This is a genomic window from Kineosporia sp. A_224, assembly GCF_002198655.1.
Lineage (GTDB): Bacteria > Actinomycetota > Actinomycetes > Actinomycetales > Kineosporiaceae > R-H-3.
Window position 1 is genome coordinate 1 of sequence record NZ_MWLN01000186.1, and the last position, 54,203, is coordinate 54,203.

The following is a 54,203-nucleotide window of genomic DNA, read 5'->3' on the forward strand; positions in this document are numbered from 1 at the left end:
AAGCCACCACCGCCGCCGCCCCCGCCACGGCTGGTCTTGTTGACCTTCGCCGTCGCGTAGCGCAGGGAGGGGCCGACCTCGTCGACGTCCAGCTCGACGACCGTGCGCTTCTCGCCCTCCTTGGTCTCGTACGAGCGGCTGCGGAGCCGGCCCGTCACGAGCACGCGGGTGCCCCGCTGGAGCGACTCGGCCACGTTCTCGGCCGCGTCACGCCACACCGAGCAGCGCATGAAGAGGGTGTCGCCGTCCTTCCACTCGTTCGACTGACGGTCGAACGTGCGGGGGGTCGACGCGACGGTGAAGTTCGCCACCGCGGCCCCGGACGGCGTGAACCGCAGCTCGGGGTCGTTGGTGACGTTGCCGATGATGGTGATGACGGTCTCGCCGGCCATGGGTTCTTCGCCTTCGACAGTGGATGGGAGCTCGTCGGGGAAGGTACGGGCCGGGTCCGACAGGTGCCTCTCGGCGGCCCGCCGGGCCCTCCCGCTCAGCGAGCGTCGGGACGGATGAGCTTGGTGCGCAGAACGCTCTCGTTGAGGTTCAGCTGCCGGTCAAGCTCCTTGGCGACCTCGGGCGTGGACGTCATGTCGACGACCGCGTAGATGCCCTCGGTCTTCTTCTTGATCTCGTACGCGAGGCGACGACGACCCCAGATGTCGACGTTCTCCACGGAGCCGCCGCCGTTGCGGACGACGTTGAGGAAACGGTCGAGCGACGGGGCGACGGTCCGCTCCTCGAGCTCGGGGTCGAGGATGACCATCAGCTCGTAGTGACGCATGCGTGAACCCACCTCCTCTGGTCTTGAGCGGTCACGGTCCGTCCGTGACAGGAGGGCTGTTGCGTCCGGGACGCCGGCCCGGGATCAGGTGACCCGGGGACGTCCGCGGGCCAAGGCTACCCGCAGGCTCCCCCGGGGCCGAAATCGGTCGTCCACAGGGACGGACCCGACGTTCCGGTCGGATCAGACGACCGGATCGGACGACCGGTCAGACGAGCCGGACGACGAGCGCGTCGTGGGCCCCGTCGGCCGGACCGCCGAGCGGGTCGTCGGCCCCCGGACCGCCGTCCTCGGGCAGCCGGACGGGGTCGCGCAGCGGGTCCCGGACCGCGCGCAGGGCCTGGACCGCGAGCCATGTCATGCCGCCGAGGCGCACGAGCATGAGGAGCAGGTAGAACCCGGCGGGCATCCCGCGGTCGGTGTTCGTCAGCCCGCCGATGTAGAGCCAGACCGCGACGAAGTAGACGACCTCGGTCGTCGCCCAGACGAGGTGGTCGCGCCAGCGCAGCCCGGCCCACGCGACGAACGGCAGGAGCAGGAGCGAGGCCTGCACCGGCACCGACTTCGACACGAGCAGGCAGCCGACGACGGCGACGAGCGCGACGTGCGCGACCCGGGGCCGGCGGTGCGACGCGAGCGCGACGGCGAGCACGAGGATCACGACGAGGGAGAACCCGACGATCGACAGCACCGTGCTCGCCGTCGCACCGAGGCCGTCCCCCGAGTACCAGAACCGGGCGTTCGACGGCTTGCTCTGGGCGAGCATCTGCGGCGCGAGCCACAGCGAGCCGTAGCCGGGGGTGCCGTCCCGCCACGTCGAGAACGCCACCCCGAGCTGGCCCAGCCACCCGGGCAGCAGGACGGCGCGCAGCCCGAGGTAGGCACCGAGGCCCACCAGGACGGTGGCCGCCGCGCGACCGGCCGCCCCGGCCCGCAGGGCGACCGCGAGCAGCACGACGCCGAGCACGGCGTACGTCGGCCGGACGGCGACGGTCAGGCCGAGCAGGACGCCCGCGGTGACGATCTTCTGCCGGCTCCAGGCGAGCAGCGCCGCGCAGCCGAGCGCGACGGCGAACAGGTCGTAGGAGATCAGCCCCGCGGTGACGACCACCGGTGAGAGCGCGAGGTGCGCGGCGTCCCAGCGGCGGCGGCCGGCGACCGACGCGACGCAGAGCACGGCGACCGCGAGCGCGGCGGCCAGCAGCACCGCGGACAGGTCGAAGAAGACCCTGGCCGCCGTTGCGGACCCCTCGTCCGGGACCAGGCGCGAGACGGTCCAGATGAGGGCGCCCATGAGCGGCGGCTGGCCGAGCGAGCCGTCCGCCGCGACCGCGTCGACGAGCCCGGGGCGCCCCGGGTCGCCGAGGCCGGCGCTGCCGTAGAGCACCGGCACGTCGGAGTAGCACATGTGGAAGAACTGGTCGGGCGACGACCAGCCCTCCATCCGGCAGTGCTGGCGCTCGACGACGGCGAACCCCATGGCGACGATGACGAAGACCATGAGCGCGGACGCCGCCCGCCAGAACCCGGTCGCGGCTGCGACCCGGCGGCCGGCCGGCCCGCCGACGAGCGTCCGTCCGAGGAGCCGACATGTCCGACACCACCGACACCACCGACACCACCGACACAAGCGCCGGGAGCAGGGCACCGTCCGGGGACCATCCCGCCGCGGCCGGGACCCAGAAGAGGGTGAACGTGGAGGCGGCCACCACGCCGACCAGCCACAGCCCGTAGACCGTCGTCCCGCCGGCGGACCGCCCGGCGAGCAGGCCCCGCGGGTACCGGACCTCGACCGGCCGCCACCGGCCGCCGAAGGACGACCAGACCACGCTGCGGTCACCCGGGCCGAACCGGACGAGCCGGTCGAGCCCACGGGCCAGCCCGAGCGCCCGGGCGTCGGCGAGCCGCCGACCCTGCACGGCGACGTCGGCCGGCGTCGCGGCCCGCAGCAGCTCGTCCCGGCCGAGGTGGGTGCCGTGGCCGAGCCAGGCGGACGCCGCCCGCCGCCCGGCGTGCGTCAGCCGCTCCCCGTGGAAGCGCCCCCAGAACGGGCCGAGCAGCACCACCATGGTGACCGCGGTGAAGGCGAACAAGGTGTTCCCCGGCTCCGTCGTGTTCTCCGCTCTGGCGACGGCCACGGCACCGACCGCCAGCGCAGGCACGAGGGCCGCCGCGACGAGCACGGACCGCAGCACCCACCCGGCGCGCGCGGAGGTGAGCCGACGCGCCCGGGTCGCCTCGACGACGGCCTCCCGGACGTCGTCCTCCTCGGGTGCCCCGGCGCGGGCCGCGAGCGCGGGCAGCGGGACGGGACCGCCACGGCCCAGGCTCCGGACCCGCGCCAGGACGAGCGACTCCAGGCGGCTCAGCCCGTCGACGGGTCTGCCCGGCCGGACCGTCGCCGGGCCGCCGGCCGGCGCCTCGATGACGAGGACCCCGCGTCCTGCGAGGTCCAGGAGCGTGGCCGCGGCGGCCGGCTCGGTGTCCGGCCCACCGACGAGGAACGCGACGACCCCGGGCGGGAGGTCGTCGGGCGGTTCGACTGAGGCCGGCCCGGGGGCCGGTCGGCCGAACCGGGTCAGGACGTGGGCGGAGGCGGTGACGACGCCCCAGCCGAGGAGGGCGGCGACAACCAGGACGAGATCGTGCGACACGGGCGAACTCCACAGGGCGGTGCGGATCGGTCACCGCTGCGATGATCACACGGGCCGGTCGGTTCCATCCCGGTCTTCGGCAATCTGCGACCGGGCTGCCGCACCGAACGAGCGGCCAGGGGGCGTCTTCCGTGCGAAGCGCACCGTCGGGGCGCCTTGCGTCGTCTCGTCAGCCGTCGTCGCTGCGCCGGACGAGCTCGAGGCCAAGGTGCGCCGCGATCTGGGCGGCGAGCCGTTGGAGCCCGACGACTTCGGAGCCCTCGGGGTCCGTGGCCTCCAGCAGCGCCGTCGCGGGCTCGGGAGCGTGGCGGGCAGGGGAGAGCTCGAGCTCGATCCGTAAGCCCCCGGGTCCGCGGTCGCCCTGGAAGCGCCGCAGGGCAAGTGCCGCGACCTCCGCGCGCTCGAACACCAGGGAACGCGCCCCGGCGGACACCCCCAGGCGGCGGTTCGCATCGTCGCGCCAGGCCAGCAGCCGCCCCGGACCAACGGCACCGGCAAGGCTGCGCGGTGACCGACGCGCGTAGCGGCGGGACGCGCCGAGCTCAGAGCCCCAGTGCCCGACCGCCACGTCGAGCACCATCCCGCCGCCGAGTCGCACGGCGTCGGCCACCGGCTCGAGGCTGCCGTCGGGGTAGGGAAACGCCAGCGCACTGTGAATCGAAACGGCAGCGCACAACGCCAGGCGAGGGTTCTGTTCGTGGAGCACGTTGTTGCTCGGTTGCTGCAACTCGGGCGGGAAGGTGTGGAGCTCGACGCGGAAGACTCCGAAGTCCCAACGACACTGCAGGCAGTTCGAGACATCGCAGACCAGGGGAGGGCCCAGGGCCAGGCTCAACTGCTCGACCATGTCGCGGTGGTTGGAGCGAGCGTCGTCGTGCGCCAGGTAGTCCGCCCAGAGGTACTCGGGCGCGAGGTCCATCACCTGCTCGTCGGCATACATGACGAAGGACAGCGGTGTACGGCTCAGTGCGCTTGCCTCTGGCAGAGCGATGACGTCACGCCACCCGTGGTAGCTCCGAACACCGAAGAGCTCGAAGTAGCGCTGCCGCGAGGTCAGGAAATCGAGCCCGAGCGGCGCAACCCGCTCCAGGAAACGACGCTCCGAGTCACTCAGTTGCTCCGGCAGTGGCCGATACAGTCGCCCCATGAATGGTGTCGTGTCCCAGACGTAGCAGTCGCTGTGCGTTGAGGCCCCAAGACCTTGAGGAGTGGGGCCCGCTGAATGCACTTCAGCGGCGCGGGATCTCTACTCCCGGAGAAGAGATACTAGTGCCCCGTCTGTGCAGCGCCTGGACGGTTGACCGTCTTGAGGACGTCGTCCGCGGTCTTGGTCCAGGTGAAGGGATGGGCACGCTCGTTCCAGCCGTCGAGGTAGGCGCGGATCGTGGTGGTGAGCCCGCGAACGGAGCGACAGGAGCCGCGGTGGAGGGCTTGACGTTCGGCCATCGAGAACCAGGCTTCGACCATGTTCATCCAAGAGGCGTGGCTCGGGGTGAAGTGCACGACCACGCGAGGGTTGGTCGCCAGCCAGGCCTTCACCGCGGTGTGCTTGTGCGTCGCGTAGTTGTCCATCACCAGGTGCACCTCGCCGCGGGGGTATGCGCTGGTGACCTGGCGCAGGAAGGTCAGGAACTCCTCGTGGCTGTGCCGCGGGTGGCAGCGGGCAGTGATCTTGCCGGTCACGTTCAGCGCCGCGAACAGAGTCGTGGTGCCGTGCCGGCGATAGTCGTGAGAGCGGCGCTCGATCAGATGCGGTTGCATCGGCAGGATCGGCGAGGTGCGCTCCAGGGCCTGGGTCTGGCTCTTCTCGTCCACGCAGAGCACGACGGCATTCTGGGGCGGGTTCAGGTACAGGCCCACCACGTCGATGACCTTGGCCTCCAGTTCGGGGTCGGTGGAGAACCGGAACGACCCGGTCCGCAAGGGCTGCAGCCCGTACGCTCGCCACGCTTTCGCGATCGTGGAGTTCGCGACCTTCAACCGGTCCCCGAGCAAACGGGTCGACCAGTGCGTCTCGCCCAGGCTCCTCGGCGGCGGCTTGAGCGTCTCGGTGATGATCCGGGCCTGGTCGATCGTGAGCGGTCGCCCTGACCGGTCCTGGTCGTGCAGCGCGCTCACCCCGCCTCGACCGTACCGGGCGCGCCAGGTCACCACCGTCTGACGGGCGACCCCGACCCGGTGAGCGATCTCGGTGTTGCCGACGCCGGCGGCGGCCAGCAAGACGATCCGTGCTCGCTGCGCGAGCCCGGCCCGCACGCCGGAGGCCCGAGTCAGCCGCTCCAGCTCGACCTGGTCCCCTTCCCACAGCACGAGCGCTGGTGCCGGACGGTTCGCCATGCCCCATTCTCGGACGGCCCGGAACCGTCCAGCAACTAACGCCACAACCGGCGCTACACTCCCCGCCATGTCCACCCCCACCGGCCCCGACGCAGACCCAAGTGCCGGGCCCGATGAAGCGTTCGCAGACGGCGGCGTCGACGTCGAGGCCGTCCGTCTGGCGGTCTACACCCGGTTCGCGCACGACGGCCGGCCCCCCACAGACCAGGAGCTCGCCGGCGAGCTCCACGTCGGCCGCGACACCGTGCGCCGGGCCATCGAGGAGTTGGCCGCCGGGCGCAACCTGGCCCTCGACGCCGACGGCCGGATCGCCATGGCGCACCCGTTCTCCGCGGTCCCACTGGGCTTCTCCGTGATGGGTGCCAACACCCTGTGGTGGGGCGGCTGCGCGTGGGACTCCTTCGCGATGGCCCACCTGCTGACCTGGGAACCCTCCCTCCTGGTCGCTACCACCTGCCCCGCATGCTCGACACCACACGCGTGGAACGTCACCCGCACCGCGCCGCCCGCCGGCGAGCAGGTCGCCCATTTCCTGGTCCCCGCCGCGCACATGTGGGACGACGTCGTGCACACCTGCGGCCACCAGCGCCTGTTCTGCAACGACACCTGCGTGGTCACCTGGCTCGAGCAGACCGGCAACCAGCGCGGCTACGTCATGGACCTGACCACCCTCTGGCGCTTCGCCTCAGACTGGTACACCGGCCGTCTCGACCGCGGCTACGCCCGCCGAGAACCCGCTGCAGCCGCCGACTACCTGCGCAGCGTCGGCCTCTCCGGACCATTCTGGGGACTCTGAACCAGAGCCCTCCCGTCCAAGCATTTCGCACACGCGCCACTAGACCCACGCCGCGGAGCGGCGGCCGGCGCAGCACGGTCCTGGCCGCGATCCTTCAGGGCCTGGCGGCCGCTGCCGCCACCGCCAACGGGGAGGTCCAGCAAGGCACCACGCTGCGGTCACGTGGAACGCGACGGCTCCGGGCGGGAGGTCGTCGGCCGGTTCGGGCGAGGCCGGTCCAGGCGTCGGGCGGCCGAAGCCGGGTCAGGAACCGAGGTACCGCCGGACTCGTCGAGGGATCCCGGTTCGGGGACCATGTCGAGAACTGCGCGACGGCTCCGACGAGCCACCGACAGCAGCCGACGCCCCAGGGAGAGCCCGTGAAGTACGTCATCCTCATCCACTCCAACCCCGAGCCGTGGGGCCACCCGACCGAGCACTACACCGCCGAGGGCCGGGCCCAGTCGCCCGAGGACCGCGAGCGCGCCGACAAGGCCTTCGACGTGCTCATGGAGGGCCTCGTCGCCTCCGGCGAGTTCGTCACCGCCGAGGCACTCGCCGACCCGGCATCGGCGACCCTCTACCGGTGGACGCCCGACGGGCACGTCGCCACCGACGGGCCGTACGCGGAGACCAAGGAGCACCTCGCCGGGTTCTTCCTCGTCGACGTCGCGAGCCCGGAACGCGCGCAGGAGATCGCGGCGCAGTTCGTCGGCCCGGGCAGCGCGGTCGAGCTGCGGCCGGCGATGTGGGGCGGCGGCCCGGACGAGTGAGCAGACCCCGCCGGTGACCGGGCCCGGACTCCCGCAGCGCCCGCTCGAGGACGTGCTGCGGGAGGCGGCACCCGACGTCCTCGCGGTGCTCGTGCGCCGGTGCGGCGACCTCGACACCGCGGAGGACGCCGTCCAGGAGGCGATGCTCGCGGCGACGACGCAGTGGCCGCGGGAGGGGCTGCCCGACAACCCGACCGGCTGGCTCGTCCGGGTGGCGGACCGCCGGCTCGTCGACCGGTACCGCAGCGAGAGCGCCCGGGCCCGGCGCGAGCGGACCGCCGTCCTCCGGGAGCCCGCGGACCGGCTGCACGCACCGGCCGCGGACGCCGGCGTGGACACCGACGTCGACACCGGCCCGGGCGCCGACGGCGAGGCGCCCGTCGACGACCAGGTGCACCTGTTCGCGCTCTGCTGCCACCCGGCCCTGAGCCGGGCCTCGCAGGTGGCGCTCACGCTGCGGTCGCTCGCCGGCCTCACGACGCAGCAGATCGCGCGGGGGTTCCTGGTGCCGGAACCGACGATGGCGCAACGGATCAGCCGGGCGAAGGCACGGCTGCGCGAGTCCGGCGCCCGGTTCGGCGCGCTCACCGCCGACGAGCTCGCCGAGCGGATGGCGGCGGTGCTCCAGGTGCTCTACCTCGTCTTCACCGAGGGCCACACGGCCACCGCCGGGGCCAGGCTGTTCGACGTGTCGCTGACGGCCGAGGCGATCCGGCTCACCCGGCGGCTCGCGACGCTCCGGCCCGGTGACGACGAGTGCGCGGGACTGCTCGCGCTCATGCTGCTCACCGATGCCCGGCGGGCGGCGCGGACGGCGCCCGACGGTGCTCTCGTGCCGCTCGCCGAGCAGGACCGCTCGCTGTGGGACCGGGCCGCGGTCGCCGAGGCGGTCGCGATCCTCGAACGGGTGCTGCCGCGCGGCCACGTCGGGCCGTACCAGCTCCAGGCCGCCATCGCCGCGGTGCACGCGGAGGCAGCGCACTGGGAGGACACCGACTGGCAGCAGATCACGGTGCTCTACCGGATGCTCGAGCGGATCGCCCCGGGACCGGCCGTCACCCTCAACCTCGCCGTGTCGGTGGCGATGGAGCAGGGCCCGGACGCCGCCCTGCCCCTGCTCGACCCGCTCCTCGGCGACCCGGCGATGCGCCGCCAGCACCGGCTGCACGCCGTCCGCGCGCACCTGCTCGACCGCCTCGGGCACACCGACGAGGCACGCGAGGCGTACGCGACGGCGGCGCGGCTGACGACGAGCATCACCGAGCAGCGCTACCTCAACGCGAAGGCCGGGCGGCTGCTGCAGGATCGAGGGGAGGAACCCGGTACGGCACCTCGTCGTCACAGCGGCGTGCACGACGACAAGGAGTCAGGACCATGGGGCTGAGCGAGTCCCAGGAGCGGGAGCTCCGCGCAGCCTTCGAGCAGCGGGCAGCCGAGGCCCGTGCCCGGACGGCGCCGCAGTGGGAGCACGCCGGGGCCGTCGGCCGGCGGCACGGGCTCGGTGCGCCGTCGGCGGTCTTCCTGGACGAGCAGCCCGACCCGTGGGGGACGTCGCTGGGGGCCGCCGCGATCCTGCAGGGTCTGGCGGCCCCCGCCGCTGCCGCCACCGTCTACGGGGAGGTCCAGCGGGGCACGGGAGCGCTGTGGCCGCTCGCGGCCCTGCCGGTCCTGCTGCTCGTCGGCGCCGTGACGTGCGGGACGCGGTCGTGGCGATGGCCGCCACGCCGGTCCTGGGCCTACCTCTTCGCGGACGGTCTCGTGACGGTGGACCACCGAGGCGCGGAGCGGGCCACGCGGTGGGGGGACGTCGTCGGCGCCGACTACGTCTGGGACTCGCACCCCGAGGTCTCGCCCCCGTCGATGCGGGGCTACCGGCTGCGCGTCGCGGGGGCCGCCGACGTCGTCCTGACGGGACGGCTCCGCAACGTGCACGATCCCTGGTCCGGCACCGGCGACCTTCTCGGCATCCTGCTGCCGGGCGCCGTGGCGGCCACCATGCCGGGCGTCGAGCGCCTCGGCCAGGCCCTCGAGCGGCATGTCGTCACCGGGCTGGCGCGGCAGGCGCTGGCTCGCGCGGCCGCAGGCCCGGTCGACCTCGGCCCGGTCAGGCTCGGAGCCGGCACGATCGGTGCGGGGAAGCGGCCGCCGGTCCGGTGGCAGGACGTCACCGCGTGGCAGGTCAACGGGGACGTCCTGCGGATCGACAGCACGGGAGGGCGCGGCGCCCGCCTGCGCGTGGACCTGAGCACGGTCCCCGACGGCTGGGTCGTCGTCCAGGTGCTCACGCTGCAGGGCGGACGCCCGCCCGGTCCGGAGTAGACCGGTCAGGCCTGCGCCCGCGCCGCCGCCCGGCTCGACGCGGCGTGCTCGGTCGCCGCGAGGTGCGCGAGCTCGACGTCCGAGTTCTCCCGCCACCACGCCTGGCCCTCCTCCGGGAGGGTGTCGATCGGGTCGTAGTACGGGTAGGTCCGGGTCAGGGCCTCGGGGTCGGACGACTCGATCGACGTCCGGTAGTTCTTCGTCCAGCGGCTGATCCCGCGGACCGCGTCGTGCTCGGCGTTCTGGTGCACCCAGCGCTTGCCGACGAAGGGGACGTCGCACACGATCCGCGGCGTCGCGAAGCCCGGCAGGTAGCCCATGATCCCGTGCTGGAGCTCCTGCGCCACGGGCAGGCTGACCCGCCAGTGCTCGCTGAACGGGATCATGTCGCACATGTAGAAGTAGTACGGCGTGATCATCGCGCCGTCCTGCAGCCGGAAGCACAGGTCGAGCAGGTCGTCGACCTCGGCGTTGACGCCCCGCATGAGGACGCCCTGGTTGCGCACGTCGCGGACGCCGGCCTCGAGCATCGCCATCGTCGCCTCGGCGACGAGCGGCGTCACCGACTGGGCGGCGTTGACGTGGGTGTGGATCGCGAGGCTCACGCCGCGCTCGCGCGCCGTCCGGGCGACGCGGGCGACGCCCTCGACGACGTCCTGCTGCAGCCAGTGCTGCGGCAGGCCCATGAGGGCCTTCGTCGCGAGCCGGATGTCCCGGATGTTCTCGATCTCGAGCAGCCGGACGATGAACGCCTCGAGGTTCTTCCACGGCATGTTCGCGACGTCCCCGCCGGAGACGACGACGTCGCGGACCTCGGGGGAGCGGCGCAGGTACTCGACCATGCGGTCGGTGCGGTCGACCGGCTTGAGGTCGAACTTCAGCTTCTGGACGACGGGCGTCGAGTTCCCGACGAGGTCCATCCGGGTGCAGTGACCGCAGTACTGCGGGCACGTCGGGAGCAGCTCGGCGAGCACCTTCGTCGGGTACCGGTGCGTGAGCCCCTCGGCGACCCACATGTCGTGCTCGTGCAGGCTGTCGCGGGTCGCGAACGGGTGGCTCGGCCACTCGGTGAGGCGGTCGGAGAAGACCGGGAGCATGTAGCGGCGCACCGGGTCCGCGTAGAACGCCGCGGTGAACGCCGGGCCGCCGGCCGGCGCGACGCCGTCCGTCGCGGGGACCATCGTGTTGAGCATCTGCGGCGGGACGAGCATCGACATCGTCGCCCGCTCGGCCTGGTCGCGCTCGAGGTCGGCGTAGAACGACTCGTCGAGCAGGTCGCCCATGAGCGCCTTGAGCTGGGCCGTCGTCTTGACGCAGTGCGCGCGCTGCCACTGGGCGCTGCGCCACTGCTCCTGGGTGACGTCCTTCCACCCGGGCAGGCGCGTCCAGTCCGGCTCCACGAGCTCGACCCGGCGGTAGCGGTACGGCTGGCCGTGGGACGGCTGCACAGCCGCGTCCGGCGAGGCGGCGGGCACCGGCGGGCTCGTCACGATGTCGGTCATTGGAGCAATGTACGGGAGATCCTGCGGTGATGTCAGCCACTGACGGGACGATTTTCTGCACTACCCTGGAGTCATGACAGAGGTTGTCGAGACCCGCACCGCCGTTCCGACCTCGCCCGTGGGCCTGCACCGGGTGCTCGAGCCGCACGGCGTGCTGCCGCAGGCGGCCTGGCGCCTCGACGCCGACCCGGAGATCCGCGCGGACGAGGTCCGGGTCCGGGTCGAGCGGCTCAACCTCGACGCCGCGAGCTTCCGGCAGCTGTCCGACAAGAACCACGGGGACGGCGACGCCGTCCGGGCCGAGGTGCTCGCGATCGTCGGCAGCCGCGGCAAGATGCACAACCCGGTGACCGGCTCCGGCGGGATGCTCGTCGGCACCGTCGAGGAGGCCGGCCCGCAGAGCACCCTCGGCCTGGCCCCGGGGGACCGGATCGCGACCCTCGTCTCGCTGACCCTGACCCCGCTGCGGATCACCGACGGCCTCGCCCGCTGGGACGGCCGCAGCGAGCAGGTCCCGTGCGACGGGCACGCCGTCCTCTTCGGCCGCTCGATCGCCGCGCACCTGCCCGACGACCTGCCCGCGGAGCTCGCCCTGGCCGTCATGGACGTCTGCGGCGCCCCCGCCCTGACCCACCGCGTCGTCGCGAAGTACGTCGCCCAGGGCCGCCCGCCGGTCGTCGCCGTCATCGGCGGGGCCGGCAAGAGCGGCTCGCTCGCGCTGGCCGCCGCGCGCCGGGCCGGCGCCTCCCGGCTCATCGGCGTCGTCCCCGTGACGCACGAGAAGACGGCCCTCGAGGCGACCGGCCTCGCCGACGTCGTCGTCCTCGCCGACGCCCGGGACCCGGTGGCCATCTCCGAGGCCGTCGCCGCCGCGGGCGGGCCTGCGGACGTCACCGTCGTCTGCGTGGACGTGCCCGGCTGCGAGCACGGCGCGATCCTCTCGACCGGGAACCTCGGCACCGTCGTGTTCTTCTCCATGGCGACGTCGTTCGCGACCGCGGCGCTCGGCGCCGAGGGCCTCGCCGCCGACGTCACGCTCATGATCGGCAACGGCTACGCCGCGGGCCACGCCGACTTCGCCCTCGACGTGCTGCGCAACTCGCCTGGCGCGCGGACGCTCTTCGAGAACAAGCTCTCCAGCCACACGGGCGCGGTGCACCCGCCGCGCTGACGCCGTCCGGCCGGGCGAATGCCCCCGCCCGGACCGGACCGGGACCTACAGTGCCGCTGTGAGCGACCTCGGCGGCCGGAACTGGACGCCCCTTCTCGTGCCGGTGGGGGTCGTGGCCTTCCTCGTCGGTGCCTGGCTCGTGGTCGCCAGCGGCCCGGAGCCCGCCGGCCCGCCCGGGACCCCCGAAGGTGCCGTCGAGTCCTGCAAGCTGGCGGTCACCGGGCGGCTCTCGAAGCCGGACAGCGCGACGTTCACCTCGACCCGGTGGCGCAACGGCGGCACCGTGTGGGAGGTGAGCGGGGTCGTGGCCGTGACGGCCCGCGACGGCACTCCTGTCGAGGCGCCGTTCCAGTGCTGGGCCGTCCGGACGAGCGGCGAGGTGACCTCCCTGGTGCTGCCCGGCGGCCTGTGACCGCTGCGGCGTGATCGTTAGGCTGCAGCGCCATGACGATCTCCGGGGGTCGCCCGGGTGCGGTGGTCTACGTCCCGACCGCGCCGCTGCACCCCGGGACCACGTTCACCGTGCGGGCCGACGTGCCCGCGGTCGACCCGTCCGTCCGAGGGGCGACTCTGCGGTTCGGCTACGCGTTCTACTACCTCCGCAGCGGCGCGTACGAGTGCACCAACGGGCTCTGCGACGAGTACGAGGCGCTTCCTGCGTCCCTGCGGACCGGATCCCACATGCACAGCGGCACACCGCAGTGGACGAACGGCTGGCACGAGGTCGCCGCCTACGACCTCTTCGCGGGCCCGCCGGTGCCGGTGAGCCGGGTCGTGACGCTCACCGTCCCGCCGGACGCCCCGCCGTCCACCGCAGGATTGCTGTGGTGGCAGGTCCGAGCCGAGATCGACGTCATCCACGCGCGCGACCCGGAGCAGCCCGCCCCGCTGCTCGTCGTGCCGGACCCGGCGGCCGAGCCCGCCTGCCTGGCCGACGAGCCGATGTCGACCGACAGCACCGTTTTCGATGTCGAGCTCGACCGACGGCTCGTCCACCGGGGCGGGACGGTCGCCGGGACACTGACCGTCCGCCCGCACGAAGCGGTGCGGACGAACGGTCTGAAGGTCCGCCTCGTGCGCGAGGTGCGCCAGCGCGAGGTCTCGGTGGACGTCGCCCGGCAGGAGACGCCGACGGTGCCGATCACCGGCGCGTTCGACTTCGTCCCCGGGGCACCCTTCCGGGTGCCGTTCCAGGTCGCCGTCCCGCCGGACGCCGCTGCCTGCTGCGTCACGGACGGCTTCACGCTGCACTGGTTCCTCGAGATCGTCATCGACAAGAAGCGCTGGCTGGACTCGACGATCCGGGTCCCGGTCGCCGTGATCTGACCTCCGTTCGGCGGCCCCCGCCGCCCCCGCGGCTGGCACGATCCTCAGGTGGACGGCAGGCGGCTCGAGCAGGGCACGGACGACGCACCGGCGGCCGGCGCGCCGAACGCGGCCGGTGGGCCGGCTGCCCGGGCGCGGTCGGTCGCCGGGGTCGAGGACCTCCTCGACCTGCTCGACGGCCTGTTCGCAGCAGGCGGTGACCGGTGGTCGCCGGACGGATCTGCCTGGTGGGACGGGTTCTACGCCGACCGCGACCGGCCGGTGCCGTTCTTCCGGGCCGGCCCCGACGAGAGCCTCGTCGACTGGACGGCGCGGGGCCTGCTCCCGGTCGGCGGCCGCGCCCTCGACGTCGGGTGCGGCCCGGGCCGGGACACCCGCTGGCTCGCAGAGCAGGGCTGGGCCGTCGACGGCGTCGACCTCTCTGCCCAGGCGATCGGCTGGGCCCGGGAGCACGCGGCCTCGGCACCGCCCGACGTCGCCGCCCGGCTGCACCTCGTGGCGGGCGACGTCTTCGCGCAGCCCGTCCCGGCCGACGGCTACGACCTCGTCCACGACTCGGGCTGCTTCCACCACCTGCCGCCGCACCGCCGGATCAGCTACCTCGCCCTGCTGGCGCGCGCCCTGCGACCCGGCGGCGCGTTCGCCCTCACCTGCTTCGCGGCAGGCCGGATGGGCTCCGAGGCGCCCGACGCGTCGTTCTACGCCACGGGCAGCCTCGAGGGCGGGCTCGCCTACTCCGAGGCCGACCTGCGGCGGATCTTCGCCGACCTGGACGTGGTCGAGATCCGGCCGATGCGGCCGCAGCCGCGGGACGGCGACCAGTTCGGCGAGGACTTCCTGCTCGTCGCGCTCTTCCGCCGGCCGTTCTGAGCCGCGCCGAGGGGTAACGCCTCGCCCTCCAGTGGGAACAAGGAGCCATGACGGGATCACCGCAGCACCGCGAGCCGCCGTCCGGCGGGGCCGGTCGTGACGAGGCGTGGTTCGAGGACCTCTTCCGACGCAGCCACTTCGCTGTGCTCGCCTACGCCCGCCGTCGAGTCCCCGAGGACGCCGACGACGTTGTCGCGGAGGTGTTCTCTGTGGCCTGGCGGCGCCGGGAGGAGGTTCCGGAGGAATCGCTGCCATGGCTCTACCGGGTCGCGCACCACGAGGTCCTGCACTCCCGACGAGGTGAGGCCCAGCGCTCCCGGAACGCGCAGGCCGCGGTCAGGCGGCTCGGTCCCGAGCAGCGGTGCCGGACATGGGGGAGCACGTGGCCGACAGACTCGACAGCCGGGCGCTCATCCGCCCGGCACTGGACCTCCTTCCGGACACCGACCAGGAGCTGTTGCGCCTGTGGGCCTGGGAGGGGTTGGAGCCGCAGGAGATCGCCTATGTGCTCGGTTGCAGCCGTGGCGCGACCCGGGTCCGGCTGCATCGTGCGCTGCGGCGGCTCCGCCGAGCCGTCCTGGCCGCCGCCCCTCAGCACACCGATCCGAGGGCAGGACACCGAGCCGCCCACGACGACACCGTGGCAGCACTGGCCGCCAGGATGGAGGCCTGACATGACCGTCGACACGGCAGCCCTGCGGGAGATGCTGCGTGCGGCCGACCCTGCGGCCAGCGCGGTGGCCTATCCGGCGGACCGCCAGACCCTGATCGTCGCCTCCGTCATGGACCCAGCCCGAGGGGGTGCCGGACACCGGCGAGGACGCCGACGCCGCGGAGTGCGGCTCGCAGCCGGTGCGGCCGTTGCCGTGGTCGTCGCGCTGGCCAGCAGCGTCCTTCTCCCGGGGAACGCGGTCGCGGCACAGATGGACCAGCTCGCGGCGCACGCTGCCGGCCCGCTGCCACCCCGTACCTATCTCTACACCGAGACCCGGACCCTGACGATCGGCGGTACTGCCAGACCGGGGCCGACTGACCGGCGCTGGGACAGCTGGACGTCGACGGCCTGGCAAGGCGACACGTGCAACGACCGGGTCGACACCGTCCAGGCCCCGACCCGCTTCTTCAGCCCGGCGGACGAGCAGGCGTTCCGCGCCGAAGCCGGCGAGCAGGCTCTCCGGACGGCCCTGCGGGGTTGGTCCACGAGCGACCGCGGCGCTGCCCTCCGCCCCCTCGACGCCGTCCCGTGCGAAGGCGACGGCACCTTCTCCAACCCGAACCCGGCATACGCCGCGACGTACCCCAGCACCCCCGAGGGCTTCCTCTCCAAGGCGGTGCGCGACGCCGGCGCTCACCCGGACAGGGCGTTCAACACACCCGCCGACGCCGTCCTCGACATGCTGCGGCTGCCGTACCTGACCGCCGCCCAGCGCTCCGCAGCCCTGCGGGCGTTCGGCCAGGCCGCCGGGGAATGGACCGTGGGTGAGCACGTCACGGTGGCCGGTGTCCGCGGCGTGACGATCCGCCGCGACCTGGGGCCGGTCGAGGAGGAGCTCGTCATCGGAGCACAGGCCCCGGGCCTCCTGAGATCCGTCCTGCGGATCACCGATCCGGCGCACGCCGGCGCGTTCGACCCGCGCTACGTCGGGCTGTCCGAGGGCACCGTGGTCCGGGACGAGGTCGTGCTCACTGTGGCCGTCGTGCCGGACCTCGACAGCCGCCGTCAGACAGGGCAGGCCGCCAGCAGATAGCACTGGCCCGTCGCCTCGCCGTCGCGCTCCACCGGCGGCCGGAGGCACGTCCACAGCAGGTCGAACTCGGCGGCCACGAGCATCGCGCTGACCTGCTCGGCGGTCCGGCGGTGGAACCGCAGTTCGACCGCGGGCCCGAGCCGGCTCACGCTGCGATGCACCACCTCGTCGCCGGTTTGGAAGGCGAGGACGACGACCCCGCCGGGCCGCAGCGCCCGTCGAGCACGTCGGGCAGGTCGTCGTCCGGGACGTGGATCACTCAGTACCACGCGACGAGCCCGCCGAGGCTCCCCGCTGGGACGTCGAGGGCCGTCATCGAGCCGACGGCGAACCGCAGGCCGGGGTGCTCGCGACGCGCCACCGCGACCATGCCGGGGGACAGGTACACCCCGGCGGCATCGAGGCCGGCCGCGACGAGGTGCGCCGTCACCCGACCCGGTCCGCAGCCGACGTCGAGCACCGGCCCGCCCCCGCCGGCCTGCACCAGGTCGGTGAACAGACCCAGCACCGCCCGGTCGTACGGCTGGCAGGCCATGAGGTCCCGCAGCTCCTTGGTGTACGGCTCGGCGAGGTCGTCGTACGAGGTGCGCGTCGCGGTCAGCCAGTGCGGTTCGGCGGCCGGTGGTTCGGCGTCCATACCGCCACGCTAGTTCGCGGTCACCGGCTCGGGCGGCGTCCACACCGCGTGCCGGGCGGCGATCCGCAGCAGGTCGCGGGCGGGGCCGGTCGGGCGCTGGCCGCGCGGCCAGACCGCCCGCAGCCGACGGGAGAGGTCGAGCCCCGGCACCGGGACCCGGACGAGGCGCCCGGCGGCGACGTCGTCCTCGACCGCGAAGGTGCTGAGGACGGCGGGCCCGGCCCCGGCCTCGACGGCCGAGCGCACGGCGCTCGCGGTCGACAGCTCGAGCAGCGGGGTGGCCGGCGCCGGCGCGACGGGTCCGGCGGGCAGGAGGGCGGCGAGGGCGGCCTCGAGGGCCAGCCGGGTCCCGGACCCGGGTTCGCGGGTCACGAGCCGGGTCGCGGCGAGTTCCTCGGGGTCGAGCGGACGGCGGCGGCGGGCCCACGGGTGCGCCGGGTTGACGACGACGGCGAGCTCGTCCCGGGCGACCACCTCGCCGTCGAGGTCGGGCGACACCGCCGGCCCCTCGACGAAGCCGAGGTCGACGCCGTGGGCGAGCAGGGCCCGCCCCACCTCGGTGGAGTTCATGGCCGACAGGCTCACGGCGACGTCCGGCCGGTCGGTCGCGAGCCGGACGAGCCAGCGGGGGAGCAGGTGCTCGGCGACCGTGAGGCTCGCGGCGACCCGCAGCCGCGCGTCCGCGTCGGCCCGCAGGGACGCGATCCCGGCCTCGAGCACCTCGGCCGCCGCGAGGACGCCCCGCGCCCAGTCCGCGAGCAGCGCACCGGCCGGCGTGAGGGTCGACCCGCGCGCCCCGCGGTCGACGACCGCGAAGCCGACGAGCCGCTCGACGGAGCGGATCCGGGCGCTGACGGCCGGCTGGCTGATCCCGTGCTCGGCCGCGGCCCGGCCGAGGCTGCCGGTGCTGGCGACGCGCAGGAGAAGCTGGAGGGTGTCGAGGTCAGGGACCCGGTTCAGAGCCATGCATCCAGTCTATGGGTAGCCATAAGCAAGCCTGATGTCTGCATCAGGACGAGCCGTCTACCGTGTCGCCGCAGGTCAGCCGCACCGTGGGGGCATGCTGCAGGCCGCACCCGCGCCGGCGGGACGGCGCGCCGCGCGCCTCGTGCCGGGGCTCGCCGTCGTCGTCGGGCTCGCCGCGCTCGCCCTGGCCGCCTCGGCACTGCTGCCGGGGGTCGTCGCCGCGAGCGTCGCCGTCGCGCTCGGCGCGCTCCTCGGGTCCTCCGGACTGCACCATGCCGCGCTCCGCCCCGGCACCCGGGCCGCGGGGCACCACCTGCTCCGGGGCGCCGTCGTGCTGCTCGGGCTCGAGGTCGCGGTGCCGGACGTCGTGCGCCTCGGCGGGCCGGGGCTGGTCGCGGTGGCAGTGACCGTCGCGGTCACCTTCACGGGCACGCGGCTGCTCGGCCGGCTGCTCGGCGTGCCCGCCCCGCAGGCGCTCCTCGTCGCGACGGGCTTCTCGATCTGCGGAGCGTCGGCGGTCGCCGGCATGCGGGACGCCGCGCGCGCCGAGGACGAGGACGCAGCCGTCGCCGTCGGCCTCGTGACGCTCTGCGGGACCACCGCGATCGTCGTCCTGCCCCTGCTGCGCGGTCCGCTCGGCCTCGACCCGGCCGCCTTCGGCGCGTGGGTCGGCGCGAGCGTGCAGGACGTCGGCCAGACCGTGGCCGTCGCGCAGCAGGTCCCCGGCGCGCTGCACGCGGCGGTCGTCGTCAAGCTGAGCCGCGTCGTCCTGCTCGCACCCCTCGTCGCGGGCGTCGCGCTCGCCCGGCGGCGCGCGGACGCCGCGCGCCCGGCCGAGGCACGAGGAACGGGCAGCCTCCGCCGGCCGCCGCTCGTCCCCGGGTTCGTCGTCGGCTTCCTCGCCGCGGTCGCCGTCGCGAGCAGCGGACTGCTCCCGGGACCGTTGCTCGCGGCGGCCGGCGACGTCCGCCACGTCGTGACGGTCGCCGCCCTCGTCGGCCTCGGCACCGGCATCGACGTCCGGGCGCTGCGCCGGACCGCGGGCCGGGCGACGGCGCTCGGCCTGCTCAGCTGGGCCCTCGTCGCGACGACGTCGCTCGCGGCGCTCACCCTCGCCGCCCGGGTCGGCGCTGCCTAGACTCCCCGCCCGTGAGGACCCTTCTGCGCGGCGGCGTCGTCCGCTCGCCCCACGACCCGGCCGCGACGGCGCTGCTCGTCGACGACGGCACCGTCGCCTTCGTCGGGTCGGACGACGCAGCGCTCGCGCACGCCGGCGGCGCCGACGCGTTCGTCCCGGGCGTCGACGAGGTCGTCGACCTCGACGGCGCACTCGTCACCCCGGCGTTCGTCGACAGCCACGTCCACACGACCGAGACCGGGCTGCTCCTCGACGGGGTCGACCTGCACGACGCGCGCTCGGTGACCGAGATCCTGGCCCGGGTCGAGGCGGCGAGCCGGCGCGGCGGCGGCCGGCCGATCCTCGGGCAGGGCTGGGACGAGCGCAGCCTCGCCGAGGGCCGGCCCCCGACGCGCGCCGAGCTCGACCGGGCGTCGGCCGGGGGAGTGGTCTACCTCGCGCGGGTCGACGTCCACTCCGCCGTGATCTCCAGCGCGCTCGCCGCGGCATCCGGGGCGGACGCCCACGACGGCTGGTCCGCCGACGGCCGGGTCGAGCGGGACGCCCACCACGCGGCCCGGGACGCGACGCGCGCCCTGCCCCCCGGACGCCGCCGCGACCTCCAGCTGCTCGCGCTGCGCTCCGCGGCCGCGCACGGGATCGCCACGGTCCACGAGGCCGCCGCGCCGCACATCGGGCCCGCGGACGACCTCCGCGCGCTCGTCGCGCTGACGACCGACCCGGAGCAGCGGCTGCCGGAGGTCGTCGCCTACTGGGGCGAGCTCGCCGCGGACGCCGAGGCCGCCGGCGCGCTGCGCGACCGGTTCGGCCCGTGGCTCGCCGGCCTCGCCGGTGACCTCTGCGCCGACGGCTCGGTCGGCTCCCGGACCGCGGCCTACCGGGCCGACTACGCCGACTGCGCCGGGCACCGCGGCCACGGATACCTGTCCGGGGCACAGGTCCGTGACCACGTGGTCGCCTGCACCCGGGTCGGGCTGCAAGCGGGCTTCCACGTCATCGGCGACGCAGGGATGGACGCCGTCGTCGAGGGCCTGGCCCTCGCCGCCGAGGTCGTCGGCGCCCCGGCGCTGCGCAGCGCCCGGCACCGGCTCGAGCACGTCGAGACCGTCGACGCCGCGGCGATCGCCGTGCTCGCCGACCTCGGGGTGGCCGCGAGCGTGCAGCCCGCGTTCGACGCCCTGTGGGGCGGCACCGACGGCCTCTACGCCGCGCGGCTCGGCGCCGAGCGGGCGCTGACGATGAACCCGTTCGCCGCGCTCGCCGCGGCCGGCGTCCCACTGGCCCTCGGCTCGGACTCCCCGGTCACGCCCTTCGACCCGTGGGGCGCCGTCCGCGCGTGCGTGCACCACCACGTCGGGGCGCAGCGGCTGCCCGCCGACGTCGCGTTCGCCGCGCACACGCAGGGCGCGCACCGGGCAGCGCGGCGCGACGGCGAGGGCGTCCTCGTCGCCGGCACCCGGGCGACGCTCGCGGTGTGGTCGGCGTCCGGCCCCGGCGCCTCGGAGGGCCTGCCCGACCTCGGCGCGGGTGCGCCGTCCCCGGCCTGCCTGCTGACGATGCGGGCCGGCCGCGTCATCCACGACGCGCGCTGACCCCGGGCGGGGGTCGTCAGGCGACGGGGTCGTCGTCCTCGGCGGGCCGCTCGTTGTAGATGCCGGCCTGCTCCTGCGGCGACATCGCGCAGATCGCGTCCATGACGGCGTCGGTGATCTCGCGGCGGGCCTTGCCCGCGCCGCCGGACCCGGCGACCTTCTCGACCCACGGCGCCGGGTCGACGACGGGGGCGAACTGGACCCGGACGGGGCGGATCCGCAGCCGCTTCGAGCCGATCGGCTGGACGTCGTTCGTGCCCGTGACGCAGACCGGCACGATCGGCGCCCCGGACTCCAGGGCGAGCCAGCCGACGCCCGTCTTCCCGCGGTAGAGACGGCCGTCGCGGGAGCGGGTGCCCTCGGGGTAGATCCCGAACGCGTGGCCCTCGCGCAGGACGCCGAGCGCGGTCTCCAGGGACGCCATCGAGTCGCGCGCCGCGTCCCGACGGACCGGGACGGCGTCCACGGCACGGAAGAAGACGGCGTTGAGGCGGCCGAGGAGGGTCCGGCCCTCGAAGTACTCGGCCTTCGCGAGGAAGCGCACGCGCCGCGGCACGCACAGCGGGATGACGACGCTGTCGACGAACGACAGGTGGTTGCTCGCGACGATCACCGGGCCCTCGCGGGGGATGTTCTCCAGGCCGCTGACCTTCGGACGCCAGAACACCCGGAACACGAAGAGGACGACCCAGCGTGCGAGCCGGTACGTCATCGCGCCCCTTCCGTCCGTCGGGGGCGCAGCCGTCGGCCCGCCCGGATGACGCGTGCGGACGGCGTCATCGCGCCGTCGCCCGCGACGCACCGACCCTATCGGGCGTGCCCGCACGGACCCGTCCGCGCGCGCGTGCCGCCGGACACACGGCACACCCTCCCTGCAGCATCTTTCGCCGCGAGGCATGTTTCGGCGAGAATGTTCACGCCCCACGGCTCGGGGCCTGAGAACTTACGTGAGGAAGGTCCGTCCATGCCGCGCTCGAGCGCCCCGACGACGCTACGGCTCGACCCGGTCGTCGTCCGCAAGGCCCGCTCGCTGGCGCGCCGCGCCGGCGCCCCCGTCGTCAAGCTGGCCCGTACCCACACGACCGTCTCCGTCGAGCGGGCGACGCTGCGCCTCGCCGGGCTCGCGGGCGCGGACGTCGAACGCGTGCCGTGGGTGAACCACCTCGTCGACGCGGTCCGCGCCGGTGCCGGCCTCGAGCACGGCGTCGCGCTGCCGGTCTGGGACGCCCTCCTGCGCGGCGAGGCCGACGACCTGCTCACGCTCGCCCAGAAGGCGGCCGCCGGCTCGGTGACGTTCCGGGTGCCCGAGGGCCGGGACGCCGTCCGCGCCGCCAAGGCCGCCCGGGCCTCGGTCTCCACCGGTATCCGCCGCGTCGACGCCTCCCGCACGACCCGCGAGCGCCTCGTGAAGCGGCTCGGCGACCCGGCGCAGCGGCCGTGGATCTACCTCATCGTCGCGACCGGCGACATCTACGAGGACATCCCGCAGGCGCAGAACGCGGCCCGCGAGGGTGCCGACGTCATCGCCGTCATCCGCTCCACCGGGCAGAGCCTGCTCGACTACGTCCCCGAGGGCGCGACCCGTGAGGGCTACGCCGGCACGTACGCGACGCAGGAGAACTTCCGGCTCATGCGGGCCGCCCTCGACGACGTCTCGAAGGAGCTCGGGCGGTACGTCCGCCTGACGAACTACGCGTCGGGCCTGTGCATGCCGGAGATCGCGGCCCTCGCCGGCCTCGAGCGGCTCGACATGATGCTCAACGACTCCATGTACGGGATCCTCTTCCGCGACATCAACCCGGTCCGCACCTTCGTCGACCAGCGGTTCAGCCGTCAGGTGCACGCCCGCGCCGGGATCATCATCAACACCGGCGAGGACAACTACCTGACGACCGCGGACGCCGTCGACGCCGCGCACACGGTCACGGTCAGCCAGCTGCTCAACGAGTACTTCGCCAAGGAGGCGGGGCTGCAGGACTGGCAGCTCGGCCTCGGCCACGCGTTCGAGATCAACCCCGAGCTCCCGGACTCGTTCCGGCTCGAGCTCGCGCACGCCCTGCTCGCCCGCACGCTCTTCCCGGACGCGCCGCTCAAGTGGATGCCGCCGACGAAGCACATGACCGGCGACGTCTTCCGCGGCTACCTGCTCGACGGCTTCTTCAACCTCGCGGGCGCGATGACCGGCCAGGGCATCCTCCTCGTCGGGATGATGACGGAGGCCGTCGTCACGCCGTGGCTGTCCGACCGCGACCTCGCGCTGCAGAACGTCCGCTACGTGCTCAACGCCGCGAGCGGGCTCACCGAGGACTTCCGGCCGCCACCCGACGGGTTCATCCAGACCCGGGCCCGGCAGGTGCTCTCCGAGGCCGTCGACCTGCTCGAGCGGGTCGTCGACGACACCCTGCTCGAGGCGATCGCCGACGGCACCTTCGGCCTCATGAAGCGCCCCGCGACCGCCGGCAAGGGCCTGGACGGCGTCGTGAAGCGGGCCGCCGGCTACCTCAACCCGGCCGTCGACCTCCTCGAGGAAGGGGCCACCCGATGAGCGCGAAGAAGGCGACGGTCGTCCGGCCCTACGGCGACACCACCGGCGACGGCATGGTGCAGGTGTCGTTCACCCTGCCCGTCCCGCACTCCAAGCGCGCCGAGGGGGCCGCGGCCCAGCTCGCGGAGAAGATGGGCATCTCGCCGGCGCTCGTCGTCCACAGCAAGCCGATGGGCCCGGACTTCACGTTCTTCGTCGTCTACGGCCCGGTGCACCACCTCGTCGACCTGTCCGCCGTCCACGTCGTCGAGCGGGAGTACCCGCTGCTCTCGGCGAAGGAGGTCAACGCGGCGGTGAAGTCCAGGCTGCGCCGCAAGCTCGTCGTCGTCGGCGCCTGCATCGGCACCGACGCGCACACCGTCGGGATCGACGCGATCCTCAACATCAAGGGGTTCGCGGGGGAGAAGGGCCTGGAGTACTACCGGGAGGTCCGGGTCGTGAACCTCGGCGCCCAGGTGCTCGTGCCCGACCTCGTCGAGCGCGCCCGGGCGGAGAAGGCGGACGCCGTCCTCGTCTCCCAGGTCGTCACCCAGAAGGACGCCCATCTGCACAACAGCCGCGAGATGTCCGCGGCGTTCCGCGAGGCGTACCCGGCGGGCAAGCGGCCGCTGCTCGTCGTCGGCGGCCCGCGGTTCGCCGAGGGTGCCGCGGCCGACCTCGGTGTCGACCGGGTCTTCGGCAAGGGGACGACGCCCGGCGAGGTCGCGTCCTACCTCGTCCACGCCCTGCTGCCGGCCCCGGCCCCCGCCGAGGCCGCCCGCACGACCGGAAGGAAGTCCGCATGACCACCCCGCCGGCCGACGATCCCCGCCTCGGGCTCACCGTCGTCCACCGCCGGTACGTGCCGTACGCGCACGCGCACTACGCCGGCAACCTCGTGGACGGCGCCTACTCGCTCGCCGCCTTCGGGGACGTCGCGACCGAGGTCTGCATCCGCACCGACGGCGACGAGGGCCTCTTCGCGTCGTACTCCGACGTCCAGTTCCTCGCCCCGGTGCGGGCCGGGGACGTCCTTGAGATCGAGGCCCGGGTGACCCGGGTCGGGCGGCGCAGCCGGGAGATCGCCTTCGAGGCGCGGGTCGTCTGCCGTGGCCGCACGGACCGCTCGGCCTCGGCCGCCGAGGTCCTCGACCCCCCGCTCGTCGCGACGACGGCGACCGGCACCGTCGTCGTCCCGCCGCCGGACTGAGCACACTCCGCAGGTCGACCGGCGGACGATCTGCGGACGGCGGGACCTCGGTCCGCGGTCCCGGCCCGCCCGCCGCGACACGCCGTCCACGGACCGGAACGTCATGATCTTCACGGCCACGGACACAACCCCGGTGACCTGCGGCGTTGCGCATCTGCGCAGGTCAGAGGCCGGTTGACAGCCCGGCGCCGGGGACTAGGTTTCTAGGGCAGGCCGTCCCACGACCGACGGCCGTGCACGCCGGTGACGACGAAGGACACGGGCCAGGGGTCAGCCGAGGGGCTCCACGGCCAGGTCCCGCATCCTTCGCGACGGCGGCGCGGCCGCGAGCGGTGGGCAACGGACCGGGCCCGCACCACCCCGTAGACAACGTGGGCACCCTCGCAACCGACGAGGTCGTCCTCGGCCCGAAGGGTGGCGCGGGCCCGGTCCACACTCCGGCCGCCGGGCGTCTAGGCTTCCGGGGTGAGCGAATCCGCCGTCGCCGACCACGAGGGTCCCGCCCTGGAGTCCGACGGTGCCGCGCCCCGGGTGAGCCTCGCGCCGCCCGCCGGCGGCGCGGACGAGACCGCCGCCGACGCGCCGCCCCTGCTCCTGGCCCGGCTCGCGCTCGCCGTCACCTCCGGCGTCTGCCTGACGCTCGCGTTCCCCCGCTTCGACCTCTGGGCGCTCGCCCCCGTCGGGGTCGCCCTCCTCGCGCTCGCGACCCGCGGCGTCCGGGCACGGCGCGGCGCGCTCCTCGGCCTCGTCGCCGGTCTGTCGTTCTTCCTGCCGCACCTGCACTGGTCCGGCATCTACGTCGGCGCCCTGCCGTGGACCGCGCTCGCGACCCTCGAGGCGCTGTTCGTCATGCTCATGGGCGCGCTCCTGCCGCTGGCGTGGCGGGCCCCCGGCGGCCGGGCCGGCACCGTGGCCGCGATCGCGGGGCTGTGGGTCGGTCAGGAGGCGCTGCGCGGCCGGGTGCCGTTCGGCGGGTTCCCCTGGGGGCGGCTCGCCTTCTCCCAGGCCGGATCGCCCGCGCTCGGCTGGGCCGCCCTCGGCGGCGCGGTCCTGCTCACCGCCGTCGTCGCCGCCGCCGGTGGTGCGCTCGCGGTCGCGGCCGTCGACCTGGCCGGCCGCCGGACGGCGACCACCGGTGCCGCCCGCCGGGTGCTCCGCGCCGTCCCGGCGCTCGGGGTCGCCGTCGCGCTGCCGCTGCTCGGCCTGGCCGTCCCGACGCCGACGACCGGGGCGCGCAGCGTCGAGGTCGCGGCCGTGCAGGGCAACACCCCGACCGAGGGCCTCGACTTCAACGCCGAGCGCCGCGCCGTCCTCGACAACCACGCCGCCGCGACGATCGGGATGGCCGCACGCGCCCAGGCGGGCCGGGTGGCGCGGCCGGACCTCGTGCTGTGGCCGGAGAACGCGAGCGACATCGACCCGCTGCGCAACCCGGACGCCGCCCAGGTCATCCAGCGCGCGGTCGACGCCGTCGGGGTGCCGGTGCTCGTCGGGGCGGTCCTCGAGGAGCCGGTCGACCACCTGTCGAACGCCGGGATCCTCTGGGGCCCGACCGGGACGGCGCAGGCCGGCCCGGGCCAGACGTACGTCAAGCAGCACCCGGCGCCGTTCGGCGAGTACATCCCGTACCGCTCGTTCTTCCGGAACTTCAGCGACAAGGTCGACCTCGTGCGCCGGGACTTCGTCTCCGGCACCAGCGTCGGCGTCATGCGCACGCCGGCGGCGACGCTCGGCGACGTCATCTGCTTCGAGGTGGCCTACGACGGGCTCGTCCGCGAACCGGTGCTGCGCGGGGCCGACCTGCTCGTCGTCCAGACGAACAACGCGACGTTCGGCGAGACCGACGAGTCCGTGCAGCAGCTCGCGATGTCGCGGGTGCGCGCCGTCGAGAACGGCCGGTCCGTCGTCCACATCTCGACGGTCGGGGTGAGCGCCCTCATCAGCCCGGACGGCCGCATGCTCGTGACGTCCGGGCACTTCACGCAGGAGGTCCTCCAGGCGCGCCTGCCGCTGCGGACCGACCTCACGCCCGCGACGCGGGCGGGTGTCTGGCCCGAGGTCGGGCTGAGCGCCCTCGGGCTGCTGCTCGTCGCCGGTGCCGCGCTCCGTTCCCGGGGCCGGCGGTCCCGGCCCGTCGCCGCCCCCGAGGAGACCGTATGAGCGCGGCCGGCACCGACAGGGTGCTCGTCGTCGTCCCGACGTACAACGAGAAGGAGAACCTCCCGAGGATCGTCGCCCGGGTCCGGGCCGCGGTCCCCGCCGCGCACGTCCTCGTCGCCGACGACTCCAGCCCGGACGGCACCGGTCGGATCGCCGACGACCTCGCCGCCACCGACGACCACGTCCACGTCTTGCACCGGCCCGGCAAGGCCGGGCTCGGGGCCGCGTACCTCGACGGGTTCGGCTGGGGCGTGCGCAACGGGTTCGACGTCCTCGTCGAGATGGACGCCGACGGCTCGCACCTGCCCGAGCAGCTGCCCGACCTGCTCGCCCGCATCGACGCCGGGGCCGACCTCGTGCTCGGCTCGCGGTACGTCCCCGGCGGCAGCGTCGTCAACTGGCCGCGGCACCGTGAGGTGCTCAGCCGCGGTGGCAACACCTACGTCCGGCTCGTCCTGGGGATCCCGCTGCGGGACGCGACCGGCGGGTACCGCGCGTTCCGGCGCACGGCGCTCGAGGCGCTCGGCCTCGCGGACGTCGCGTCCCAGGGATACTGCTTCCAGGTCGACCTCGCCTGGCGCGCCGTGCGCGCCGGCCTGCGCGTCGAGGAGGTGCCGATCACCTTCGTCGAGCGGGAGACGGGCACGAGCAAGATGAGCCGCTCGATCGTCGCCGAGGCGCTCTGGCGGACGACGCAGTGGGGCGCCCGGCACCGGTTCGAGCAGCTCGCGGCGGTCGTCCGCCGGCACCCCGCGCAGTCCGACGCCGGGAACCGGGGGAGCGCAGGATGACCGCGGGCCCGGTGCGCGGGGCTCGACCGGGTGGTCCCGGCCGGCGGCGTCCGGGTGCCGGGCGCTGGCTCCTGGCCGGGGCGCTGCTCCTGCCGGTCGTCGAGATCGCGGCCGCGGTCGCGGTCGCCCGCCGGATCGGCGCCGGCTGGACGGTCGTCGCCCTCCTCGCACTGAGCGTCGTCGGTCTCGTCGTCCTGCGGCGGGCCGCCCGGGGCGCCTTCGCCGCGCTCGGCCCGGTCCCCGGGGCCCCCGCCGGAGCGGCGGCGACCGGACCTGTGCCCGGTGCGTCGTCCGCCCGTGGTGCGGACCTCGCCCTCGAGGCGGCCGGTGGCGTCCTGCTCGCGCTGCCCGGCTTCGTGACCGCCGTGCTCGGCGCGCTCCTCCTGCTGCCTCCCGTGCGGCGGCCGCTGCGGCCGGCCCTCGGGGCGGGCGCGGCGCGCCTCGTCCGGTCGGCGATGCGGCGCAACCAGGTGCGGGTCGTCGCCGGCGAGACGGTCGATGTGACGGTCGTCGAGGTCCGGGACGTCGACGGCCCCGTCACCGACGCCGGGCCCGGGCACCGGCCCGCGCTGCCCGGTGAGGTCGTCGAGCCCGACGAGCGCTGACCACCGAACGCCGGCGCTCCCGCACATGCCGAAGGCCCCGACACCTCAGGTGTCGGGGCCTTCGCGATGCTGCGGGTGCTCGGTGCTGCTGGTCGGGCCGTCCCGGCCGCTGGGCTCAGGCGCTGCGGCGCTGGGTCAGCCGGCCGCTGCGGAGCAGCTCCAGCCGCTCGGCGAGAAGCTCCTCGAGCTCGGCGGTCGTCCGCCGCTCCATGAGCATGTCCCAGTGGGTGCGGGCCGGCTTCACGGGCTTGGCCTGCGGGATCTCGGCGTCCTCGCGGAGCGCCATCGAGCCGCACCGGCACTCCCACAGAGCGGGGACGTCGGCCTCGACGGACATGGGGACGACCACGCTGTGGCCGTTGGGGCAGGTGTAGCGGATGTCCTGCCGCGCTGCGGGCTGGACTCCGTTGTCGCTCTCGAGGCTCTGGGCGCCCAGTCGGGTGCCGCGCATGCTCCGGTCGCTCATGGTCATCCTCCGGCGCGTCGGGAAGGCGGTGCGAACCGCTCACTCAGTGTGGACAACGCGACGCAGGGGCGCGATGTTCCGTCGCCTTCCTGGGAGAACCCTGTGAGTTGCGGCGCAGCGGGTCCGCCCGTCGGACGCGCTCGGTGATCGTCGCCGGACCGGTGGCCCCGGGTCAGACCACCGCCGGCACCGTGTTGCCGGCGTCCGTGATGCCCTGCCGGACGTCGACCCGGGCCAGCAGGAGGCCACCGACGACGAAGAACACGACGAGGGCGACGATGGCGAGCCGGTAGGAGTCGGTGACCTGCTGGACGATCCCGAAGAGCAGCGTCCCGAACCAGCTCGTCCCGCGCTCGGCCGCCTGGTAGAGGCTGAAGTACTCCGCCTCCCGGCCCCGCGGCACGAGCATCGAGTACAGCGACCGGGAGAGCGCCTGGCTGCCACCGAGGACGAGCCCGATGAGGACGGCGAGCGCGAGGAAGAGGCCGAACCGCCGCTCGGGGAGGAAGTAGCCGATCCCGACGACGGCGCACCACAGCACGAGGCTCGCGAGGATCGTCCGCCACGAGCCGACCCGGGCCGCGACCTTGCCGAAGCCGAGGGCGCCGAAGAAGCCGACGAACTGCACGAGCAGGATCGTGATGACGAGCTGCGAGGAGTCGAAGCCGAGCTCCTCCTGGCCGAAGATGCTCGACGCGGTGATGACGGTCTGGATGCCGTCGTTGAAGAACAGGTACGCGACGAGGAACATCAGCGTGTTCGGGTAGCCGCGCAGGTGCCGCAGCGTCGCGCCGAGCTGCTTGAACGACTGGCCCACGAGGTTGCCCTCGCCGACCGGTTCGAGCGAGGCCGGCGGCCGGTCGCGCAGGCCCCGGTAGGGGATGAACGTGAACGCCGCCCACCAGATGCCGGCCGAGAGCAGGCTGATCCGGACCGCCGTCGACGTCGAGAGCCCGATGCTCTCGGCGAACGTCAGCAGGCCGAGGTTGACGGCGAGGAGCAGGCCGCCGCCGAGGTAGCCGAGCGCCCAGCCGCGGCTCGAGACGCCGTCCCGCTCGTCGGGGGTCGCGATCTCGCAGAGGATCGCGTCGTAGACGACGAGGGAGCAGCCCAGGCACAGGCTGGCGACGAGCTGGAGCAGGACGCCGAGCTGCCAGTTGTCGCCGGCGACGAGGAACATCAGCCCCGCCGCGAGCGCTCCGCCCCAGGCGAACCGCGCCATGATCGTGCGCTTGTGGCCCGAGCGGTCCACGACCGCGCCGACGACCGGCAGCACGAGCGCCGACACGAGCGTCGCGAACGTGACCGTGTAGAGCGCGAGCGAACCGGGGCTGACCGGGATGCCGAGGACGGACAGATCGGTCCCGCAGCGCGCGTCGCTCGGCAGGTCGGGGCAGGCCGCCTTCTTCGCGACGACGGTGAGGTACGGGCCGAAGAGCACGGTCGCCGTCGTCGTGACGTAGGCGCTGTTCGCCCAGTCGTAGAAGTACCAGGCGCGCTGCTCGCGACGCCGCTCGTCGGCCGGGACGAGCTCCGGAGCGCTGGGCTGGGTGGACACGGCCTGGGGGTCCCCTCTCGGCGGGGCGGCGGGCGCCGCGGTGCGAATCATGCCGCCTGGCGGGCCGCCGGGGGAGGCAGACGCGGCCGTCGGACCGGTGCGTCGCCGTCATCCTGCAGGGCAGCCGTCGGGGGCGGGGTGAGCAGCGCTGCTCAGCCCGCGAACTCCCAGTGCCACGGCTCGGGGCGCGAGCCCCCCGGCTCGGCCCACGCGGGGTGGAACCAGCCGAACTCGGGGGCGTGCCGGAGCATCCACCGGTGGGTCGGCGTCCCGAAGTCCTGGATGCCGCCGCACAGGTCGGTGGCCGTGCCCCAGCCGTGGTTGCTCGTGCCCGGGACGGCGGCCAGGTTCGGCTTGGTCGCGTAGAGCCGGACCTGGGTGGCGTAGTCGCGGTAGGAGTCGGTGACGCAGACCGGCTCGCCGAACTCCTGCGCGTACGCCTGGCTGAGCCGGTTGAACGCGTAGGCGGCGTCGGCGCGCAGCCGGTGGCCGGACGTCCCCCAGACCGGGCAGAGCACCGCGGCCGGGATCTCGCCGTTCGCGTAGGGCGAGGTGTCGCCGCCCCGGCAGTCGCCGACCTCGCCGGTCACGGCGTTCGAGCCGTTCGCTCCACGCCCGCTGCGGGCCCGGGCGAGCGCCCGGGCCGCCGCGAGGTTGTTCGCCCGGGTCTCGGCGTCGGCCGCGGCGTCCTGCACCTGGGCCAGCTCGGTCTCGAGCGCGGCGAGGGTGTCGCGCTGCGCGCTGACCGCGGCGTCGGCGGCGTCCTTCGCCGCCTTCGCCGCCAGCGCCGCGTCCTGGGCCGCGGCCTGGGCCGAGGCGGCGGCCGACGCGACGTCCGCCTGGTGCGCGAGCGCGGCGGTGTAGTCGACGACGGCGCGGCCCTTGCTGTTGCCGACCCGCTGCAGGTACGTCTCGGCCCGGCCGAGGTCGTCCGTCGACCCGCCCTGCAGGATCGTCGCGAGGGCCGGGTTCGAGGCCAGGTCGCCATCGCCGTAGGCCGCCCGGGCCCAGCGGCCGAGGATCGCCTTCTGGGCCGCGAGCCCGAGCTGGGCCTGCAGGAGCAGCTGGTCCTGGCGGTCGGCCTCGAGCTGGGCGGTCCGGGCGGCGACGACGGCACCGCTGTACTGCTCCAGCGCCAGGGACGCCGTGGCCGTCGCGGCGTCGAGCTTCGCCTGCGCGTCGGTGACGGCGCCCTGCCGCCGGTTCACCTCGTCGAGGAGGGCCTGGGCCCGCTCGCGCTCGGCAGCGACCTCCTCGGGGGAGGGCTCGGACTCGTCGCCGGCCCCACCCGCGCTCGGGGTGGGGGACGGCGTCGGCGACGCGGCGGCCGCCGCGCGGTCGAGTGCCGGGGCAGCCGTGGCGGGAGGCAGCAGCAGGAACGCGGCGGTGAGCGCCGCCGCCGGGGCCACGGCGAGCGCGGCCCTGAGCACCCGCCGTCCCGCCATGTCCTGCGCCCGCTCCCTGACCCCGTCCCTGTGCGCGGGTCCGCCCGCGCAGGAGCCGTACCGGTCTCCTACCCAGAAGAACGGCAGCCGGCGCCGGATCGCGACCGGTCCGGGGACACCTCACGCGCCTGAGGGGGCAGTTCCACCCGTTCGGAGCAACGTCGGGAGCGGTTCCGGCGCGTACCGGGCCGCCGGGCCGGGTCAGGGCTGCGGCACGCCGGCCGGGACGTGCGTACCGACCGGGACGGAGTGGCTCTCGGCGCGGTGCATGCCGGCCGGCTCGACGTGGACGCTCACCGCGTCGAGGTTGGGCATCGCGGTGTGGACCGCGGCCGCCGCCCGGGTCGCGATGTCGTGCGCCGCGACGACGTCGAGCGTCGGGGCGACGCCGATGACGGCCTCGCCGCGCAGCCGGTGCCCGATCCAGCGCAGCCGGACGTCGGCGACGGACTCGACGCCGTCGACGCCGGCGAGCACCTCCTCGGCCTGTGTCGGCAGCGCTGGGTCGACGCCGTCGAGCAGGCGGCGGCCGACGTCCCGGACGGCGCCGACGAGGACGCCGACGATCGCGACGGTGATGAGCAGCCCGACGACCGGGTCGGCGAGCGGGAAGCCCAGCCAGACCCCGAGGCCGCCGGCGACGACGCCGAGCGAGGTCCAGCCGTCGGTGCGGGCGTGCTGCCCGTCGGCGACGAGCGCCGCGGAGCCGATCCGGCGGCCGACGCGGGTGCGGTAGATCGCGACGGCCTCGTTCCCGAGGAAGCCGATGACGCCGGCCCCGAGGACCGCGCCGAGGTGCGTCACGGGCTGCGGGTCGGCGAGCCGGCGGATGCTCTCCCAGGCCGCGACGACGGCGGAGAGCGCGATCATCACGACGATGAGCAGGCCGGCGAGGTCCTCGACGCGGCCGAGACCGAAGGTGTAGCGCCGCGACGGCGGACGGCGCACGAGGACGAACGCGACCCACAGCGGCAGCGCGGTGAGCGCGTCGGAGAGGTTGTGCACGGTGTCGGCGAGCAGCGCCACCGACCCGGACAGGACGACGACCACGCCCTGCGCCACCGCGGTGGCGAGCAGGACGACGAGGCTGATCTTCACGGCCCGGATGCCGTCCGCGCTGGACTCGAGCGCGGTGTCCGTCGACTGCGCGTGGTCGTGGGAGTGCGGGACGAGCAGGTGCCGGAGCCGGGCGACGACCCCGGTGCCCTCGCCGTGGTCGTGGTCGTGGTCGCCGTGGTCGCCGTGGTCGTGGTCGCCGTGGTCGGCGTGCCCGTGGTCGTCGTGGTCGTGCACCGCGTGGTCGTGACCCTCGTCGTGGGAGTGCTCCCCGTGCGGGTGGTCCGCCTGGTCCTGCGGCGCGTGGACGTGCTCGGTCACCGCTCCTCCTCGAGGTGCTGGGCGTGGGCGACGACGTCCTCGACGAGCTCGCGGACGTGGTCGGTGGCGAGGCGGTAGTAGATCGAGGTGCCCTCGCGCCGGGTGCGGACGAGGCCGCCGAGCCGGAGCTTGGCGAGGTGCTGGCTCACCGCGGGGGAGGGCCGCCCGACGAGGCGGCCGAGGTCGTTGACGGAGCGTTCGGCGTCCCGCAGGTGCCACAGCAGGTGCAGCCGGGTCTCGTCGGCGAGGAGCCGGAGGGTGCGGACGGCGTCCGTGCGGTGCGCCTCGTCCAACCGGGTCAGGTCGTGGCCCGGACGCCGTGGCTCACCGCCCCGGGGTCGTACCACCTGCGTATCTGCGGACATACGCAGATACTGAGATATGCCGGCGCATCCGTCAAGCCGGGGGAGCCACGCCGGTCGCCACCTGTCGACCGAACGGGCTCAGAACCGGTAGCCCGCCAGCACCGTGCGCATCCGCTCGGCGGTCTGGGCGAGCCCGGACGCCGCACCGGCCGTGCGTTCGGCGGTGTTCGACGTCTGCTCGGCGGCCGAGGCGATGACCATGACGGAGCCGACGATCCCGCTCGCGTCCCGGGCGGCGACGTCGATGACGGACGCGACGTCCGTGCTGCTGCGGGCCTGCGCCTCGACGGCGGTCGCGATGTCGTGCTGGTGCGCGTTGATCTCCCCGATGACCCGGGAGACCGTGCCGATGTCGGCGACCGCCTCCTCGACCTCGGACTGGATCGACGCGATCCGGCTCGAGATGTCCTCGGTGGCGCGGCCGACTCCCTGCGCGAGGTCCTTGACCTCGTTGGCGACGACGGCGAAGCCGCGGCCCGCCTCGCCGGCGCGGGCGGCCTCGATCGTCGCGTTGAGCGCCAGCAGGCGGGTCTGGTCGGCGATCGAGCGGATCATCGCGGCGACCCCGGAGATCTGGCTGCTCGAGTCGCCGAGCCGGGTGATGGTGCGCGACGCGGCGTCCGCGCCGTCGACCGCGCGCCGGCCGACGTCCGCCGCCGTGCCGGCGCTGCCGGCGATGTCCCGGGTCTGCGCCGAGACCTGCTCGATCCCCGAGGCGACCTCCTGCGCACCGTCGGAGACGTGGGTGGCGAGGTCGACGGCCTCACCCGCCTTGGCACTGGTCTGCGCGGCGGAGCCGGACAGGTCGGTGCTCGACCGGCGCAGGTCCTCCACCGAGCCGGTGATCTCGGCGATGCACGCCTGGACGACGTGGAACGCCTCCTGCACGGACTCCAGCGTCGCGTCGAGGGAGCGCCCGAGGTCGCCGAGCTCGTCGGCCGACTCCGAGCGCACCCGCTCGAGGAAGTTGCCGCCCGAGACCTTCCCGAGGACCGCCCGCATCCGGCGCATCGGGCGCAGCACGGCCTGGGCCGTCATCCAGCACAGGCCGACGAACAGCGCGCTCGCGAGGACCCAGGCGACGGTGATCGTCAGGAGGGTCCGCCGGCCGGCGGCCGACGCCCCGTCGCGCTCGGCGACGACGGCCTGCTCCATCGCCTCGTCGATCGCACCGAGGGACTCCTCGAGTTCGCCGGCGAGCGCCAGGAACTCGGGCACACGGGTCTGCGCGGCGGAACGGTCCGTCGCTGCGGTGTCGATGATCTCGCCGGCGAGGGCGACGTACGCCTCGATGCGGGGGCGCACCGCCGTGAAGCGGGGGACGAGGCCGTCCGGGGCGAGCGCCGCGGCCCTGTCGAACCGGTCGATCATCGTCGGGCCGTGGTCGGCGATCTCGACCGCGCCCAGCTCCTCGCGCTCGGCCTGGGTGCGCGCGACGAGCGCGGACATAACGTCGCCGCGGATGGCGTCGTGCATCATGTCCGCGTTCCACTGCTCGCTCATGCCCTGGCTGACCTGGGCCATCCGCTGGCTCGCCGCACGCTGCGACGTCGTCGCCCCGGCGGCGGCGAACGCCACCACGCCGACCGCGAGCGCGCCGACGACGCCGATGAGGACGAACCGCTTCGCGATCGTCAGACGCACTACCGACACCTCCGTGAAGCACCTGCTCCGGCGGACGGTCGACCGGACCCCCACCCTCGGCCGATCCGGAGGACGTCCGTCGAGGACGACGCTGAGGAGATCGGGCGTCGAAGAACGTGTCTGTAGGCCGAAAGCGTGCCCGAACGATCTGCGGGACCGTTACCAGGCACGGACGGCGTGACACCATCGACGGCATGACGACCGGGCCGGACGCCGAGCAGCAGCGTCTGCGTGACCTCGCGCGGCTGCGGCGCGTCCGCGACCGGATGGACCGGGAGTACACCCGGCCGCTCGACGTCGAGGCGCTCGCCCGGGGCGCGAACATGTCGGCGGGCCACCTGAGCCGCGAGTTCAAGCGGGCCTACGGCGAGTCGCCCTACGCCTACCTCATGACGCGGCGCATCGAGCGCGCGATGGCGTTGCTGCGCCGCGGCGACCTCTCCGTCACCGAGGTCTGCTTCGCGGTGGGCTGCTCGTCGCTCGGCACCTTCAGCACCCGGTTCACCGAGCTGGTCGGCGTCCCGCCGAGCACGTACCGGGCCGAGCACGCGCAGGCGACCGACGGCATGCCGTCGTGCGTCGCGAAGCAGGTCACGAGACCGGTCAGGAATCGAGAAGCGCCCGTCTCCCGCGCACGCCTAGCCTGAGCCGCATGGACATCAGCATCCACTCGAGCTTCCTCCCGCACACCGACCCCGAGGCCTCGCTCGCGTTCTACCGCGACACCCTCGGCTTCGAGGTCCGCCAGGACGTCGGCTACGCCGGCATGCGCTGGATCACCGTCGGCCCGGCCGGGCAGCCGGGGACGCCGTCCGTCGTCCTGTTCCCGCCGGGGGCCGACCCGGGCGTCACCGACGACGAGCGCCGCACGATCGGCGAGATGATGGCGAAGGGCACCTACGCCTCGATCCTGCTCTCGACGCCCGACCTCGACGCGACGTTCGAGAAGCTGCAGGCGGGAGACGTCGAGATCGTCCAGGAGCCGACCGACCAGCCGTACGGCGTGCGGGACTGCGCGCTCCGCGATCCCGCGGGCAACATGGTCCGCATCCAGGAGCGGCGCTGACCCCGCAGGCGGGGGCGCCGCACGTCGCCGACCGCCACGACATGATCCGCGTGCACGGCGCGCGGGAGAACAACCTCAAGGACGTCGACGTCGAGATCCCCAAGCGCCGGCTCACGGTGTTCACGGGCGTCTCCGGCTCGGGCAAGAGCTCGCTGGTCTTCAGCACGATCGCCGCGGAGTCGCAGCGGATGATCAACGAGACCTACAGCACCTTCGTGCAGGGCTTCATGCCGACGCTGGCCCGCCCCGACGTCGACGTGCTCGACGGGCTGACGACGGCGATCATCGTCGACCAGGAGCGGATGGGAGCCGACCCGCGCTCCACCGTCGGCACCGCGACCGACGCGAACGCGTTGCTGCGCATCCTCTTCAGCCGCCTCGGGCAGCCGCACATCGGCTCGCAGCAGGCGTTCTCCTTCAACGTCGCGTCGGTGAGCGGCGCGGGGGCGGTGACGTTCGAGCGGGCCGGGCGGACGACGAAGGAGCGGCGCAGCTTCAGCGTCCTCGGCGGGATGTGCTCGCGCTGCGAGGGCCGCGGGTCGGTCAACGACTTCGACCTCACGGCGCTCTACGACGACACCAAGTCGCTCAACGAGGGCGCGCTGACGATCCCCGGCTACAGCATGGAGGGCTGGTACGGCCGCATCTACCGCGGCTGCGGGTACTTCGACCCGGACAAGCCGATCCGGAAGTACACGAAGAAGGAGCTCGACGACCTGCTCTACCGGGAGCCGACGAAGATCAAGGTCGAGGGCATCAACCTCACCTACTCGGGACTCGTCCCGGCGATCCAGAAGTCGTTCCTCTCCAAGGACGTCGACGCGATGCAGCCGCACGTCCGCGCCTTCGTCGAGCGGGCGATCACCTTCACGACCTGCCCCGACTGCGGCGGCACCCGGCTCAACGAGACGGCCCGGTCGTCGCGGATCGCCGGCACGAACATCGCCGAGGCGTGCGCGATGCAGATCAGCGACCTCGCCGGCTGGGTCAGCGGCCTCGACGAGCCGTCGGTCGCGCCGCTGCTCGCCGGTCTGCGGCACACCCTCGACTCGTTCGTCGCGATCGGGCTGGGCTACCTCTCGCTCGACCGGCCGTCGGGCACCCTGTCCGGCGGCGAGGCGCAGCGCACGAAGATGATCCGGCACCTCGGGTCGTCGCTCACCGACGTCACGTACGTCTTCGACGAGCCGACGATCGGGCTGCACCCGCACGACGTCCAGCGGATGAACGCCCTGCTCCTCCAGCTGCGCGACAAGGGCAACACGGTTCTCATGGTCGAGCACAAGCCGGAGGCCATCGCGATCGCCGACCACGTCGTCGACCTCGGCCCGGGTGCGGGGTCCGCCGGCGGTCAGGTGATGTTCGAGGGCAGCGTCGAGGGGCTGCGGCGCAGCGGCACGGTCACGGGCAAGCACCTCGACGACCGGGCGACGCTCAAGCCCGCCGTGCGGACGGCGTCCGGCGTGCTCGAGGTCCGCGGCGCTGACATGCACAACCTCAAGGACGTCGACGTCGACCTCCCGCTCGGGGTGCTCGTCGTCCTCACCGGGGTCGCCGGGTCGGGCAAGAGCTCGCTGGTCCGAGGGTCGGTGTCCGGGCGGGACGGCGTCGTCACGGTGGACCAGGGCGCGATCCGCGGCTCTCGGCGGAGCAACCCCGCGACGTACACCGGGCTGCTCGAACCCATCCGCAAGGCGTTCGCCAAGGAGAACGGCGTGAAGCCGGCCTTGTTCAGCGCCAACTCCGAGGGCGCGTGCCCGGGCTGCAACGGCGCGGGCGTCATCTACACCGATCTCGGGGTCATGGCCGGGGTCGCCATCACGTGCGAGGCCTGCGAGGGCAGGCGGTTCGACGGATCGGTGCTGGAGTACACGTTCGGCGGCAAGGACATCAGCGAGGTGCTCGCGATGCCCGTCGCCGAGGCGCTCGCGTTCTTCGGCGAGGGCCCGGCCCGGCTGCCCGCCGCACAGGCGATCCTCGCGCGGCTCGCCGACGTCGGCCTGGGCTACCTCAGCCTCGGCCAGCCGCTCACGACGCTCTCCGGTGGCGAGCGGCAGCGGATCAAGCTCGCGACGCACCTGGGGGAGAAGGGCGGTGTCTACGTCCTCGACGAGCCGACGAGCGGGCTGCACCTCGCCGACGTCGAGCAGCTCCTCGCCCTGCTCGACCGGCTCGTCGACTCCGGGAAGTCGGTCGTCGTCATCGAGCACCACCAGGCGGTCATGGCGCACGCCGACTGGATCGTCGACCTCGGCCCCGGAGCCGGTCACGACGGCGGCCGCGTCGTCTTCGAGGGCACCCCGGCCGACCTCGTCACCGCCCGGTCGACCCTCACCGGGCAGCACCTCGCGGCGTACGTCGGCGCCTGACCACCCCGCTCATGCTCGCGCCGGGTACCGTTCCGGCCGCCGTCCAGGGTCGTTTCCGGTACCCGCCGCGAGCATGGGCCGCGCTCGTCCGGCGAGGGCGTCCCGGAGCCGGCGGACGTCGTCCGGGGACGCCGGCAGCATCGGCAGCCGGACCGTCGCGTGCTCGAGGACGCCGACCTCGACGAGAGCTGCCTTCGCGGTCACGGCACCGGGGGAGGAGCCCATGACGGCGCGCACGAGGGGGAGCAGCCCGGCCTGGACGGCCCGCGCGGCGTCGAGGTCGCCGTGCCGGACGGCGTCCACGAGCGCCGCGACGCGGTCGGGGACGACGTTGCCGACGACGCTGAGCACCCCGGTCGCGCCGCACGCGAGGTACGGCAGGTTCAGCTCGTCGATCCCGCAGTAGTAGGCGAGCGACGTCCGGTCCATGACGGACATCGCCTCGAACAGGTCGCCCTTGGCGTCCTTGACCGCGAGGATCCGTGGGTGCCGCGCGAGCTCGACGAGGGTGGCCTCGGTCATCGCGAGCCCGGCGCGGGCCGGGACGTCGTAGAGCATGACGGGCAGGTCGGTCGCGTCGGCCACCGCGACGCAGTGCGCGACGACGCCGGCCTGGGTCGGCCGGGAGTAGTACGGGCAGACGACGAGCAACGCGTCGGCCCCGGCGGCCGCGGCCTCCCGCGCGCGCCTGACGCTCGCCGCGGTGTCGTACGTGCCGACGCCGGCGACGACCCGGGCCCGGCCGGCGGCCCTCGCGACCACGGCCTCGATCAGTGCCACGGTTTCCGCGTCGCTCAGGGTCGGGGCCTCGCCGGTGGTCCCGGCGACGACGATGCCGTCGCAGCCGCCCGCGAGCAGGTGGTCGACGAGGCCGGGGACGGCGGGCTCGTCGACGGAGCCGTCCGGGCGCATCGGGGTGACCATGGCGACGAGCCGGGTACCGAAGATCGTCTCTGCGGGGTACCGGACGGCAGGGGAGCGGTGGTCGGTCATGCGTCGATCGTGGGGCGCCCGACCCTTGCGGTCCAGCGATGCTTTCTTGCCGGTACCGCGTAGCGTGGCTTCATGATGGACGTCGGCGCGCTGCGCGCCCTCCAGGCGGTCGCCGCGCTCGGGACGCTGGCGCGCGCGGCCGACGAGCTCGGCTTCACCCCGTCGGCGGTGTCCCAGCAGATCAAGCGGCTCGAGCGCCAGGTCGGCGCGCCGGTGCTCGCACCGGCGGGCCGCGGCGTCGTGCTCACCCCGGCCGGCCAGGCCGTCGTCGACGCGGCGCCCGCGGTGTTCCAGGCCCTCGAACGCTGCACCGAGGCCGGCCGGTCGGTGGCGCAGGGCGCACCGCGCGGCACCCTGCGCGTCGTCGCCTTCTCGACGGCGATCCGCGGCCTCGTCGCACCCGTCGTGCCGCAGGTGTCGCGACGGTGTCCGGACCTGCGCCTGGAGGTCACCGAGCAGGACCCGGACCAGGCGCTGCACAGCGTCGACGCCGGCACGGCCGACCTGGCCGTCGTCCACGACGCCGACGGGCTGCCGGCACCGCTGCCCGCATCCCTGACCGGACGTCACCTGACGACCGACGTCGGCGACGTCGTCGTGCACCGCAGCCACCGGCTCGCCGCGCTGGACCGGCCGGTCACCGCCGCCGACCTCACCGGCGACGCGTGGGTGACGAGCCCACCGGGCACCGTGTGCCACCAGTGGTTCCTGCGGCTCGTCGCCGACGTGCCCGGTGAGCCCGACGTGCGCCACCGGGTCGACGACTTCGCCACGCAGCTGGCGCTCGTCGCGTCCGGCGAGGTCGTCGCGCTCGTCCCGCGGCTGGCGCGCCCGCCGCTGGCCGACGACCTCGTCGCCGTCCCGCTGACCAGACCGCCGTGCCGCGAGGTGCACGCCGCATGGCGCCGCAGCGCCGACACGAGCCCGGCGATCAGGGCCGTCCTGGCGGAGCTGACACCCGACCCCGCTCATGCTCGCGCCGACTACCGTTCCGGGCTCCGTCCAGACCGGTTCTCGGTACCCAGCACGAGCATGAGCGAGACTTTCGGCGAACGCCGATAATGCACATTATGTCAATCCGGCGATCGGGAGCCCTCCCTCAGTGCCAGTCGCTGATCTGGACGTCGCGCGGCGCGGGCGCACCGTCGCCGTTCTCCACCAACGACTTCAGGCTCATGAGGAACGAGCCCCACTTGGTGCTGCAGTGGTGCATGAAGTCGACGGGCTCGGCCCAGCCGCGGTGCGCGAACAGGACGATCGTCCAGTCGCCGTCCTGACGCAGGTCCCAGTCGATCGTCGTCCCGACCCACTCCGGCGGGCCGTCGACGACGCGCCACTGCAGCCGCTCCGGCGCCTTCGCCTCGACGACCTCCATGTCGAAGCCGCCCACCGGCGGGAACCGGAACTCGACCACGCCGCCCGGGCTCGCGGCGTCGCCGCGCGCCGCGGTGCCCTCGGTCCACCAGCCCGCGAGGCCCTCGACCGTCGTCAGCGCGTCGTAGACGGCCTCCGGGGCCGCCGTCCGGACGCCCACCCTGTGCAGGATGTCCACCATGTCGCCCACTCCCCTGCTTTCTTGATCGTTGATCTTCTGGTCGTTGCTCTCCCGGTCGCTCCGCCGGTCGTCCCGTCAGTCCTGACGTGCGACCTGGATCGCCTCGGCGATGCGCTTGATCCGCCGCAGGCGGGCGTCCCACGCCGACCCGACGGACGCCAGCTGCGCGACCGCGCGCGCGAGCTGGGCGTCGTCCACCCGGTAGCGCTTCTCCCGGCCGGCCGGCGTCCCGTGGACGAGGCCGACCCGGTCGAGGACGCCCAGGTGCTTGGCGACCGCCTGCCGGGTGACCGGCAGCTGCTGGCTGAGGCTGGTCGCGGTGCCCGCCTCCTCGAGGAGCAGCAGGTCGAGCAGCCGGCGCCGGGTCGGGTCGCCGATCGCCGACCACAGGTCGTCGTCGACGGCCCCGGCAACCGTCACGGCCGCACGACCAGCGTCGCGACGTAGGGCACGATCCGCGGCAGGAAGTAGGCCCAGCCCTCGACGTGCTCGGCGAACTGCTGCTCCAGGACCGCGACCTCCCAGCCCATCTCGCGGAAACCGGTCTCGGTCATCCGCAGCAGCGTGCCGCTGCCCGACGGCGCGAGGTCGAACGTCACGAGCAGCGAGTTGCCCTCCGCCGCCGTCTCGCCGGCCGGGTGCGTCCAGCGGAAGACGAACGTCGACGGCGGCTTCGCGTCGACGACGGTGAGCTCGACCACCGCTCCCCCGCCGTCGCGCTCGAAGACGATCTGACCGCTCGAGCCCGGCGTCGGGTCGTAGTGCGCCTCGTCCGGCCACCAGTGCTTGAGGTGGTCGGGACTGCTCACCACCTCGTAGACGACCTCGGGTGACGCCTCGACGTAGATCTCCTGCTCGATGGTCCCGAGCTCCATGTCCGCCTCCTGCAACGTTTGGTTGCATGTGAGGCTAGACCGAGGTGGCATCAATACGCAACCACTGGTTGCATGAAATTCGTCGGGGCCGGGCGCTTGACCTTGACGCCGGGTCAGGGTTGCAGCCTGACGTCATGACCACGACACACGCCATCGAGACCGTGGGGCTCACGAAGTCCTACGGCGACCACGCAGTCCTGCGGGGCGTCGACCTGAGGGTCCCCCGCGGGTCGGTCCTCGCCCTGCTCGGCTCCAACGGCGCGGGCAAGACGACAGCGGTGAAGATCCTCGCGACGCTGCTCAGGGCCGACGGCGGGACCGCGACCGTCGACGGGCACGACGTCGCCACCCAGGCGGCCGAGGTCCGGGCCTCGATCAGCCTCACGGGCCAGTTCGCGGCCGTCGACGAGGTCCTCACCGGGCGCGAGAACCTTGTGCTCGTCGCCCGGCTGCGCCGCATCACGGACGCGGCCGCGGTGGCCGACGGGCTGCTCGAACGGTTCGGGCTGACCGACGCGGCCGGGCGCCGGGTCGCGACGTACTCCGGCGGGATGCGCCGCCGGCTCGACATCGCGATGAGCCTCGTCGGCAGCCCGCGGGTGCTCTTCCTCGACGAGCCGACGACCGGCCTCGACCCGCAGTCGCGGCTCGAGGTCTGGCGGACCGTCCGGGACCTCGCCGGTCAGGGCATCACCGTCCTGCTCACGACGCAGTACCTCGACGAGGCCGAGCAGCTCGCCGACCGGATCGCGATCCTCCACGAGGGCCGCATCATCGCCGACGGCACGCTCGCCGAGCTCAAGCGGCTCCTCCCGGCGGCCACGGTCGAGTACGTCGAGAAGCAGCCGACCCTCGAAGACGTCTACCTGGCGATCGTCGGTCACGACGATCCCCGCCCGTAGGGAGCCACCGATGTCCACCGCCGAGTCCACCGCCTTCGTCCACGACAGCACCGTCCTGCTCGGGCGGTCCCTGAAGCACATCCTGCGCAGCCCGGACACCATCATCACGACGGCGGTCACGCCGATCACCATGCTGCTGCTCTTCGTCTACGTCTTCGGCGGCGCCATCGACGTCGGCCGCGGCGCGTACGTCGACTACCTGCTGCCCGGGATCCTGCTCGTCACCGTCGCCTCCGGCATCGCCTACACCGCGTTCAGGCTCTTCACCGACGTCTCGAGCGGCATCTTCGAGCGGTTCCGGTCGATGCCGATCGCCCGGTCGGCCCTGCTGTGGGGGCACGTCCTCACCTCGGTCGTGGCAAACCTCGTGTCGCTCGTCCTCGTCGTCCTCGTCGCCCTGGCGATGGGCTTCCGGTCCGGCGCCGGGGTGCTCGCCTGGCTGGCGGTCCTCGGGATCATGGTGCTCTTCACCCTGGCCCTCACCTGGCTGGCCGTGATCCCCGGGCTGACCGCGACGTCCGTCGACGGGGTGAGCGGGTTCTCCTACCCCCTGGTCTTCCTGCCGTTCGTCAGCTCGGCGTTCGTCCCGACGGCCGGCATGCCGGGACCGGTCCGCTGGTTCGCCGAGCACCAGCCGGTCACCCCGATCGTCGACACCCTGCGCGCCCTGCTCGCCGAGCAGCCGGTGGGCAACGGCATCTGGACGGCGCTCGCCTGGTGCGTCGGGCTGCTCGTCGTCGCGTACCTGCTCGCCATGCGCATCCACCGCGGCAAGACGTCATGACCCCAGCGGCAGGAAGAGCGGACACTGGAGCCATGCTGACGATCGGCCAGCTCGCGTCGTACGCCGGTGTGACGGTGCGAACGGTCCGGCACTACCACGCCAAGGGACTGCTGCCCGAGCCCGAACGCGACCGCTCCGGCTACCGGCGCTACGGCGCGGCCGCCGTCGTCGAGCTCGTGCGGATCCGCACCCTCGCCGACGCGGGCGTCCCGCTCTCCCGGGTGCGCGAGCTGCTGGCCGCGGACGACGAGGAGTTCGTGGCGGCGGTCGAGGACATCGACCGCCGGCTGCGGGCCGAGATCCGGGAACGCCAGGTGCACCGCGAGCGGATCGCGAAGCTCGCGGCCGGCGACAGCCTGGCGCTGCCGCCCGAGGTCGTCGCCTACGTCGACCGGATGCGCGAGCTCGGCTTCCGCGAGCGGCTCGTCGAGATCGAGCGTGACAGCTGGACCCTCATCGCGGCCCAGATGCCCGAGCAGGTGGGCCCGTGGATGGCGATGAAGCAGGCCCAGCTCGAGGACGAGTCCCTGCGCCGGCTGTACCTGGACGTCGGGGAGCTCGTCGACTGCGGGCCGGACGACCCACGGCTGCCGGTGCTCGCCGACCGGGTGGCAGCCTTCATCGAGGCGGCCGCGGACGGCGCGGAGGGCGTGGAGGAGGAGCACCCGGTGAGCGACGACCTGGTCGCTCTGCTCGACGCGGCGTTCGTCGAGTGCTTCCCGGGCGCCGTCCGCATGCTCGAGCTCCTCGAGGAGCGAGGGTGGACCGGCTGGACGAACATCCGGCGCAGCACCCCTGCCCCGGTGGCGCCCGCACTTCCTGCGGACTGCTGACGGCCCCGCTGCTGACGCACGGCCCCGCTCAGGCGGCTGTCGGCTGGCCTCGCACCCGACGGTAGAGCCGGACCACGCCGGCCTGCGCGAGGAACACCGCCCAGTAGCCGCACAGGAGCAGCCCGAGGACGGTCGGGTAGAAGCCGAGGAAGGGGTCGCCGACCACCATGATCGCGAGGCCGACGAGCGGTAGCGGTGCCGGCGCGGCCCACCGGACCGCGGTCGGCGCCGACCGGGTCAGCGCGTCGAGCGCGAGCCCGACGACGAAGGCCACCACGGCGACGCCGGCCGCCGCCCCGACACCACCGGCCAGACCGACGACCAAGGCCTTCGGGTCGAACTCGTCGTCGACGAGGAACACCAGGCTGAACACGAGCAGGGCGAGGACGACGAACGCGGCGACCCCCGCGAACACGACCACCGCGGGCAGCACGTGGTTGCGGGCGCGGACCCGCGGCCGTGCCGGAACGACCGCGCCACCAGCGGATGCGGACATCACGAGAACCTCCCCCGAGGTCGCCCGGGACGTCCGGGCCGATGATCGGGAAGTCTGCCAGTGATCGGGAGTCGGCCGCAGGGGCCGCGCCACCCCGGCACACTCGCCACGTGACCACACCCGACGCCTACACGTTCGACGACGACCGCGCCCGCGTGGACCGAGACGTCGTCTGGGGCTTCCTCGGCTCCGACGCCTACTGGGGCCGTTGGCGCGACCGGGACACCGTGCTGGCCCAGCTGGACGGCGCGTGGCGGGTCGTCGGTGCCTACGACCGGTCGGACGGCGCCATGGTCGGCTACGCCCGCGCCGTCAGCGACGGCTACGGCGTCGCCTACCTCGCGGACGTGTTCGTCGTGCACGCGCACCGGGGCCGGGGCATCGGGCACGGGCTCGTGCGCACGATGGTCGACGAGGGCCCGGGCGCGCGCTTCCGCTGGATGCTCCACACCGCCGACGCCCACGACGTCTACACCGCGTTCGGGTTCCGCCCGCCGGACGGCACGATGCTGGAGCGGCCCGCCACCCTCGGGTGAGAGCCGGGCTCAGCCCTCGACGGGCCCGAAGTCGACGGCGGCGGTCTCGACGACACCCCCCGTCCGCCCCGGCGCCGACTGCCACGACCAGTACAGGTTCGTGTGCGCGACGACCTGTGCGGGGGGCGGTGCACCCCACTCCGAGAGGTCCTCGGTGGTGTGCGCGTCCGCGACGAGCGTCGCGTCGTAGCCGCGGGTGATCGCGCCGTGCAGCGTCGAGCGGATGCACGCGTCCGTCTGCGCGCCTGCGACGACGAGCCGCCCGACGCCGAGACCGGCGAGCACCGACTCGAGGTCGGTCGCCTCGAAGGAGTCTCCGTACTCCTTGTGCACCAGCGGCTCCGACGGCTCACGGACGAGCTCGGGCACGTACTGCCAGGGCTCGCTGCCGGTGGGCAGCTCCTCGCTGGAGTGCTGCACCCACACGACCGGCACGCTCTGCGCGCGGGCGGTCGACACGAGGATGTTGATGTTGGCGATGACGCCGTCACGGTCGTGGGCGCCGGCCATGACGCCGTTCTGCACGTCGACGACGACCAGCGCGGTCCTCGACCGGCCGGGAAGGGTGGTCACGGATGCCTCCTGGGGCTCGTCGGCTGGGTCGACGGCCAACCTACGGCCGCCCACGGACAGTGCACCCTCACAGCGGCAGCCGACGTCGCCCGGCGAAGCCGAGGTCCGCCCGGTGGTACCAGTCGAGCGCCCGCTCTCCCTCGACCCAGCACAGGAGTACCGGCACGCCGTCCAGGTCCGCCGGGAAGTCCAGCAGGAGCGGCGCGAACCCCTTGAGCTCGACTCCGGTCGCCTGCACCTGCGTGAGCAGGTCGTCGAGCCGGGCCTGCGCCGCCTTGAGCTCCGGCAGCCCGCCGAGGCCGCCGCCATCGGCGCCGCCGGCCGCGCCGGCGTCCAGGTCGGCCCCGAGCTGACGGGCGTCGGCCCGTACCTCGACGACCCGGTCCAGCAGCGGCAGGAGGCCGGTCAGGACCTCACGTGCCTCCTCGACGGTGAAGATGCCCGGCAACGTCATGCCCCGAGCCTGGCACGCCCCGTCACATCCGTGACATCAGCACGTCGACCTCGCAGCCGGGGAGGAACGGGTCGAAGCCGTGCCGGATCAGCCAGGGCGTCGCCCGCAGCGCCCGCAACGACCACCAGGCGCGGACCGCGTCCAGGTCGACGTCGGTGCCGTACCCGCCGAGCAGGTCACCGAGGCGCTCCTCGTGCCCGAAGGTGAGGCTGGCGAGGTCGTACGTCGCGTCGCCCTGGCCGGCCTCGGACCAGTCGATGACGCCGGTGACCACCTCGCCGTCGACGAACACGTGGCTGATCTGCAGGTCCCCGTGCACGAACACCGGTGTCCGCGGTCGCAGGGCCACGTCGGCGAGCCTGCGGTTGCGGGCGACCACGTCGGCAGGCAGGACGTCGTTCGCGACGAGCCACGCGCAGGCCTCGTCGACCTCGGCCGCCACCTCGTCCGTGCTCCGGCGGGGCAGCGGCGGCAGCGGCGCGTCGTGCAGCCTGCGGACGACGGCACCGGCCGCTGCCCACGCGGCCGCCGGTGCGGTGGTCCGCTCGCCGAGGCGTCCCAGCGCCGTCCCTGGCAGGGCGGCCAGCGCGAGCACGGGTGGCTGCCGCCAGAGCACCTGCGGGGTCGGGACCGGCGCGAGGGCCATCGCCTCGACCTCGACGTCGGTGTGCGCCTGGTTCGGGTCGATCTTCAGAAAGACGTCGCCGACGCGCAGGGTCGCACGCTGCGGATGGGCGACGACGACCTGCACCTGGGGTGCGTCGGCCGGCCACCCGGCCGCGGACCCGTGCGCTCCCATCCGTCCAGTGTCGCCGTCACTCCGGGTCGACGACCACAGGACCGTGCCTGCGTGCCCGCCCGGCGACGACCGTGAGAGGGTCGGCGCGTGAGCGAGCAGACCGCCCAGACCGGTGCACCTGTGCACGACCCGCAGTCGGTGACGACCCCGGAGGGCCTCGCCTACCGGGTCGACGCCGTCGGCCGCCCCGTCGGTCTGCCCGTCGACGGCTGGACGCCGCGCGAGCCGCCGCGCCCGCAGACCCTCACCGGGCGGTACTGCCGGCTCGAGGCCTGGGACGCCGAGCGGCACGCCGAGGCGCTCACCGCCGTCCTCCTCGCCGGCACCGCGGACGAGGTCGAGATCCGCTGGACGTACCTCTTCAACCGGCCCGCCGAGACGGCCGAGGTCGTCGCCTGGCTCGACGGCCTCGCCGCGACCCCCGGCACGTGGCCGATGGTCCTCGTCGTCACCGACGGCGGGCGCGACGCCGTCGAGGGCACCGCGACGTTCATGCGCACGGACGTCGCGCACGGCGCCGTCGAGGTCGGCTCGATCGTGTACTCGGCCGCCCTGCAGCGCTCGCGCGCCGCCACCGAGGCGATGTGGCTCATGGCCCGGCATGCCGTCCTCGACCTCGGCTACCGCCGCTACGAGTGGAAGTGCGACGCCCTGAACGCCCCGTCGCGGGCGGCGGCCGCCCGGCTCGGCTTCACCTTCGAGGGCATCTTCCGCAACGCCGTCGTCTACAAGGGCCGCAACCGGGACACCGCGTGGTTCGCCATGACCGACGACGACGTCCGGGCCCTCGCGCCCGCCTACGAGGCCTGGCTCGGCCCGGCGAACTTCGACGCGGACGGCGTCCAGCGCGCGTCGCTGTCCCGTCTCACCGCGGCAGCGCTCGGCCGCGGCTGAGCGCTGCCGGCTCGCTCAGCCGGCGAACCGGGTCCGGCGCAGCCACCACAGGCCGAGCACCGGCAGCACGAGCGGGATGAACACGTAGCCCATCCCGTAGAGCGACCAGACCGTCGCGTCCGGGAAGTCGGACGGCACCGCGACGGTGAAGGTCCCGACGGCGAGCACGCCGACGAGCTCGACGGTGCAGGCGATCGTCGCGAGCCGGCGCGCCGCCGGGCCGCGCCGGGCCAGCCCGACGGTCGCGAGGACGTAGACGACCGCGGCGAACGCGCTGAGCGAGTAGGCGATCGGCGCCTCGCCGAACCGGGTCGAGACCTGCACGGCCGAGCGGGAGCAGGCGCCGACGGCCATGACCGCGTACAGCACCACGAGCACCCGGCCGAAGCCGGTCGCGGTGACCCCGGGCTCCGCGGCCGGCGTCGTCTCAACCACCGGTGACCCTCCACATCTGATCCAGGCGTGCCGTCATCGCCATCACCGTCAGGGCGCCGACGGCGACGACGAGGTTGCTCCAGCGGGTGCGCTCCGCGAGCGACCAGGCGACGACGAGCGGCAGGACGACGAGGACGCCCAGCAGGTAGAACACGACGACGAGGGTCTCGGCCGGCCGGTACCCGCCGACGAGCGAGACGACGGCCCACACCACCTGGACGGCGACGACCACCTCGAGCAGCGCCGCGAGGCCGAGGACGACCCGGCCGGGCACCTTCCCCAGACCGGCGAGCACCGCGCCGAGGACGAACAGCGCGAGCCCTCCCCCGACGAGCGCGACGACGAGCGGAGCGACCACGTCCGTACTGTGCCAGAGCCGGCGCGGCGGCCCGCGCCCGGGTGGTCACGCCACAGGGTCGTCACACCACCGGGTCGGGCAGCGGCCGCTGCCGGGCCCGGGCGGCGGCGCCGGCCCGGACCAGCCCGAACAGCCCGACGAGGACGGCGCCGAGCGCGACCACCTGGTACGTGTGGGCGTGCTCGCCGAGGAAGAGCACCGCGAGCAGCAGCGTCACCGCCGGTGCGGGCACGGTGATGGCGCTCGCCAGCGAGACGTCGATCTGGCGGACGGCATAGAACCACAGGACGAGCTCGAGGTAGTAGGCCAGCCCCATGAGCGCCCCGAACAGCTGCAGCCCCGGGGAGGTCAGCGCGCCGGCGACCGCCCGCGGCCCGTCGACGGCGAGCGCGAGCGGCACGAGGAAGACGCCGGACACGACGAGCCGGGACGTCGTCACCTGGAGCGGGGTGATCGTCGTCGACACGAGCGCCTGGCGCAGGGTGATGTGCGCGATGCTCCACATCACCGGCACGGACAGCGCCACCGCGAACCAGCCCGAGACGCCGCTCATCCGCCACGTGCCGCCGGTCGCGAGGTAGTACAGCGCGACGACGATCACGCCCGTGAACGCGAGCTCGGTGCGGGTCTTGCGCCGCCCGAGGACGACCGCCTCCAGGGCCGCCGCGACGAGCGGGTAGGACTGCAGGGCGATCGCGGCGTTCACGGCGCCCGCGGTCTGGAAGGCCAGCACGTACGCCCACGTGGAGATCCCGAAGAGCATCCCGGTGCCCAGCGTGACGAGCGCGACCCGGCGGGCGACGTCCCGCTGGAGCCGCTCGCGGAGCAGCCCGCGCTCCCCCGACCGCCACTCCCGCAGCTGGACCGGGACGGCGAGCACGACCTCCCACAGGGTGAGCAGGAGCGCGAAGGTCAGCGCGCTCGCGCCCGGCGGCCGGCCGTTGGAGATGATCGGCATGACGCCGAGGATGAGCAGGCAGGCCCCGGCATACCACGCGCCGGTGCGCACACCGGCTGCGTCGTGGGGCACGGCGTCACTGTGCCAGACCGGCCCCGTCCGCAGGTGACGGCACGGTTTCGGCGGCGGCGGAACGTCTGTCGGGTCGCCGGAGTTGTCTGGAGTCGGTGCCCGGGGACTGGTCCCCGGGCCGGTGCCGGACGGAGGATGGGCCCATGGACGACGTCGAGAGGTTCCGGACGGCGCAGCGGCTCGTCTCGGCCGGGGACGCCCACTCGGCGTTCCAGGTCCTCGACCCGCTGCTCGGTGAGGACGCACCGACGTCGGTGCTGCTCCTGGCCGGCCGCGCAGCGTTCGCGACGGCCCAGCTGGCCCGGGCCGAGGACCTCTTCCGGCAGGTGGTGGACCGCGACCCGGCCGACCACTACGCGCACGCCGCGCTCGGCCGGACGCTGAGCCGGCGCAGCCGCCACCACGAGGCCGTGCGGCACCTGCGGCTGGCCACGGCGCTCGACCCCGAGCCCTGGTACGCCCGGGCGCTCGCGCACAGCGAGGCCGCCCTGGGCATGACCGGCTGAGCGGGGTGGACGCGGCCCTCGTCGCGGCGGTCGCGCACGTCGCGACGACGGCCGCCTACGCCGGGTTCCAGGCGACCGTCCGGGTGCTCGTCTACCCCCAGATGGCCGCCGTCCCGGTGCCTGCGTTCGCCGGCTACGAGGCGAGCCACACCCGTCGGGTCAGCCTCGTCGTCGGGCCGCTCTTCGCCGCGCTCGGCGCGTCGACCGTCGCGCTGCTCGTCGTCCCGGGCGTCCCGCGGACGGCGGGCCTCGCGGCCGCGCTGCTGCTCGCCGGGCTGCTCGCGGTCACCGCGTTCGGGGCCGTCCCGCAGCACTCCCGGCTCGGCGCCGGCTTCGACCCGGCGGCCTACCGACGGCTGCTGCGCTGGGACGGCGTCCGGCTCGCCCTGGCGCTCGCCGCGCTCGCCGTCGCGGCGGTCACGGTCGGCGCGGTCGGCTGACCCGTCGTCCGGCAGGCGGTGGTCGGCGCGCGGAGGTCAGCGGGCCGGGACGAGCACGCTGAGGCAGGTCACGCAGCCCTCGAGCTTCTCGAACTCGCCGATGTCGACGGCGACGACGTCGAAGCCGAGGTCGAGCAGCCACTCCCGCGTCTTCGGGGCCGAGGTGGCCATGAGCACGGTGCCCTCGGTGATGGGGACGACGTGCGCGCCGCCCTCCTCCTCGACGGTCCGCAGCGTCGGGAACGGGGCGACGTCGACGAGGTCCGGCAGCCCGACGATCGTGCCGTCGGGCAGCGCGGTCACCGCCGACTTCAGGTGCAGGACGGCGTGCAGCGGCACCGGGACCACGGTGCGGCCCAGCGGCGCGAGGTGCGCCCGGAGCTGGCGGATGCCCTCGGCGTCGGTGCGGCCGCCGCGGCCGACGTAGACCGTCGTCCCGACCTGGAGGACGTCCCCGCCGTCGAGGTGGCCGGGCGCCGTGATCCGCACGGTCCGCAGCCCGAGCCCCTCGACCGCCTTCGCCGTCCCCTCGACCTCGCCGCGACGCTGCAGGGCGCCCGGGTGGGTGAGCACCGCGAGGTCGTCGACGACGACGACGGTGTCCTCGACGAACACGGCGTCCGGATGCTCGTCGGCCGGCGGCACCTCCCGGACGTCCCAGCCGGCCCCCGCCAGCGCCGCGACGTAGGCCGCATGCTGGGCCCGCGCGAGCGGGACGTCGACGGGCGACCGCTCGATGTGCGTGACGATCCCGTCGGCCAGCCGCGGCCCCGGCGGGCGGACGAGTGCGGTCCCGCGCCGCCGGACCGCGCTCGCTGCGGTGTGCGTCGTCACGCTCGTGGGGAAGAGGCCGCTGTCGGTCATGCGCGCATCTTCGCGCACGTCGGGGGCCGTCGTCGCGGACGGCCCCGTTCCGCTCCCCACCGTCGCCTTCCGGCCACCGTGGGTGATTCATTCGCCCGGACCCCCCGTTCGCGCGCTGACCAGGGCTAACCTGGCCCCTCTCCCCGGGCCGCCACCCGAAGCGGACGGGTCGCGGCGGGGTCGACAGGAGGTTCCGTGGGCCGGCACACGCCCGGGTCCCGGCGGCAGCCGCGTCGCCGCGGGCGCCGGCTCGTCGCCGCCCTCGCTGTGCTCGCGGTCGCCTCCGGCGGCGCCGCCGTCGCCCTGCGCACCGGTGCGGTCGACCTGTCGTTCGTCCAGACCCTGCGCGGTGCGACGTCCGCGGACTGCACCCCGACCGTCGTCCGGGTCGCTGCCAGCCCGACGATGACCCCGGCGGTCAACGCCGTCCTCGCGCCGGCCCAGGGCCGTGCGCTGTCCGACGGCACGTGCCTGCGCGTCGACGTCCAGGGCGTCGACCCGGACCAGATCGTCGCGGCGACCCGGGCCGCCAAGGCGGCGACCCTGCCCGAGGAGCTCGCCCGGCTGCCGCACCTGTGGATCCCGGACTCCTCGATCTGGGTCGCCCGGGCCGCCCGCGCCGTCCCGCTGGCCCGCGAGGGCTCGCTCGCGACGTCCCCCGTCGTGCTCTCGACGAGCGAGGCCTCGGCGAAGGCACTCAAGTGGTCGACGGACGACCCGCCCGCGTGGGCGCAGGCGGTGACCACCGGCTGGCCGGTGTCGGTCGACCTCACCACGGACACCTGCGGCCTCGCGACGGCGTTCGCGCTGCGCGCCAGCCTCGGCGACACCCCGCAGTACCGTCGCGCCCTCGCCGCCCTCAGCCTGTCCGTCTCGCAGGGCAACACGGCCGGTCTGCAGGCCCCGCTCGACCTCGTCAGCGAGAACTCCCCCGCGACGCCGATCATCCCGACCACCGAGCAGGCCGTCCTCTCGCTGCGGCGCAGCGGCCTCGCCTCACTGACGATGATCTACCCGAAGGACGGCTCGCCGTCCCTGGACTACCCGCTCGTCCGCGTCGCGGACGGCCGCTGGGGCGCGACCACCGAGGCGCTCGTGAAGAGCGTCGCGGCCGAGCTCACCTCGTCCGGGGCCGGGGCGACGTACGCCGGGCAGGGGTTCCGGCTCGAGGGCGGCGAGGCACCGGACGGCGAGGGCGTGCGCACGGAGAAGATCCGGGCGCTGCCCGTCCCCGACGCCAAGACGGTCGGCGCGACCATCACCGCGCTGACGACGCTCGCCGCGCCGACCCGGATGCTCGCGCTCATCGACGTGTCGACGTCGATGAACATCGAGGCCCGGCCGGGCGTCAAGCGGATCGACCTCGTCCGCGACGCCGCGAGCGCCGCACTGACGGCGCTCCCGCCGGACAACAGTGTCGGGGCCTGGATGTTCGCCTCGAAGATCGAGGGCGACGTCGACTACAAGCAGCTCGCGGCGGTCGACCGGCTCGACGCGCAGGACCAGGGCAGGACGCACCGCGCCGCGATCCTCGAGCTGCTCAAGGCGCTGCCCGAGCAGACCCGCGACGGCGGCACGTCGATCTACGACACCGTCGACGCCGCGGTCGCCGAGATGCAGGCCAGCTACGACGGGCGCGCCTCGAACGTCGTCGTCCTGCTCACCGACGGCCGCAACCTCGACAGCACCGGCCTGACCCTCGACGAGGTCGTCGCCCGGCTCGAGAAGGGGCGCGCGAAGGGCGCCGTCCGGCTCATCGCCATCGGCATCGGCGGTGACACCGACCTGCCCTCGCTGCGCCGGCTCGCCGAGGCCACCCCGGGCGGGCAGGCCTACCAGGCCCGCGACCCGGCGGACCTGCAGGCCGTCCTCCTCGACGCCCTGGCCAGCCGGGGCTGACCCCGCGGTCAGCCCTGCGGGGCGATGACGAGCACGAGGTCCCCGCCCTCGACCTGCGTCACGGCACCGATCGCGAGCCGCTGGACCACCCCCGCGACCGGGGTCGTGATCGAGGCCTCCATCTTCATCGCCTCGATCGTCGCGACCGTCGCGCCCGCCTCGACCGTGGCACCGGTCTCGACCGCGAGCGACACGACACCGGAGAACGGCGCGGCGACGTGACCCGGGTTCGTCGGGTCCGCGCGCTCCGCCTGCCGGACGTCGACCTTGACCGACCGGTCGCGCACCTGGATCGGGCGCAGCTGCCCGTTGAGGGTGCACATGACGGTCCGCAGGCCCTTCTCGTCGACGTCGCCGACAGCCTCGAGCCCGGCGATGAGCCGCACGCCGCGCTCGAGCTCGACGACGTGCTCGACCCCGTGCCGCAGGCCGTACAGGTAGTCGGTCGTGTCGATGACGGACACGTCCCCGTACGTCTCGCGCACGACGGCGAAGTCCTTCGTCGGGCCCGGGAAGAGCAGCCGGTTGAGCGTCGTCCGGCGGTCCGTCGTCAGCGCCTTGCGGTCGTCCTCGGAGAGGTCCACGGTGCGCTTGGGCGTGCTGCGCCCCGCGAGCGCCTTGCTGCGGAACGGCTCCGGCCAGCCGCCGGGCGGGTCGCCGAGCTCACCGCCGAGGAAGCCGATGACCGAGTCCGGGATGTCGAACCGGTCGGGGTTCTCGGCGAACTCCTTCGGGTCGGCACCGACGGCGACGAGGTGCAGGGCGAGGTCGCCGACGACCTTCGAGGACGGCGTGACCTTGACGAGCCGGC

Annotated in this window: 60 protein-coding genes and 1 pseudogene (1 of these 61 running past the window's edge); 32 read left to right on the top strand and 29 right to left on the bottom strand. The window is 74.2% G+C overall.

Annotation, left to right across the window (positions count from 1 at the left end):
• From EDJALFJO_RS19270 to EDJALFJO_RS19280, 3 genes are all read right to left on the bottom strand, one after another.
• Positions 1-392: single-stranded DNA-binding protein (locus EDJALFJO_RS19270; RefSeq protein WP_143448661.1), on the bottom strand; the 392-nt coding region annotated here is incomplete at its 3' end.
• Between the two features lie 95 nt (positions 393-487).
• Complete coding sequence (gene rpsF / locus EDJALFJO_RS19275) at positions 488-778, bottom strand: 30S ribosomal protein S6 (RefSeq protein ID WP_088287942.1); 291 nt, start codon at positions 776-778, stop codon at positions 488-490.
• Between the two features lie 208 nt (positions 779-986).
• Positions 987-2,279, bottom strand: coding sequence for a glycosyltransferase 87 family protein (locus EDJALFJO_RS19280; protein WP_088287943.1), 1,293 nt, complete (start codon positions 2,277-2,279; stop codon positions 987-989).
• A gap of 89 nt (positions 2,280-2,368) precedes the next feature.
• On the opposite strand from EDJALFJO_RS19280, the gene EDJALFJO_RS34450 reads away from it, so the two are divergent.
• Entirely contained in the window at positions 2,369-2,512 is a 144-nt protein-coding gene (locus EDJALFJO_RS34450) for a hypothetical protein (RefSeq protein ID WP_158220487.1), read from the top strand.
• Between the two features lie 1,089 nt (positions 2,513-3,601).
• Here the strand turns inward: EDJALFJO_RS34450 and EDJALFJO_RS19290 are convergent.
• Entirely contained in the window at positions 3,602-4,579 is a 978-nt protein-coding gene (locus tag EDJALFJO_RS19290; RefSeq protein ID WP_088287945.1) for a hypothetical protein, read from the bottom strand.
• Between the two features lie 119 nt (positions 4,580-4,698).
• Positions 4,699-5,769, bottom strand: a complete 1,071-nt coding sequence (locus EDJALFJO_RS19295) for an IS630 family transposase (protein ID WP_088287946.1) — start codon at positions 5,767-5,769, stop codon at positions 4,699-4,701.
• A 67-nt stretch (positions 5,770-5,836) separates the two neighbouring features.
• On the opposite strand from EDJALFJO_RS19295, the gene merB reads away from it, so the two are divergent.
• From merB to EDJALFJO_RS19315, 4 genes are all read left to right on the top strand, one after another.
• Entirely contained in the window at positions 5,837-6,565 is a 729-nt protein-coding gene (gene merB, locus EDJALFJO_RS19300; RefSeq protein ID WP_088287947.1) for an organomercurial lyase, read from the top strand.
• Between the two features lie 359 nt (positions 6,566-6,924).
• Positions 6,925-7,317 carry a YciI family protein gene (locus EDJALFJO_RS19305; RefSeq protein ID WP_088287948.1) on the top strand — a complete coding sequence of 131 codons (393 nt, stop codon included), beginning with the start codon at positions 6,925-6,927 and terminating at the stop codon, positions 7,315-7,317.
• Between the two features lie 13 nt (positions 7,318-7,330).
• Positions 7,331-8,701 (top strand): RNA polymerase sigma factor, encoded by a 1,371-nt coding sequence (locus EDJALFJO_RS19310; protein WP_088287949.1) that lies wholly within the window; start codon positions 7,331-7,333, stop codon positions 8,699-8,701.
• Positions 8,692-9,636, top strand: coding sequence for a hypothetical protein (locus EDJALFJO_RS19315; RefSeq protein ID WP_088287950.1), 945 nt, complete (start codon positions 8,692-8,694; stop codon positions 9,634-9,636). The genes EDJALFJO_RS19310 and EDJALFJO_RS19315 overlap by 10 nt, the downstream gene beginning before the upstream one ends.
• A gap of 5 nt (positions 9,637-9,641) precedes the next feature.
• Here EDJALFJO_RS19315 and EDJALFJO_RS19320 read toward each other — a convergent pair whose 3' ends face one another.
• Complete coding sequence (locus tag EDJALFJO_RS19320) at positions 9,642-11,138, bottom strand: KamA family radical SAM protein (protein WP_088287951.1); 1,497 nt, start codon at positions 11,136-11,138, stop codon at positions 9,642-9,644.
• Positions 11,139-11,211: 73 nt separating this feature from the next.
• Here EDJALFJO_RS19320 and EDJALFJO_RS19325 point away from each other — a divergent pair, with 73 nt between their 5' ends.
• The 7 genes and pseudogenes from EDJALFJO_RS19325 (at position 11,212) to EDJALFJO_RS35090 (ending at position 16,253) form a co-directional block, all read left to right on the top strand.
• Entirely contained in the window at positions 11,212-12,309 is a 1,098-nt protein-coding gene (locus tag EDJALFJO_RS19325) for an L-erythro-3,5-diaminohexanoate dehydrogenase (RefSeq protein ID WP_088287952.1), read from the top strand.
• A gap of 58 nt (positions 12,310-12,367) precedes the next feature.
• The gene (locus EDJALFJO_RS19330; protein WP_088287953.1) at positions 12,368-12,721 is read left to right on the top strand and encodes a hypothetical protein; all 354 of its coding nucleotides are present in this window, start codon (positions 12,368-12,370) and stop codon (positions 12,719-12,721) included.
• Between the two features lie 32 nt (positions 12,722-12,753).
• A complete protein-coding gene (locus EDJALFJO_RS19335; RefSeq protein ID WP_143448662.1) occupies positions 12,754-13,635 on the top strand; it encodes a hypothetical protein in 882 nt (293 codons plus the stop codon).
• Between the two features lie 168 nt (positions 13,636-13,803).
• Complete coding sequence (locus tag EDJALFJO_RS19340; RefSeq protein WP_369812559.1) at positions 13,804-14,505, top strand: class I SAM-dependent methyltransferase; 702 nt, start codon at positions 13,804-13,806, stop codon at positions 14,503-14,505.
• Positions 14,506-14,552: 47 nt separating this feature from the next.
• A pseudogene (locus EDJALFJO_RS36500) lies at positions 14,553-14,750 on the top strand (hypothetical protein); the annotation flags it as partial.
• 125 nt (positions 14,751-14,875) lie between these two features.
• Positions 14,876-15,178: a sigma factor-like helix-turn-helix DNA-binding protein gene (locus EDJALFJO_RS19350; protein ID WP_088287998.1), complete on the top strand. Its 303-nt coding sequence runs from the start codon at positions 14,876-14,878 to the stop codon at positions 15,176-15,178.
• A gap of 163 nt (positions 15,179-15,341) precedes the next feature.
• A complete protein-coding gene (locus EDJALFJO_RS35090) occupies positions 15,342-16,253 on the top strand; it encodes a hypothetical protein (protein WP_198950463.1) in 912 nt (303 codons plus the stop codon).
• Here EDJALFJO_RS35090 and EDJALFJO_RS35095 read toward each other — a convergent pair.
• The 3 genes from EDJALFJO_RS35095 to EDJALFJO_RS19360 all read right to left on the bottom strand — a co-directional run bounded on the left by EDJALFJO_RS35095 (position 16,226) and on the right by EDJALFJO_RS19360 (position 17,856).
• Complete coding sequence (locus EDJALFJO_RS35095) at positions 16,226-16,402, bottom strand: hypothetical protein (protein WP_198950455.1); 177 nt, start codon at positions 16,400-16,402, stop codon at positions 16,226-16,228. The genes EDJALFJO_RS35090 and EDJALFJO_RS35095 overlap by 28 nt on opposite strands.
• 110 nt (positions 16,403-16,512) lie before the next feature.
• Complete coding sequence (locus EDJALFJO_RS35100; RefSeq protein ID WP_198950456.1) at positions 16,513-16,890, bottom strand: class I SAM-dependent methyltransferase; 378 nt, start codon at positions 16,888-16,890, stop codon at positions 16,513-16,515.
• Between the two features lie 9 nt (positions 16,891-16,899).
• A complete protein-coding gene (locus tag EDJALFJO_RS19360) occupies positions 16,900-17,856 on the bottom strand; it encodes a LysR family transcriptional regulator (protein WP_088287956.1) in 957 nt (318 codons plus the stop codon).
• A gap of 94 nt (positions 17,857-17,950) precedes the next feature.
• On the opposite strand from EDJALFJO_RS19360, the gene EDJALFJO_RS19365 reads away from it, so the two are divergent.
• Both EDJALFJO_RS19365 and EDJALFJO_RS19370 read left to right on the top strand, forming a co-directional pair.
• Complete coding sequence (locus EDJALFJO_RS19365) at positions 17,951-18,994, top strand: YeiH family protein (RefSeq protein WP_088287957.1); 1,044 nt, start codon at positions 17,951-17,953, stop codon at positions 18,992-18,994.
• A gap of 11 nt (positions 18,995-19,005) precedes the next feature.
• A complete protein-coding gene (locus EDJALFJO_RS19370) occupies positions 19,006-20,586 on the top strand; it encodes an amidohydrolase (protein WP_088287958.1) in 1,581 nt (526 codons plus the stop codon).
• Between the two features lie 16 nt (positions 20,587-20,602).
• On the opposite strand, the gene EDJALFJO_RS19375 is transcribed toward EDJALFJO_RS19370, so the two are convergent.
• Complete coding sequence (locus EDJALFJO_RS19375) at positions 20,603-21,298, bottom strand: 1-acyl-sn-glycerol-3-phosphate acyltransferase (RefSeq protein ID WP_088287959.1); 696 nt, start codon at positions 21,296-21,298, stop codon at positions 20,603-20,605.
• Positions 21,299-21,550: 252 nt separating this feature from the next.
• On the opposite strand from EDJALFJO_RS19375, the gene EDJALFJO_RS19380 reads away from it, so the two are divergent.
• The 6 genes from EDJALFJO_RS19380 (at position 21,551) to EDJALFJO_RS19405 (ending at position 27,876) form a co-directional block, all read left to right on the top strand.
• Entirely contained in the window at positions 21,551-23,131 is a 1,581-nt protein-coding gene (locus EDJALFJO_RS19380; RefSeq protein WP_088287960.1) for a lysine 5,6-aminomutase subunit alpha, read from the top strand.
• A complete protein-coding gene (locus EDJALFJO_RS19385; protein ID WP_088287961.1) occupies positions 23,128-23,916 on the top strand; it encodes an OAM dimerization domain-containing protein in 789 nt (262 codons plus the stop codon). The genes EDJALFJO_RS19380 and EDJALFJO_RS19385 overlap by 4 nt, the downstream gene beginning before the upstream one ends.
• Complete coding sequence (locus EDJALFJO_RS19390; protein WP_088287962.1) at positions 23,913-24,320, top strand: hotdog domain-containing protein; 408 nt, start codon at positions 23,913-23,915, stop codon at positions 24,318-24,320. Before EDJALFJO_RS19385 ends, EDJALFJO_RS19390 begins: the two co-directional genes overlap by 4 nt.
• Before the next feature lie 465 nt (positions 24,321-24,785).
• Entirely contained in the window at positions 24,786-26,480 is a 1,695-nt protein-coding gene (gene lnt / locus EDJALFJO_RS19395) for an apolipoprotein N-acyltransferase (RefSeq protein WP_198950457.1), read from the top strand.
• On the top strand, positions 26,477-27,271 hold the full coding sequence (locus EDJALFJO_RS19400) for a polyprenol monophosphomannose synthase (protein WP_088287963.1): 795 nt from the start codon (positions 26,477-26,479) through the stop codon (positions 27,269-27,271). Before lnt ends, EDJALFJO_RS19400 begins: the two co-directional genes overlap by 4 nt.
• Entirely contained in the window at positions 27,268-27,876 is a 609-nt protein-coding gene (locus EDJALFJO_RS19405; RefSeq protein WP_088287964.1) for an FxsA family protein, read from the top strand. The genes EDJALFJO_RS19400 and EDJALFJO_RS19405 overlap by 4 nt, the downstream gene beginning before the upstream one ends.
• A gap of 115 nt (positions 27,877-27,991) precedes the next feature.
• Here EDJALFJO_RS19405 and EDJALFJO_RS19410 read toward each other — a convergent pair whose 3' ends face one another.
• From EDJALFJO_RS19410 to EDJALFJO_RS19435, 6 genes are all read right to left on the bottom strand, one after another.
• A complete protein-coding gene (locus EDJALFJO_RS19410) occupies positions 27,992-28,342 on the bottom strand; it encodes an RNA polymerase-binding protein RbpA (protein ID WP_088287965.1) in 351 nt (116 codons plus the stop codon).
• 172 nt (positions 28,343-28,514) lie between these two features.
• A complete protein-coding gene (locus tag EDJALFJO_RS19415) occupies positions 28,515-29,951 on the bottom strand; it encodes an MFS transporter (RefSeq protein WP_088287966.1) in 1,437 nt (478 codons plus the stop codon).
• Between the two features lie 101 nt (positions 29,952-30,052).
• Positions 30,053-31,345 (bottom strand): D-alanyl-D-alanine carboxypeptidase family protein, encoded by a 1,293-nt coding sequence (locus EDJALFJO_RS33620; protein ID WP_143448663.1) that lies wholly within the window; start codon positions 31,343-31,345, stop codon positions 30,053-30,055.
• 201 nt (positions 31,346-31,546) lie between these two features.
• Complete coding sequence (locus EDJALFJO_RS19425; RefSeq protein ID WP_198950458.1) at positions 31,547-32,722, bottom strand: cation diffusion facilitator family transporter; 1,176 nt, start codon at positions 32,720-32,722, stop codon at positions 31,547-31,549.
• Entirely contained in the window at positions 32,719-33,015 is a 297-nt protein-coding gene (locus tag EDJALFJO_RS19430; RefSeq protein ID WP_304441287.1) for a metalloregulator ArsR/SmtB family transcription factor, read from the bottom strand. The genes EDJALFJO_RS19425 and EDJALFJO_RS19430 overlap by 4 nt, the downstream gene beginning before the upstream one ends.
• 150 nt (positions 33,016-33,165) lie before the next feature.
• Positions 33,166-34,731: a methyl-accepting chemotaxis protein gene (locus EDJALFJO_RS19435; RefSeq protein WP_088287968.1), complete on the bottom strand. Its 1,566-nt coding sequence runs from the start codon at positions 34,729-34,731 to the stop codon at positions 33,166-33,168.
• Between the two features lie 194 nt (positions 34,732-34,925).
• On the opposite strand from EDJALFJO_RS19435, the gene EDJALFJO_RS19440 reads away from it, so the two are divergent.
• Genes EDJALFJO_RS19440 through EDJALFJO_RS19450 form a run of 3 tightly spaced genes read left to right on the top strand, consistent with a single transcriptional unit; the run spans position 34,926 to position 38,166 of the window.
• Positions 34,926-35,378, top strand: a complete 453-nt coding sequence (locus EDJALFJO_RS19440) for a helix-turn-helix transcriptional regulator (RefSeq protein WP_088287969.1) — start codon at positions 34,926-34,928, stop codon at positions 35,376-35,378.
• A gap of 5 nt (positions 35,379-35,383) precedes the next feature.
• Complete coding sequence (locus EDJALFJO_RS19445) at positions 35,384-35,797, top strand: VOC family protein (protein ID WP_088287970.1); 414 nt, start codon at positions 35,384-35,386, stop codon at positions 35,795-35,797.
• A gap of 41 nt (positions 35,798-35,838) precedes the next feature.
• The gene (locus tag EDJALFJO_RS19450; protein WP_088287971.1) at positions 35,839-38,166 is read left to right on the top strand and encodes an excinuclease ABC subunit UvrA; all 2,328 of its coding nucleotides are present in this window, start codon (positions 35,839-35,841) and stop codon (positions 38,164-38,166) included.
• 9 nt (positions 38,167-38,175) lie between these two features.
• Here EDJALFJO_RS19450 and dapA read toward each other — a convergent pair whose 3' ends face one another.
• Positions 38,176-39,159: a 4-hydroxy-tetrahydrodipicolinate synthase gene (dapA, locus tag EDJALFJO_RS19455; protein ID WP_088287972.1), complete on the bottom strand. Its 984-nt coding sequence runs from the start codon at positions 39,157-39,159 to the stop codon at positions 38,176-38,178.
• Positions 39,160-39,231: 72 nt separating this feature from the next.
• On the opposite strand from dapA, the gene EDJALFJO_RS19460 reads away from it, so the two are divergent.
• Entirely contained in the window at positions 39,232-40,221 is a 990-nt protein-coding gene (locus EDJALFJO_RS19460; protein ID WP_088287973.1) for a LysR family transcriptional regulator, read from the top strand.
• 37 nt (positions 40,222-40,258) lie between these two features.
• On the opposite strand, the gene EDJALFJO_RS19465 is transcribed toward EDJALFJO_RS19460, so the two are convergent.
• From EDJALFJO_RS19465 to EDJALFJO_RS19475, 3 genes are all read right to left on the bottom strand, one after another.
• A complete protein-coding gene (locus EDJALFJO_RS19465) occupies positions 40,259-40,714 on the bottom strand; it encodes an SRPBCC domain-containing protein (protein ID WP_088288002.1) in 456 nt (151 codons plus the stop codon).
• Positions 40,715-40,789: 75 nt separating this feature from the next.
• Complete coding sequence (locus EDJALFJO_RS19470) at positions 40,790-41,134, bottom strand: helix-turn-helix domain-containing protein (RefSeq protein WP_088287974.1); 345 nt, start codon at positions 41,132-41,134, stop codon at positions 40,790-40,792.
• A complete protein-coding gene (locus EDJALFJO_RS19475) occupies positions 41,131-41,589 on the bottom strand; it encodes an SRPBCC family protein (protein WP_088287975.1) in 459 nt (152 codons plus the stop codon). Before EDJALFJO_RS19475 ends, EDJALFJO_RS19470 begins: the two co-directional genes overlap by 4 nt.
• A gap of 134 nt (positions 41,590-41,723) precedes the next feature.
• Between EDJALFJO_RS19475 and EDJALFJO_RS19480 the strand changes: the two genes are divergently transcribed.
• The 3 genes from EDJALFJO_RS19480 to EDJALFJO_RS19490 are packed head-to-tail and all read left to right on the top strand — an operon-like array spanning position 41,724 to position 44,108.
• Complete coding sequence (locus tag EDJALFJO_RS19480) at positions 41,724-42,491, top strand: ABC transporter ATP-binding protein (RefSeq protein ID WP_088287976.1); 768 nt, start codon at positions 41,724-41,726, stop codon at positions 42,489-42,491.
• 10 nt (positions 42,492-42,501) lie between these two features.
• Complete coding sequence (locus EDJALFJO_RS19485) at positions 42,502-43,275, top strand: ABC transporter permease (RefSeq protein ID WP_088287977.1); 774 nt, start codon at positions 42,502-42,504, stop codon at positions 43,273-43,275.
• 32 nt (positions 43,276-43,307) lie between these two features.
• The gene (locus EDJALFJO_RS19490; RefSeq protein ID WP_088287978.1) at positions 43,308-44,108 is read left to right on the top strand and encodes a MerR family transcriptional regulator; all 801 of its coding nucleotides are present in this window, start codon (positions 43,308-43,310) and stop codon (positions 44,106-44,108) included.
• A gap of 28 nt (positions 44,109-44,136) precedes the next feature.
• Here EDJALFJO_RS19490 and EDJALFJO_RS19495 read toward each other — a convergent pair whose 3' ends face one another.
• The gene (locus tag EDJALFJO_RS19495; protein WP_088287979.1) at positions 44,137-44,604 is read right to left on the bottom strand and encodes a hypothetical protein; all 468 of its coding nucleotides are present in this window, start codon (positions 44,602-44,604) and stop codon (positions 44,137-44,139) included.
• Positions 44,605-44,714: 110 nt separating this feature from the next.
• Here EDJALFJO_RS19495 and EDJALFJO_RS19500 point away from each other — a divergent pair, with 110 nt between their 5' ends.
• The gene (locus EDJALFJO_RS19500; RefSeq protein ID WP_198950459.1) at positions 44,715-45,140 is read left to right on the top strand and encodes a GNAT family N-acetyltransferase; all 426 of its coding nucleotides are present in this window, start codon (positions 44,715-44,717) and stop codon (positions 45,138-45,140) included.
• A gap of 9 nt (positions 45,141-45,149) precedes the next feature.
• Here EDJALFJO_RS19500 and EDJALFJO_RS19505 read toward each other — a convergent pair whose 3' ends face one another.
• From EDJALFJO_RS19505 to EDJALFJO_RS19515, 3 genes are all read right to left on the bottom strand, one after another.
• A complete protein-coding gene (locus EDJALFJO_RS19505) occupies positions 45,150-45,713 on the bottom strand; it encodes a cysteine hydrolase family protein (protein ID WP_088287981.1) in 564 nt (187 codons plus the stop codon).
• Positions 45,714-45,780: 67 nt separating this feature from the next.
• Positions 45,781-46,167, bottom strand: a complete 387-nt coding sequence (locus tag EDJALFJO_RS19510; protein WP_088287982.1) for a DUF2203 domain-containing protein — start codon at positions 46,165-46,167, stop codon at positions 45,781-45,783.
• A gap of 22 nt (positions 46,168-46,189) precedes the next feature.
• Entirely contained in the window at positions 46,190-46,966 is a 777-nt protein-coding gene (locus tag EDJALFJO_RS19515) for a phosphotransferase family protein (RefSeq protein WP_088287983.1), read from the bottom strand.
• Between the two features lie 87 nt (positions 46,967-47,053).
• Between EDJALFJO_RS19515 and EDJALFJO_RS19520 the strand changes: the two genes are divergently transcribed.
• A complete protein-coding gene (locus EDJALFJO_RS19520) occupies positions 47,054-47,860 on the top strand; it encodes a GNAT family N-acetyltransferase (RefSeq protein WP_198950460.1) in 807 nt (268 codons plus the stop codon).
• 15 nt (positions 47,861-47,875) lie between these two features.
• On the opposite strand, the gene EDJALFJO_RS19525 is transcribed toward EDJALFJO_RS19520, so the two are convergent.
• The 3 genes from EDJALFJO_RS19525 to EDJALFJO_RS19535 form a co-directional block, all read right to left on the bottom strand.
• A complete protein-coding gene (locus EDJALFJO_RS19525; RefSeq protein WP_088287984.1) occupies positions 47,876-48,295 on the bottom strand; it encodes a hypothetical protein in 420 nt (139 codons plus the stop codon).
• The gene (locus EDJALFJO_RS19530; protein WP_088287985.1) at positions 48,288-48,653 is read right to left on the bottom strand and encodes a hypothetical protein; all 366 of its coding nucleotides are present in this window, start codon (positions 48,651-48,653) and stop codon (positions 48,288-48,290) included. Before EDJALFJO_RS19530 ends, EDJALFJO_RS19525 begins: the two co-directional genes overlap by 8 nt.
• A gap of 61 nt (positions 48,654-48,714) precedes the next feature.
• Complete coding sequence (locus EDJALFJO_RS19535) at positions 48,715-49,683, bottom strand: DMT family transporter (protein WP_198950461.1); 969 nt, start codon at positions 49,681-49,683, stop codon at positions 48,715-48,717.
• A 143-nt stretch (positions 49,684-49,826) separates the two neighbouring features.
• On the opposite strand from EDJALFJO_RS19535, the gene EDJALFJO_RS19540 reads away from it, so the two are divergent.
• Both EDJALFJO_RS19540 and EDJALFJO_RS34455 read left to right on the top strand, forming a co-directional pair.
• Entirely contained in the window at positions 49,827-50,189 is a 363-nt protein-coding gene (locus EDJALFJO_RS19540) for a hypothetical protein (RefSeq protein WP_088287986.1), read from the top strand.
• Between the two features lie 5 nt (positions 50,190-50,194).
• A complete protein-coding gene (locus EDJALFJO_RS34455) occupies positions 50,195-50,629 on the top strand; it encodes a DUF1772 domain-containing protein (RefSeq protein ID WP_158220488.1) in 435 nt (144 codons plus the stop codon).
• 36 nt (positions 50,630-50,665) lie between these two features.
• Here EDJALFJO_RS34455 and ddaH read toward each other — a convergent pair whose 3' ends face one another.
• Positions 50,666-51,493: a dimethylargininase gene (ddaH, locus tag EDJALFJO_RS19550; RefSeq protein ID WP_088287988.1), complete on the bottom strand. Its 828-nt coding sequence runs from the start codon at positions 51,491-51,493 to the stop codon at positions 50,666-50,668.
• 195 nt (positions 51,494-51,688) lie between these two features.
• Here ddaH and EDJALFJO_RS19555 point away from each other — a divergent pair, with 195 nt between their 5' ends.
• Complete coding sequence (locus tag EDJALFJO_RS19555; RefSeq protein ID WP_088287989.1) at positions 51,689-53,392, top strand: VWA domain-containing protein; 1,704 nt, start codon at positions 51,689-51,691, stop codon at positions 53,390-53,392.
• Between the two features lie 8 nt (positions 53,393-53,400).
• On the opposite strand, the gene EDJALFJO_RS19560 is transcribed toward EDJALFJO_RS19555, so the two are convergent.
• Positions 53,401-54,203: the final stretch of a pyruvate carboxylase gene (locus tag EDJALFJO_RS19560; RefSeq protein ID WP_088287990.1), read on the bottom strand. Its footprint extends 2,596 nt past the window's final position; only the last 803 of its 3,399 coding nucleotides appear in the window; its start codon lies off the right edge, out of view — the gene reads right to left on this strand; it ends in the stop codon at positions 53,401-53,403.

Excerpts from the sequence above, each read along its gene's own strand:
- rpsF (WP_088287942.1), bottom strand. The coding sequence starts at position 778 with ATGCGTCACTACGAGCTGATGGTCATCCTCGACCCCGAGCTCGAGGAG.
- EDJALFJO_RS19280 (WP_088287943.1), bottom strand. The coding sequence starts at position 2,279 with ATGGTCTTCGTCATCGTCGCCATGGGGTTCGCCGTCGTCGAGCGCCAG.
- EDJALFJO_RS34450 (WP_158220487.1), top strand. The coding sequence starts at position 2,369 with ATGTCCGACACCACCGACACCACCGACACCACCGACACAAGCGCCGGG.
- EDJALFJO_RS19290 (WP_088287945.1), bottom strand. The coding sequence starts at position 4,579 with ATGGGGCGACTGTATCGGCCACTGCCGGAGCAACTGAGTGACTCGGAG.
- EDJALFJO_RS19295 (WP_088287946.1), bottom strand. The coding sequence starts at position 5,769 with ATGGCGAACCGTCCGGCACCAGCGCTCGTGCTGTGGGAAGGGGACCAG.
- merB (WP_088287947.1), top strand. The coding sequence starts at position 5,837 with ATGTCCACCCCCACCGGCCCCGACGCAGACCCAAGTGCCGGGCCCGAT.
- EDJALFJO_RS19315 (WP_088287950.1), top strand. The coding sequence starts at position 8,692 with ATGGGGCTGAGCGAGTCCCAGGAGCGGGAGCTCCGCGCAGCCTTCGAG.
- EDJALFJO_RS19320 (WP_088287951.1), bottom strand. The coding sequence starts at position 11,138 with ATGACCGACATCGTGACGAGCCCGCCGGTGCCCGCCGCCTCGCCGGAC.
- EDJALFJO_RS19325 (WP_088287952.1), top strand. The coding sequence starts at position 11,212 with ATGACAGAGGTTGTCGAGACCCGCACCGCCGTTCCGACCTCGCCCGTG.
- EDJALFJO_RS19335 (WP_143448662.1), top strand. The coding sequence starts at position 12,754 with ATGACGATCTCCGGGGGTCGCCCGGGTGCGGTGGTCTACGTCCCGACC.
- EDJALFJO_RS19350 (WP_088287998.1), top strand. The coding sequence starts at position 14,876 with ATGGGGGAGCACGTGGCCGACAGACTCGACAGCCGGGCGCTCATCCGC.
- EDJALFJO_RS35100 (WP_198950456.1), bottom strand. The coding sequence starts at position 16,890 with ATGGACGCCGAACCACCGGCCGCCGAACCGCACTGGCTGACCGCGACG.
- EDJALFJO_RS19360 (WP_088287956.1), bottom strand. The coding sequence starts at position 17,856 with ATGGCTCTGAACCGGGTCCCTGACCTCGACACCCTCCAGCTTCTCCTG.
- EDJALFJO_RS19365 (WP_088287957.1), top strand. The coding sequence starts at position 17,951 with ATGCTGCAGGCCGCACCCGCGCCGGCGGGACGGCGCGCCGCGCGCCTC.
- EDJALFJO_RS19375 (WP_088287959.1), bottom strand. The coding sequence starts at position 21,298 with ATGACGTACCGGCTCGCACGCTGGGTCGTCCTCTTCGTGTTCCGGGTG.
- EDJALFJO_RS19380 (WP_088287960.1), top strand. The coding sequence starts at position 21,551 with ATGCCGCGCTCGAGCGCCCCGACGACGCTACGGCTCGACCCGGTCGTC.
- EDJALFJO_RS19385 (WP_088287961.1), top strand. The coding sequence starts at position 23,128 with ATGAGCGCGAAGAAGGCGACGGTCGTCCGGCCCTACGGCGACACCACC.
- EDJALFJO_RS19390 (WP_088287962.1), top strand. The coding sequence starts at position 23,913 with ATGACCACCCCGCCGGCCGACGATCCCCGCCTCGGGCTCACCGTCGTC.
- EDJALFJO_RS19400 (WP_088287963.1), top strand. The coding sequence starts at position 26,477 with ATGAGCGCGGCCGGCACCGACAGGGTGCTCGTCGTCGTCCCGACGTAC.
- EDJALFJO_RS19405 (WP_088287964.1), top strand. The coding sequence starts at position 27,268 with ATGACCGCGGGCCCGGTGCGCGGGGCTCGACCGGGTGGTCCCGGCCGG.
- EDJALFJO_RS19410 (WP_088287965.1), bottom strand. The coding sequence starts at position 28,342 with ATGAGCGACCGGAGCATGCGCGGCACCCGACTGGGCGCCCAGAGCCTC.
- EDJALFJO_RS19415 (WP_088287966.1), bottom strand. The coding sequence starts at position 29,951 with ATGATTCGCACCGCGGCGCCCGCCGCCCCGCCGAGAGGGGACCCCCAG.
- EDJALFJO_RS33620 (WP_143448663.1), bottom strand. The coding sequence starts at position 31,345 with ATGGCGGGACGGCGGGTGCTCAGGGCCGCGCTCGCCGTGGCCCCGGCG.
- EDJALFJO_RS19440 (WP_088287969.1), top strand. The coding sequence starts at position 34,926 with ATGACGACCGGGCCGGACGCCGAGCAGCAGCGTCTGCGTGACCTCGCG.
- EDJALFJO_RS19445 (WP_088287970.1), top strand. The coding sequence starts at position 35,384 with ATGGACATCAGCATCCACTCGAGCTTCCTCCCGCACACCGACCCCGAG.
- EDJALFJO_RS19450 (WP_088287971.1), top strand. The coding sequence starts at position 35,839 with ATGATCCGCGTGCACGGCGCGCGGGAGAACAACCTCAAGGACGTCGAC.
- dapA (WP_088287972.1), bottom strand. The coding sequence starts at position 39,159 with ATGACCGACCACCGCTCCCCTGCCGTCCGGTACCCCGCAGAGACGATC.
- EDJALFJO_RS19460 (WP_088287973.1), top strand. The coding sequence starts at position 39,232 with ATGATGGACGTCGGCGCGCTGCGCGCCCTCCAGGCGGTCGCCGCGCTC.
- EDJALFJO_RS19465 (WP_088288002.1), bottom strand. The coding sequence starts at position 40,714 with ATGGTGGACATCCTGCACAGGGTGGGCGTCCGGACGGCGGCCCCGGAG.
- EDJALFJO_RS19475 (WP_088287975.1), bottom strand. The coding sequence starts at position 41,589 with ATGGAGCTCGGGACCATCGAGCAGGAGATCTACGTCGAGGCGTCACCC.
- EDJALFJO_RS19480 (WP_088287976.1), top strand. The coding sequence starts at position 41,724 with ATGACCACGACACACGCCATCGAGACCGTGGGGCTCACGAAGTCCTAC.
- EDJALFJO_RS19485 (WP_088287977.1), top strand. The coding sequence starts at position 42,502 with ATGTCCACCGCCGAGTCCACCGCCTTCGTCCACGACAGCACCGTCCTG.
- EDJALFJO_RS19490 (WP_088287978.1), top strand. The coding sequence starts at position 43,308 with ATGCTGACGATCGGCCAGCTCGCGTCGTACGCCGGTGTGACGGTGCGA.
- EDJALFJO_RS19495 (WP_088287979.1), bottom strand. The coding sequence starts at position 44,604 with ATGTCCGCATCCGCTGGTGGCGCGGTCGTTCCGGCACGGCCGCGGGTC.
- EDJALFJO_RS19510 (WP_088287982.1), bottom strand. The coding sequence starts at position 46,167 with ATGACGTTGCCGGGCATCTTCACCGTCGAGGAGGCACGTGAGGTCCTG.
- EDJALFJO_RS19515 (WP_088287983.1), bottom strand. The coding sequence starts at position 46,966 with ATGGGAGCGCACGGGTCCGCGGCCGGGTGGCCGGCCGACGCACCCCAG.
- EDJALFJO_RS19540 (WP_088287986.1), top strand. The coding sequence starts at position 49,827 with ATGGACGACGTCGAGAGGTTCCGGACGGCGCAGCGGCTCGTCTCGGCC.
- ddaH (WP_088287988.1), bottom strand. The coding sequence starts at position 51,493 with ATGACCGACAGCGGCCTCTTCCCCACGAGCGTGACGACGCACACCGCA.